51 protein-coding genes, 1 tRNA gene and 1 pseudogene (1 of these 53 only partly in view) are annotated in these 55,895 nt (G+C 73.1%); 27 read left to right on the top strand and 26 right to left on the bottom strand.

The window, feature by feature from the left end; all coding sequences use genetic code 11:
* Positions 1–616: the 5' portion of a DUF5324 family protein gene (locus ACZ38L_RS04800; RefSeq protein ID WP_465689254.1), read on the bottom strand. The gene continues 179 nt to the left of window position 1, outside the view; only the first 616 of its 795 coding nucleotides appear in the window; the start codon lies at positions 614–616; its stop codon lies off the left edge, out of view.
* A 180-nt stretch (positions 617–796) separates the two neighbouring features.
* On the opposite strand from ACZ38L_RS04800, the gene ACZ38L_RS04795 reads away from it, so the two are divergent.
* Both ACZ38L_RS04795 and ACZ38L_RS04790 read left to right on the top strand, forming a co-directional pair.
* Positions 797–1,321, top strand: a complete 525-nt coding sequence (locus tag ACZ38L_RS04795) for a peptidylprolyl isomerase (protein WP_396556825.1) — start codon at positions 797–799, stop codon at positions 1,319–1,321.
* 99 nt (positions 1,322–1,420) lie between these two features.
* Positions 1,421–2,368: a rhomboid family intramembrane serine protease gene (locus ACZ38L_RS04790; protein WP_465689252.1), complete on the top strand. Its 948-nt coding sequence runs from the start codon at positions 1,421–1,423 to the stop codon at positions 2,366–2,368.
* 274 nt (positions 2,369–2,642) lie between these two features.
* Here the strand turns inward: ACZ38L_RS04790 and crgA are convergent, their stop codons facing one another.
* Positions 2,643–2,897 (bottom strand): cell division protein CrgA, encoded by a 255-nt coding sequence (gene crgA, locus ACZ38L_RS04785; protein ID WP_465689250.1) that lies wholly within the window; start codon positions 2,895–2,897, stop codon positions 2,643–2,645.
* 153 nt (positions 2,898–3,050) lie between these two features.
* On the opposite strand from crgA, the gene ACZ38L_RS04780 reads away from it, so the two are divergent.
* The 5 genes from ACZ38L_RS04780 (at position 3,051) to ACZ38L_RS04760 (ending at position 6,644) form a co-directional block, all read left to right on the top strand.
* Complete coding sequence (locus ACZ38L_RS04780) at positions 3,051–3,833, top strand: DUF881 domain-containing protein (protein ID WP_465689248.1); 783 nt, start codon at positions 3,051–3,053, stop codon at positions 3,831–3,833.
* A gap of 109 nt (positions 3,834–3,942) precedes the next feature.
* Positions 3,943–4,113, top strand: a complete 171-nt coding sequence (locus ACZ38L_RS04775) for a hypothetical protein (RefSeq protein WP_465689246.1) — start codon at positions 3,943–3,945, stop codon at positions 4,111–4,113.
* A gap of 53 nt (positions 4,114–4,166) precedes the next feature.
* A complete protein-coding gene (locus ACZ38L_RS04770; protein WP_465689244.1) occupies positions 4,167–4,829 on the top strand; it encodes an aminodeoxychorismate/anthranilate synthase component II in 663 nt (220 codons plus the stop codon).
* A 4-nt stretch (positions 4,830–4,833) separates the two neighbouring features.
* Positions 4,834–5,862, top strand: a complete 1,029-nt coding sequence (locus ACZ38L_RS04765) for a class E sortase (RefSeq protein ID WP_396556834.1) — start codon at positions 4,834–4,836, stop codon at positions 5,860–5,862.
* Positions 5,863–5,906: 44 nt separating this feature from the next.
* Complete coding sequence (locus ACZ38L_RS04760) at positions 5,907–6,644, top strand: class E sortase (RefSeq protein WP_465689242.1); 738 nt, start codon at positions 5,907–5,909, stop codon at positions 6,642–6,644.
* Between the two features lie 73 nt (positions 6,645–6,717).
* On the opposite strand, the gene pknB is transcribed toward ACZ38L_RS04760, so the two are convergent.
* The 6 genes from pknB to ACZ38L_RS04730 form a co-directional block, all read right to left on the bottom strand.
* Complete coding sequence (pknB, locus tag ACZ38L_RS04755; RefSeq protein WP_465689240.1) at positions 6,718–8,832, bottom strand: Stk1 family PASTA domain-containing Ser/Thr kinase; 2,115 nt, start codon at positions 8,830–8,832, stop codon at positions 6,718–6,720.
* Between the two features lie 283 nt (positions 8,833–9,115).
* On the bottom strand, positions 9,116–10,573 hold the full coding sequence (locus ACZ38L_RS04750) for a peptidoglycan D,D-transpeptidase FtsI family protein (RefSeq protein ID WP_465689238.1): 1,458 nt from the start codon (positions 10,571–10,573) through the stop codon (positions 9,116–9,118).
* A 68-nt stretch (positions 10,574–10,641) separates the two neighbouring features.
* The gene (locus ACZ38L_RS04745; RefSeq protein WP_465689236.1) at positions 10,642–12,045 is read right to left on the bottom strand and encodes an FtsW/RodA/SpoVE family cell cycle protein; all 1,404 of its coding nucleotides are present in this window, start codon (positions 12,043–12,045) and stop codon (positions 10,642–10,644) included.
* Between the two features lie 8 nt (positions 12,046–12,053).
* Complete coding sequence (locus ACZ38L_RS04740) at positions 12,054–13,781, bottom strand: PP2C family protein-serine/threonine phosphatase (protein ID WP_465689234.1); 1,728 nt, start codon at positions 13,779–13,781, stop codon at positions 12,054–12,056.
* A 98-nt stretch (positions 13,782–13,879) separates the two neighbouring features.
* Positions 13,880–14,428 (bottom strand): FHA domain-containing protein FhaB/FipA, encoded by a 549-nt coding sequence (locus ACZ38L_RS04735; RefSeq protein ID WP_465689232.1) that lies wholly within the window; start codon positions 14,426–14,428, stop codon positions 13,880–13,882.
* 12 nt (positions 14,429–14,440) lie between these two features.
* Positions 14,441–15,313 (bottom strand): FhaA domain-containing protein, encoded by an 873-nt coding sequence (locus ACZ38L_RS04730; protein WP_396556842.1) that lies wholly within the window; start codon positions 15,311–15,313, stop codon positions 14,441–14,443.
* 438 nt (positions 15,314–15,751) lie between these two features.
* On the opposite strand from ACZ38L_RS04730, the gene ACZ38L_RS04725 reads away from it, so the two are divergent.
* Positions 15,752–15,838: transfer RNA gene (locus tag ACZ38L_RS04725), tRNA-Leu, on the top strand.
* Between the two features lie 122 nt (positions 15,839–15,960).
* On the opposite strand, the gene ACZ38L_RS04720 is transcribed toward ACZ38L_RS04725, so the two are convergent.
* Positions 15,961–16,155, bottom strand: a complete 195-nt coding sequence (locus ACZ38L_RS04720; RefSeq protein WP_396556843.1) for a hypothetical protein — start codon at positions 16,153–16,155, stop codon at positions 15,961–15,963.
* 70 nt (positions 16,156–16,225) lie between these two features.
* Between ACZ38L_RS04720 and ACZ38L_RS04715 the strand changes: the two genes are divergently transcribed.
* Both ACZ38L_RS04715 and ACZ38L_RS04710 read left to right on the top strand, forming a co-directional pair.
* On the top strand, positions 16,226–16,879 hold the full coding sequence (locus tag ACZ38L_RS04715; RefSeq protein ID WP_465689229.1) for an MOSC domain-containing protein: 654 nt from the start codon (positions 16,226–16,228) through the stop codon (positions 16,877–16,879).
* Between the two features lie 31 nt (positions 16,880–16,910).
* Complete coding sequence (locus tag ACZ38L_RS04710; protein WP_465689227.1) at positions 16,911–17,591, top strand: alpha/beta fold hydrolase; 681 nt, start codon at positions 16,911–16,913, stop codon at positions 17,589–17,591.
* A gap of 226 nt (positions 17,592–17,817) precedes the next feature.
* Here the strand turns inward: ACZ38L_RS04710 and ACZ38L_RS04705 are convergent, their stop codons facing one another.
* The 3 genes from ACZ38L_RS04705 to ACZ38L_RS04695 form a co-directional block, all read right to left on the bottom strand.
* The gene (locus ACZ38L_RS04705; protein ID WP_465689225.1) at positions 17,818–18,072 is read right to left on the bottom strand and encodes a chaplin; all 255 of its coding nucleotides are present in this window, start codon (positions 18,070–18,072) and stop codon (positions 17,818–17,820) included.
* A 146-nt stretch (positions 18,073–18,218) separates the two neighbouring features.
* The gene (locus tag ACZ38L_RS04700; RefSeq protein WP_465689223.1) at positions 18,219–19,472 is read right to left on the bottom strand and encodes a sensor histidine kinase; all 1,254 of its coding nucleotides are present in this window, start codon (positions 19,470–19,472) and stop codon (positions 18,219–18,221) included.
* Entirely contained in the window at positions 19,469–20,131 is a 663-nt protein-coding gene (locus tag ACZ38L_RS04695; RefSeq protein WP_465689221.1) for a response regulator, read from the bottom strand. The genes ACZ38L_RS04700 and ACZ38L_RS04695 overlap by 4 nt, the downstream gene beginning before the upstream one ends.
* Before the next feature lie 183 nt (positions 20,132–20,314).
* Between ACZ38L_RS04695 and ACZ38L_RS04690 the strand changes: the two genes are divergently transcribed.
* On the top strand, positions 20,315–22,150 hold the full coding sequence (locus ACZ38L_RS04690) for a phosphatidylglycerol lysyltransferase domain-containing protein (protein ID WP_465689219.1): 1,836 nt from the start codon (positions 20,315–20,317) through the stop codon (positions 22,148–22,150).
* Between the two features lie 346 nt (positions 22,151–22,496).
* Positions 22,497–23,177, top strand: a complete 681-nt coding sequence (locus ACZ38L_RS04685; RefSeq protein WP_465689217.1) for a hypothetical protein — start codon at positions 22,497–22,499, stop codon at positions 23,175–23,177.
* Between the two features lie 28 nt (positions 23,178–23,205).
* Here ACZ38L_RS04685 and ACZ38L_RS04680 read toward each other — a convergent pair whose 3' ends face one another.
* Positions 23,206–26,058, bottom strand: coding sequence for a SpoIIE family protein phosphatase (locus ACZ38L_RS04680; protein ID WP_465689215.1), 2,853 nt, complete (start codon positions 26,056–26,058; stop codon positions 23,206–23,208).
* 312 nt (positions 26,059–26,370) lie between these two features.
* On the opposite strand from ACZ38L_RS04680, the gene ACZ38L_RS04675 reads away from it, so the two are divergent.
* The 5 genes from ACZ38L_RS04675 (at position 26,371) to ACZ38L_RS04655 (ending at position 31,745) form a co-directional block, all read left to right on the top strand.
* Complete coding sequence (locus tag ACZ38L_RS04675) at positions 26,371–27,186, top strand: J domain-containing protein (RefSeq protein ID WP_465689213.1); 816 nt, start codon at positions 26,371–26,373, stop codon at positions 27,184–27,186.
* Positions 27,187–27,305: 119 nt separating this feature from the next.
* Entirely contained in the window at positions 27,306–27,632 is a 327-nt protein-coding gene (locus ACZ38L_RS04670; protein WP_396556863.1) for a rhodanese-like domain-containing protein, read from the top strand.
* Between the two features lie 52 nt (positions 27,633–27,684).
* On the top strand, positions 27,685–28,341 hold the full coding sequence (locus ACZ38L_RS04665; protein ID WP_465689211.1) for a DUF5819 family protein: 657 nt from the start codon (positions 27,685–27,687) through the stop codon (positions 28,339–28,341).
* Positions 28,338–29,594, top strand: a complete 1,257-nt coding sequence (locus ACZ38L_RS04660) for an HTTM domain-containing protein (protein WP_465689209.1) — start codon at positions 28,338–28,340, stop codon at positions 29,592–29,594. Before ACZ38L_RS04665 ends, ACZ38L_RS04660 begins: the two co-directional genes overlap by 4 nt.
* A 39-nt stretch (positions 29,595–29,633) precedes the next feature.
* Positions 29,634–31,745 (top strand): FUSC family protein, encoded by a 2,112-nt coding sequence (locus ACZ38L_RS04655; protein ID WP_465689207.1) that lies wholly within the window; start codon positions 29,634–29,636, stop codon positions 31,743–31,745.
* On the opposite strand, the gene ACZ38L_RS04650 is transcribed toward ACZ38L_RS04655, so the two are convergent.
* The 6 genes from ACZ38L_RS04650 to paaN form a co-directional block, all read right to left on the bottom strand.
* On the bottom strand, positions 31,729–32,517 hold the full coding sequence (locus ACZ38L_RS04650; RefSeq protein WP_465689205.1) for a TrmH family RNA methyltransferase: 789 nt from the start codon (positions 32,515–32,517) through the stop codon (positions 31,729–31,731). The genes ACZ38L_RS04655 and ACZ38L_RS04650 overlap by 17 nt on opposite strands.
* Positions 32,518–32,567: 50 nt before the next feature.
* The gene (locus tag ACZ38L_RS04645; protein WP_465689203.1) at positions 32,568–33,056 is read right to left on the bottom strand and encodes an SAM-dependent methyltransferase; all 489 of its coding nucleotides are present in this window, start codon (positions 33,054–33,056) and stop codon (positions 32,568–32,570) included.
* A gap of 65 nt (positions 33,057–33,121) precedes the next feature.
* On the bottom strand, positions 33,122–34,189 hold the full coding sequence (locus tag ACZ38L_RS04640) for an XRE family transcriptional regulator (RefSeq protein ID WP_465689201.1): 1,068 nt from the start codon (positions 34,187–34,189) through the stop codon (positions 33,122–33,124).
* A 336-nt stretch (positions 34,190–34,525) separates the two neighbouring features.
* Positions 34,526–36,946, bottom strand: coding sequence for a protease pro-enzyme activation domain-containing protein (locus ACZ38L_RS04635; protein ID WP_465689199.1), 2,421 nt, complete (start codon positions 36,944–36,946; stop codon positions 34,526–34,528).
* 374 nt (positions 36,947–37,320) lie between these two features.
* The gene (locus tag ACZ38L_RS04630) at positions 37,321–38,847 is read right to left on the bottom strand and encodes an FAD-dependent monooxygenase (RefSeq protein WP_465689197.1); all 1,527 of its coding nucleotides are present in this window, start codon (positions 38,845–38,847) and stop codon (positions 37,321–37,323) included.
* A gap of 209 nt (positions 38,848–39,056) precedes the next feature.
* Positions 39,057–40,739, bottom strand: coding sequence for a phenylacetic acid degradation protein PaaN (gene paaN / locus ACZ38L_RS04625; RefSeq protein ID WP_465689195.1), 1,683 nt, complete (start codon positions 40,737–40,739; stop codon positions 39,057–39,059).
* 157 nt (positions 40,740–40,896) lie between these two features.
* Here paaN and ACZ38L_RS04620 point away from each other — a divergent pair, with 157 nt between their 5' ends.
* Positions 40,897–41,478: a TetR/AcrR family transcriptional regulator gene (locus ACZ38L_RS04620; RefSeq protein WP_465689193.1), complete on the top strand. Its 582-nt coding sequence runs from the start codon at positions 40,897–40,899 to the stop codon at positions 41,476–41,478.
* On the opposite strand, the gene ACZ38L_RS04615 is transcribed toward ACZ38L_RS04620, so the two are convergent.
* Positions 41,479–42,060, bottom strand: coding sequence for an Lrp/AsnC family transcriptional regulator (locus tag ACZ38L_RS04615; RefSeq protein WP_465689191.1), 582 nt, complete (start codon positions 42,058–42,060; stop codon positions 41,479–41,481).
* 216 nt (positions 42,061–42,276) lie between these two features.
* Between ACZ38L_RS04615 and pdhA the strand changes: the two genes are divergently transcribed.
* The 4 genes from pdhA to ACZ38L_RS04595 all read left to right on the top strand — a co-directional run bounded on the left by pdhA (position 42,277) and on the right by ACZ38L_RS04595 (position 47,550).
* Entirely contained in the window at positions 42,277–43,416 is a 1,140-nt protein-coding gene (gene pdhA / locus ACZ38L_RS04610) for a pyruvate dehydrogenase (acetyl-transferring) E1 component subunit alpha (RefSeq protein WP_465689189.1), read from the top strand.
* 5 nt (positions 43,417–43,421) lie between these two features.
* Positions 43,422–44,423 (top strand): alpha-ketoacid dehydrogenase subunit beta, encoded by a 1,002-nt coding sequence (locus ACZ38L_RS04605; protein WP_465689187.1) that lies wholly within the window; start codon positions 43,422–43,424, stop codon positions 44,421–44,423.
* A gap of 3 nt (positions 44,424–44,426) precedes the next feature.
* On the top strand, positions 44,427–45,722 hold the full coding sequence (locus tag ACZ38L_RS04600; RefSeq protein WP_465689185.1) for a dihydrolipoamide acetyltransferase family protein: 1,296 nt from the start codon (positions 44,427–44,429) through the stop codon (positions 45,720–45,722).
* A 484-nt stretch (positions 45,723–46,206) separates the two neighbouring features.
* Positions 46,207–47,550, top strand: coding sequence for a globin domain-containing protein (locus tag ACZ38L_RS04595; RefSeq protein ID WP_465689183.1), 1,344 nt, complete (start codon positions 46,207–46,209; stop codon positions 47,548–47,550).
* 9 nt (positions 47,551–47,559) lie between these two features.
* Here ACZ38L_RS04595 and ACZ38L_RS04590 read toward each other — a convergent pair whose 3' ends face one another.
* Complete coding sequence (locus tag ACZ38L_RS04590; protein ID WP_465689181.1) at positions 47,560–48,111, bottom strand: NUDIX domain-containing protein; 552 nt, start codon at positions 48,109–48,111, stop codon at positions 47,560–47,562.
* 140 nt (positions 48,112–48,251) lie between these two features.
* Positions 48,252–48,629 (bottom strand): phage holin family protein, encoded by a 378-nt coding sequence (locus tag ACZ38L_RS04585; RefSeq protein WP_465689179.1) that lies wholly within the window; start codon positions 48,627–48,629, stop codon positions 48,252–48,254.
* Positions 48,630–48,748: 119 nt separating this feature from the next.
* Between ACZ38L_RS04585 and ACZ38L_RS04580 the strand changes: the two genes are divergently transcribed.
* The 3 genes from ACZ38L_RS04580 (at position 48,749) to ACZ38L_RS04570 (ending at position 50,226) form a co-directional block, all read left to right on the top strand.
* Positions 48,749–49,066, top strand: coding sequence for a cupin domain-containing protein (locus tag ACZ38L_RS04580; protein WP_465689177.1), 318 nt, complete (start codon positions 48,749–48,751; stop codon positions 49,064–49,066).
* A gap of 120 nt (positions 49,067–49,186) precedes the next feature.
* Positions 49,187–49,855: a thiaminase II gene (gene tenA / locus ACZ38L_RS04575; RefSeq protein ID WP_396556900.1), complete on the top strand. Its 669-nt coding sequence runs from the start codon at positions 49,187–49,189 to the stop codon at positions 49,853–49,855.
* Positions 49,856–50,025: 170 nt separating this feature from the next.
* Positions 50,026–50,226, top strand: a complete 201-nt coding sequence (locus ACZ38L_RS04570) for a DUF5326 family protein (RefSeq protein WP_396556902.1) — start codon at positions 50,026–50,028, stop codon at positions 50,224–50,226.
* A 134-nt stretch (positions 50,227–50,360) separates the two neighbouring features.
* On the opposite strand, the gene ACZ38L_RS04565 is transcribed toward ACZ38L_RS04570, so the two are convergent.
* Positions 50,361–51,851 (bottom strand): SPFH domain-containing protein, encoded by a 1,491-nt coding sequence (locus ACZ38L_RS04565; protein WP_465689175.1) that lies wholly within the window; start codon positions 51,849–51,851, stop codon positions 50,361–50,363.
* A 147-nt stretch (positions 51,852–51,998) separates the two neighbouring features.
* On the bottom strand, positions 51,999–52,205 hold the full coding sequence (locus ACZ38L_RS04560) for a hypothetical protein (protein ID WP_465689173.1): 207 nt from the start codon (positions 52,203–52,205) through the stop codon (positions 51,999–52,001).
* Positions 52,206–52,477: 272 nt separating this feature from the next.
* On the opposite strand from ACZ38L_RS04560, the gene thiC reads away from it, so the two are divergent.
* Positions 52,478–54,286, top strand: a complete 1,809-nt coding sequence (gene thiC, locus ACZ38L_RS04555; protein ID WP_465689171.1) for a phosphomethylpyrimidine synthase ThiC — start codon at positions 52,478–52,480, stop codon at positions 54,284–54,286.
* A 280-nt stretch (positions 54,287–54,566) separates the two neighbouring features.
* On the opposite strand, the gene ACZ38L_RS04550 is transcribed toward thiC, so the two are convergent.
* Positions 54,567–55,034 (bottom strand): NUDIX hydrolase, encoded by a 468-nt coding sequence (locus ACZ38L_RS04550; protein WP_465689436.1) that lies wholly within the window; start codon positions 55,032–55,034, stop codon positions 54,567–54,569.
* Positions 55,021–55,440 carry a VOC family protein gene (locus tag ACZ38L_RS04545; RefSeq protein WP_465689169.1) on the bottom strand — a complete coding sequence of 140 codons (420 nt, stop codon included), beginning with the start codon at positions 55,438–55,440 and terminating at the stop codon, positions 55,021–55,023. The genes ACZ38L_RS04550 and ACZ38L_RS04545 overlap by 14 nt, the downstream gene beginning before the upstream one ends.
* Before the next feature lie 91 nt (positions 55,441–55,531).
* Here ACZ38L_RS04545 and ACZ38L_RS04540 point away from each other — a divergent pair.
* Positions 55,532–55,747, top strand: a pseudogene (locus ACZ38L_RS04540) (helix-turn-helix domain-containing protein); the annotation flags it as partial.
* Between the last annotated feature and the right edge of the window lie 148 nt (positions 55,748–55,895).

Raw genomic sequence — 55,895 nt, 5'->3', positions numbered from 1 at the left:
CGGCCTGCCGGCGCCACCACTGCCACATGAGCACGCCGCCGCCGACCGCGACCGTGCCGGCGATCGCCAGCCCGGCGGCCAGGCCGTGGCGGCGGCTCTTCCTGGCGTTCTTGGCGGCCAGCTTGTCGATCTCGGCCGCGGTGACGTGGCCGTGCAGGGCGCTGAGCGCGGCGGCGCCGCGCAGCTGGGCCTCCTGGAGCACCGGGCCGGCGACGGCCCGGGCGTCGTCCACCGCGCCGCTGATCCGCGGGACGGTGGCGGCGGTGACCCGGTCGGCGGAGTGCTTGGCGGCCAGGGCGGCCTCCTGGGCCCGGTGGACCGCCCGCAGGGTGTTCTGCTGGGCCTTGGGCGGCAGGGCGGCGAAAGCCTGCCCGACGTGCGGCGCGACGTGCTTGGTGTAGCCGGTCCGGGCGGACTGGGCGGCCTGCAGGGTGCCGGCCCGGGCCTGGCCCCCGGCGGCCTGCAGGCCGGGGCCGAGCGCGTCGAGCGCCGGGCCGAGCCGCTGGCGTGCCTCGCCCGCGTAGTGCACGGCGGTGCCCCTGGCCTGCGCGGCGTACGGGGCCAGGGTGTCCATGGTCCGGCCGGCCGTCTGACGTGCGGTGTCCAAGCGAGTCACGAGGTCCTCCTCCTGGGTGGGCATCTTTTAGGCACATATCCACCTGGTTAGAGATCATGCATCCTGATTTGTCCGGTCGCATGACGGGCTGAGCCGTCCGCGCCCGGGTGCTCCCCGGCGACGGCGGGGGCGACGTGGGATGATGCCTGGGTCAGTGATCCAGACAGGAAGGCACCTCTCGTGGCCGAGAAGCTTCTCGCGACCCTGAAGACCAACCACGGCGACATCGTGATCGAGCTCTTCCCGAACCACGCCCCGAAGACGGTGGCGAACTTCGTGGAGCTGGCTCAGGGCGAGCGTGAGTGGGTCGACCCGAACACCGGTCAGAAGACCACCGCGCGCCTGTACGACGGCACCGTCTTCCACCGCGTGATCAGCGGCTTCATGATCCAGGGCGGCGACCCGCTGGGCAACGGCACCGGTGGCCCGGGCTACAAGTTCGCCGACGAGTTCCACCCGGAGCTGGCCTTCACCGAGCCCTACCTGCTCGCCATGGCCAACGCCGGCCCGGGCACCAACGGCTCGCAGTTCTTCGTCACGGTCGCCCCGACCACCTGGCTGACCGGCAAGCACACCATCTTCGGCAAGGTCGTGGACGAGGCCGGCAAGAAGGTCGTGGACGAGATCGCCGGCGTGAAGACCGGTCGCAATGACCGTCCGGCCCAGGACGTCGTGATCGAGTCGGTCGAGATCACCCGCGGCTGACGCTGCCGACGCCAGTCCGGCGGCAGTAGCCTGGTCGGTCCCGGTGGTCCTCCGTACGCGGAGCCGCCACCGGGATCCGTCATGAGGAGGAGACCCCGGATGGTCCAGGACGAGCCCGGCCGGCCCGACACCGGCGCGCTGCCGGTGGAGCCGGCGATCGCCGCCGCCCGGCCGGCCGGCGGCGTGCCGGCGCAGCCGACCGCGCTGCCGGGCTGCTACCGGCACCCGGAGCGGGAGACCGGGATCTCCTGCTCCCGCTGCGGGCGGCCGATCTGCCCGCAGTGCATGGTCAACGCCTCGGTCGGGTTCCACTGCCCCTCGTGCGTGCGGGGGGAGTCGGGCGGCCCGGCCCGGCCGGCCACCACCCGGTTCGGCGGGCGGCCGGTGCGGGACGGCGCGCTGGTCACCAAGGTCCTGATCGGGATCAACCTGGCGGTCTTCGTGTTGGCCGCCTACCTGGACAAGTCCCTGCAGCAGAGCCTCTCGCTGTACAGCGTCGGCCCGCAGCTCAACGGCCACGCGTACGGCGTCGCGGCCGGCCCGGACCAGTGGTACCGGCTGCTCACCGCGACCTTCCTGCACGTGGCGCCCTGGCACATCGGCTCCAACATGCTGGCGCTCTGGTGGATGGGTCCGACCGTCGAGCGGGTGCTCGGGCGGCTGCGCTACCTGGCGCTGTACCTGGTCTCCGGGCTGGCCGGCAGCGCACTGGCCTTCCTGGTGGCCGGCGACTTCATGAACTCGCTGGGCGCCTCGGGGGCGATCTTCGGCATCTTCGGTGCGACCGTGGTGCTGTTCCGGGCGGCCCGGCAGCCGCTCGGGCCGGTGGTCGCGCTGATCGTCTTCAACCTGGTGATCACCTTCTCGGTGCCCGGGATCGACTGGCGGGCCCACGTCGGCGGGCTGGTGGCCGGCTACCTGACCGCGTTGGGGATGGTGCACGCCCCGCGGGAGCGGCGGACCCTGGTGCAGGCCGGCACGGTGGCGCTGATGCTGGCCGTGGTGCTGGGGATGGTGCTGGTGGAGTGGGCGCGGCTCGGCAGTTGAGCCGCGCGCGCCGGGCCGTCCGCGCCCAGTTGTCCACAATCCGCCCGAGTTGACGAACCGCCAGTGGGACGCGCGTAGACCCAACGGCCTTCACGGTGTGGTATCCACTGCTACCCGTTAGTTATCCACAGGCCGAGTTGACTTTTCCCCACTGTGGATAACTGTGTGGATAAGCACACTGTCGTACCTTGCGGACCGCCCGTGGGTGGACAGGACGACGCACCGCCCCGCCGATCCCCGGCGGGGCGGTGCCGGTCAGGCGCTCAGTGAGCGGCTACTTCCACTGGGTGGAGACGCCGAACCCGGCCGCGATGAAGCCGAAGCCGACCAGGATGTTCCAGTTGCCCCAGGACTGGACCGGCCAGCTGCCGCTGGTCACGTAATAGGTGACGATCCAGACCAGCCCGATCAGGAAGAGCGCGAGCATCACCGGCGCCACCCAGGTGCGACCCGAACTGATCTTGACGGAGGTCGCCGCCGTGGGCGGCGGGGTGTAGTCGGACTTCTTGCGGAGTCGAGACTTCGGCACGAGGGGCTCTCCTGTCGATGCGCTGTGAGACCGCGCAGGGGTGCAGCGGGGCGGGGCGGCTGTGGAAACCGGTTCGTACGAATCGTGCTCCGCACATGCCACCGGCGTCCGTTAGCGTAGTGGCTCGCCGGGTCGGAAGGAGATAAGGGTACGGTGCGGAATTCCTCGATTTCCGGGGAGACTCCCCCGAACCGGGGCCCTGAGCACCGACCCGCCGCCCGATTTGCCGGACATGCCCTAACATACGGGGTTTTCGGGCTGGCAGGCCTGCTGTTCTACCTGAGCGCCCACTCGGCCCACGGCACCGATCTGCGCACCGACAACGCGCTGCTGCAACTCAGTGACGTGATGCGGCAGCGCAGCGACCAGAACCAGCAGACCCAGGCGGAGCTCGCCGCGCTACGGCAGCGCGCCGGGCGGCTGGCCGGGCGGCGGGACGGCGACCCGGCGGACACCGCCAAGCTCGCCGCGTTGCAGCAGGCGGCCGGCCTGGACCCGCTGCGGGGCCCCGGGCTGACCGTCACCCTCGACGACGCCCCGCCCGACGCCACCGCCCGGATCCCCGGCGTCCCCGAGCCCGGGGTGAACGACCTGGTGATCCACCAGCAGGACGTCCAGGCCGTGGTCAACGCGCTGTGGCGGGGCGGCGCGACCGGCGTACAGGTGATGGACCAGCGGCTGATCGCCACCAGCGCGGTCCGCTGCGTCGGCAACACCCTGCTGTTGCAGGGCCGGGTCTACTCCCCGCCCTACGTGATCCGCGCGGTCGGCCGGCCCGGCGACCTCAGGTCCTCGATCGACGCCGACCGGGCGATCCGGAACTACCTGGAGTACGTCACCGCGTACGGCCTGGGCTGGAAGGTGCAGGAGAGCGCCGGGATGATCCTCCCCGGCTACACCGGCGGCACCGACCTGCGCGAGGCGGTGGGCCGGTGAGCCCGCTAGCACGACCCGGCCCCGGTTGACGGGAGATCGGCCGCAGCAGCCGTCGAGCACAGGAACGAGGTCTACTCTGGTCCCCACTGCCCATCTCTCAGGGAGCCTCATGTACAGCTGGATCTGGCGCCACCTGCCGGGGAACACCCTGGTGCGCGCGATCATCTCGCTGCTGTTGATCCTCGGGGCGGTCTACCTGCTGTTCCAGTACGTGTTCCCCTGGGCGGAACCGTTGCTCCCCTTCAACAACGTCACTGTGGACAACAGCGGACCCGGCTGAGCCCGACCGCGCCCGACCGTTCCCGCACCCGTACCTGACCGGAGTTAGCGCGCATGACCCCGCCTGTCACCGCTCCGCGGATCCTCGTGGTGGACAACTACGACAGCTTCGTCTTCAACCTGGTCCAGTACCTCTACCAGCTGGGTGCGACCTGCCAGGTCGTTCGCAACGACGAGGTGACGGTGGAGGAGGCGGTGCGCCGTTCCGGCGACACCGGATACGACGGAGTGCTGCTCTCCCCCGGCCCGGGTGCGCCCGAGGAGGCCGGGGTCTGCATCGAGATGGTCCGTCACTGCGCGGCCACCGGGCTGCCGCTGTTCGGGGTCTGCCTGGGCCTGCAGTCCATCGCGGTCGCCTACGGCGCGGTGGTCGACCGGGCGCCCGAGCTGCTGCACGGCAAGACCTCGCTGGTCGACCACGAGGACGGCGGCGTCTTCGCCGGTCTGCCCTCGCCGATGACCGCCACCCGCTACCACTCGCTGGCCGTCGAGCCGGCCACCGTGCCGGCCGAGCTGGTGGTCACCGCGCGCACCGGGAGCGGCGTCATCATGGGCCTGCGGCACCGGGACCTGCCGGTCGAGGGCGTGCAGTTCCATCCCGAGTCGGTGCTCACCGAGGGGGGGCACCGGATGCTCGCCAACTGGCTGGCGGAGTGCGGCGATCCAGGGGCGGTCGGCCGCTCGGCCGGACTCGCCCCGGTGATCGGCCGGGGCTGAGGTCGTGACCGCGGTGCGCCCGGAGGGGCGCCAGGACGCCTACGGCTCCGGAGAGTACGCCGAGCCCACTCCGTACCAGCCCGCTCCCGGCTACGGGCAGCGGCCGGCCGAGCCGGATGGCTGGGGCGTGTACGACGCCGCCGGTGACCGGCCCGGGCAGGGCGAGTACCCGTGGCTGGCCGACCAGACCCTGCAGCTGCGGGCCATCAAGGACGCGCCGGCGGGGGCCGGACCGGTCGACGGTGGCCGCGCCGAGCGCCGCCGGGCCGCCCAGGGCCGGACCTCGCTGCGCTCCGGCAACGGCCGGCGGCGGGCCGCCGGGCGGCTGCCCGCGCCGCCGCGGCCCAAGGAGTCCAAGGGCACCATCGCGGCCCGGGTGCTCGGCGAGCTGTTCATCACCCTCGGCCTGGTGATGCTGCTCTTCGTCTCCTACCAGCTCTGGTGGACCAACGTGCAGGCCGACGCCGCGTCGAACAGCGCCCGTTCCAAGCTGGAGCAGCAGTTCAACGCGCCGCCGACGCCCGGTCAGCCCACCAACGCCCCGACGGCGTTCGCGCCGGGCCAGGGCTTCGCGATCATCCACATCCCCAAGATCGGCCTGACCGACCCGATCGCCGAGGGCACCGACACCACGAAGGTCCTCAACAAGGGCCTGGTGGGCCACTACGTCGGCACCGCGCTGCCCTCCGACCCGACCGGCAACTTCGCGGTCGCCGGGCACCGGACCACGCACGGCCAGCCCTTCCGCAAGCTCGCCGAGCTGGGGCCGGGGGACCTGATCGTGGTGGAGACCGCCACCACCTACTACACCTACCAGGTGGAGGGCGGGATCCCGGAGACGCCGCCGACCAACGTCTCGGTGCTGCAGCCGATCCCCAAGGGGTCGCCGTTCACCCAGCCCGGTCAGTACATCACCATGACCACCTGTACGCCGGAGTTCAGTTCCCGGGGAAGGCTCATCGTCTTTGGCAAGATGATCGCTCAGCAACCGAGGAGCCAGGGGCAGCCTCCGGCGCTGACCTCCTCCTCGTAGGGCCCGGGGGCGGTGCCCCCGGCCACAGCACGAGGCGGGGCACTGTGACGGAGCAGCCGGAGTCGAGCGTGGCCCGTCGGCGCCCGGGTGCCCTGGCGCTCGGCGTGCTCGGCGAGCTGCTGATCACCGCCGGGCTGGTGCTGGCGCTCTTCGTCGGCTACTCGCTCTGGTGGACCGACCTGGTGGCCGACGCCCGGGCCGAGCGGGCCGCCGACCGGCTGCGGCGGGCCTGGGCGGCCCCGGCCGCCGCTCCACCCGGCCCAGCAGCCCCGGCGTCGACGTACCGGCCCGGCGCGGACGGGATCGGGTTCCTGCACGTCCCCGCGATGGGCCGGGACTACTCGGTGCTGATCCGGCTGGGCACCGGCCCCGAGGTGCTCGACGAGGGCGTGGCCGGCGTCTACCAGGAGCCGTACCGCGCGGCGATGCCCTGGGACGCCAGCGGCAACTTCGCACTGGCCGCGCACCGGGACGGGCACGGCGCGAAGTTCCACGACCTGGACGAGGTCGGCAGGGGTGCCGCCGTGGTGGTGGAGACCCGGGACCACTGGTACGTCTACCGGGTGGACGGCACGCTGCCGCAGGCCTCGAAGTTCGACACCGGGATCATCGCGCCGGTCCCGGAGGGCTCCGGCTACCCCGGGCCGGGCCGCTACATCACCCTGACGACCTGCACGCCGGTCTACAGTTCGCGCTTCCGGATGGCGGTCTGGGGCAGCCTGGTCCGGGTCGACCCGGTGGACGCCCGGCGCACCCCGCCACCGGAGCTGCGTACCTCCTGAGCGGCCGGGAACGCCGAGGGGCCGTGGACCCGGCTCAGGTTCCCGGTGGTCCACGGCCCCTCGCGAGGCTCAGCTAGTCGCCGCTGCCCCATGATGACGTCGACCCGTTCCAGGGCCCGCCGATGGCGCCACCGATGGGCCCTTTGCCGGACGGCGTCGCCCCCGGCCCGGGCTGGGTGGTGAGCTGGATGACCGTGCCGGGCGGCTCCGGGGTGCCGGAGGGCGGGTTGCTGGCCGTCACGATCGCGTTGTCGTCCTGCGGGCCGCTGGTCACGCTGGGCGTCAGGTGCAGCGCGCTGAGCGCGGCGAAGGCGTCCTTGTAGGTCTTGCCCACCACGATCGGCACGTTGACGTTGGCCGGGGCCGCGTAGATGGTCAGCGTGATGGTGGCACCCTTGGCGGCCTTGGCGCCGGCCGCCGGGTTCTGGGTGGCGACCTGGCCGACCGTGGTCGGGTCAGTGGCCGGGGTGGTGGCCGTGGAGTTCACCGTGAAGCCCTGGCCCTGCAGGGTCTGGGTCGCCGCGGCGGTGGTCTGGCCGACCACGTTCTGCACGGTGATCTGGCCCGAGCCCTGCGAGAGCACCACGGTGACCGGCTGGGTCGGGTCGGCCTGGGTGCCGCCGGCCGGGGTCTGCGAGATCACCGAGTCCTGCGGGACGGTGTCGCTGTTCTGGTAGGTGACCGTGCCGAGCTGGAAGCCGGCCGCGGTCAGCGCCTGGGTCGCGGCGTCCCGGGACTTGCCGGTGACGTCCGGCACGGCGGCCTGCGACGGGCCGCTGTTGAGCTGCACGGTGATCGTGCCGTTGCCCGGCAGCTGGGCGCCGGCCGCCGGGCTCTGCTGGCAGACCTGGTTCTGGCCCGCGTTGGTGCAGGTGGTCCCGGGGCCCTGGACGACCTTGAGCGAGGAGCTGACCGCCTGGGCGGCGGTGGTCGCGTCGGTCAGGCTCTTGCCGACCAGGTTCGGCGCGGTGACCTGGCTGCTGGCGCTGCCGCTGCCGGCGCTGTGGCCCTTGAACATCACCGAGGCGACGAAGAACGAGCCGACCAGGATCAGCACCGCGGCGATCGCGAGCAGGATCCACGAGGTGTTGCTCTTCTTCGACTGCTCCTCGCGCCGCCGCCCGCTGCGGCCGCCGTCCTGGCCGCCGTAGCCGTCGTCCGGCTGGTAGCCACCCTGGTGGTAGCCCTGGTTCGGGCCGCCGACCGTGCCGAGCATGGTGGTCGGCGCGGAGCCGCCCTGCTGCGGCATCACGCTGGTCTGGCCGTACGGGTCGCTCGGGTAGCCGTTCTGGTCGTAGCCGTAGCCGCCCATGCCGTACGCGGCGGCCTGCTGGGCGGCGGCGACCGGCAGCCCGTCGAGGAAGCGCTCGATGTCGTCGCGCATCTCGTCGGCGGACTGGTAGCGGTAGTCGCGCTCCTTGGCGAGCGCCTTCAGCACGATCGCGTCGACCTCGGGGCGCACCTCAGGGTCGTAGACGGACGGCGGCTGGGCCTCCTCGCGGACGTGCTGGTAGGCCACCGCGACCGGCGAGTCGCCGACGAACGGCGGGCGCACGGTGAGCAGCTCGTACAGCAGGCAGCCGGTGGAGTAGAGGTCGGAGCGGGCGTCCACGGTCTCGCCCTTGGCCTGCTCCGGGGAGAGGTACTGGGCGGTGCCGATGACGGCCGAGGTCTGGGTCATCGTCATGCCGGCGTCGCCCATGGCGCGGGCGATGCCGAAGTCCATCACCTTGACGTTGCCCTGCCGGGTGAGCATCACGTTGGCGGGCTTGATGTCGCGGTGCACGATGCCGGCCCGGTGCGAGTACTCCAGCGCCTGCAGGATGCCGATGGTCATCTCCAGCGCGCGCTCGGGCAGTAGCCGGCGCCCGGAGTGCAGCAGCTCGCGCAGGGTGGAGCCCTCGACGTACTCCATCACGATGTAGGGGATGGAGATGCCGTCGATGTAGTCCTCGCCGGTGTCGTACACGGCGACGATGGCGGGGTGGTTCAGCGACGCCGCGGACTGAGCCTCGCGACGGAACCGGGCCTGGAACGACGGGTCCCGGGCCATGTCGGACCGGAGCGTCTTCACGGCGACGGAACGGCCGAGCCGGGTGTCATGGGCGAGGTACACCTCGGCCATGCCGCCGCGTCCGAGGACGCCGCCGAGCTCGTACCTGCCGCCGAGGCGACGAGGCTCTTCCATAGTTCCGACCCTCTCCCTCACCGGGCGGTGAGGATATGACGTAGATGTCCCCGCACGCTCTTGTGTGACGCTGCCCTCGTCACTCTGGTTCTCCGGGCCCGGGAGGACCGCAGAACGAAGCAGCGGGCACACCCGCTGCTGGCGGATACGCTACCGGTCGCGTGCCGGACAACTCGACACGCCCGCCAGCCGAGACCAGACCGGTATCCGAGCCTACGCGGCGGTCCGGCGTGATCGAACGGGATCCGCTGGGATCCCGGCCACACCACCGGCCGCCCGGGGACTACTTGTTGATCACCGCCTGCATGATCGACTTGGCGATCGGGGCGGCGATGGAACCGCCGCTGATCTCGTCCTTCTGGGCCGCGCCGTCCTCGACCACCACGGCGACCGCGACCGGGTAGTTGTTGCCGACCTTGGCGTAGGAGACGAACCAGGCGAACGGCAGGCCGCTGTTGTCCTGGCCGTGCTGGGCGGTGCCGGTCTTGCCGCCGACCTCCACGCCGTCGATCTGCGCCTTGGTGCCGGTGCCGCTCTGCACCACGGCGACCATCATCTGCTGCAGCTTCTGCGCGGTGGCCGGGCTGATCGCCTGGTCCATCTCCTTGGGGCTGGTCTTGGAGACGGTGGTGCCGGTGCCGGAGTCCTCCTCGTCCACCAGGTAGGGCTGCATCAGCTTGCCGTTGTTGGCGACGGCGGCGGCGACCATGGCCATCTGCAGCGGGGTGGCGGCGGTGTTGTGCTGGCCGATCGCGTCCATCGCGGTGCCGTCCGGCGAGGAGTTGTTCGGGAAGGTGCTGGCCACCGAGCGGATCGGGGTGTCCACCGTGTTGTTGAAGCCGAACTTGTCGGCCTGCGCGAGCAGCTTCTGCTCACCGAGTTCGGCGCCGATCTTGCCGTAGACGGTGTTGCAGGAGATCGCGAAGGCGTCGATGAGGGTGGCGTTGGCACACGGCTCGTCGGGGCTGTCGTTGTTCAGCTGGGTGTTGGTGCCGGGCAGGATGTACGTCTGTGGTGTGTCGGTCTGGTCCTGCGGGGTCTGGTACTTGCCGGTCTCGAACGCGGTCGCCGCCGTGACGATCTTGAAGGTCGAGCCGGGCGGGTAGGTCTCCCGCAGCGCCCGGTCGAGCATCGGGTTGTTCGGGTCCTTGAGCAGGCTGTTCCAGGCCTGGCCGTCCGCGGTGGAGTTGCCGGCGAAGCTGGACGGGTCGTAGGAGGGGGTGCTGACCAGGGCCAGGATCGCGCCGGTGGCCGGGTCGATGGCGACCGCGGCGCCCTTGCGGTTGCCGAGGCCGTCGAAGGCGGCCTGCTGCGCCTTCGGGTTGATCGTGGTGATGACGTTGCCGCCCTGCTTCTGCTTGCCGGTCAGCATGTCCAGGGTGTTGTGGAAGAACAGCCGGTCGTCGGTGCCGGCCAGGATGCCGTTCTCCAGGGACTCCAGGCCGCTGCTGCCGAAGCCCTGCGAGGAGTAGCCGGTGATCGGGGCGTACAGCGGGCCGTTGGTCCAGCTGGCCTTGTACTTGAACCGGTAGCCGTTGGTGAGGGTCGAGCCGGTGATCGGCTGGCCGGCCACCACGATGCTGCCGCGCGGGTAGGAGTACTGGTCGTACAGGTTCCGCTCGTTGTGCGGGTTGTCGGCGTACGAGTCGGCCTCGACGCCCTGTACCCAGTTCGCGCGCAGCAGCAGGGCCAGGATCAGCACCATGCAGAAGACGGAGACCCGCCTGATGGGCTTGTTCACGGGACGGCCCCCTCCTCGTTCCGACTGTGGCAGGTGATGCGGTGGGAGCCATTCAACCGCACGATCACTTATGCCCGGTCCGCCCGGGTCGGTTGCAGGGCCGGCCGGCGGGCGCTGTCACTGATCTTGAGCAGGATCGCCACCAGGATCCAGTTGGACACCACCGAGGAGCCGCCCTGGGCGAGGAAGGGCATGGTCATCCCGGTGAGCGGGATCAGCCCGGTGACCCCGCCGGCGACCACGAAGACCTGCAGGGCGAGGGCCGAGGCCAGCCCGCCGGCGAGCAGCTTGCCGAACGGGTCGCGGGCGGCCAGCGCGGTGCGCAGGCCGCGCTGCACCAGCAGCCCGTACAGCAGGAAGAGCGCCATCAGGCCGGTCACGCCCAGCTCCTCGCCGAAGGAGCCGAGGACGAAGTCGCTCTTGGCGGCGAAACCGATCAGCCAGGAGCGGCCCTGGCCGAGGCCGGCGCCGGTGACCCCGCCGGAGCCGAGGGCGAACAGCGCCTGGCCGATCTGCTCGGTCGTGCCGGCCGGCGGGTGCGGGCGGAACCCGGCCAGCGGGTCCAGCCAGGCGCGGATCCGGATCCGGACGTGGCCCTCGGTGCTGGCCACCAGCGCGCCGCCGCCGAGCGAGAGCAGCACGCCGAAGAGGATCCAGCTGGTCCGCTCGGTGGCGATGTAGAGCATCACCACGAAGAGGCCGAAGAAGAGGAAGGACATCCCGAGGTCGGTCTCGAAGACCAGGATCAGCACGCTGAGCAGCCAGACCACCAGGATCGGGCCGAGGTCGCGGCCGCGCGGGAGGTAGAGGCCCAGCACCCGGTGGCTGGCCAGGGCCAGCGCGTCCCGCTTGACCATCAGGTAGCCCGCGAAGAAGACCGCCAGCACGATCTTGGCGAGCTCGCCCGGCTGGATCGAGAAGTCGCCCAGGTGGATCCAGATCCGGGCGCCGTAGTCCGACCGGCGGGCGGGGAAGAAGGCCGGAGCGGCGAGCAGGGCCAGGGCGAGAGCCATCGAGACGTAGGTGTAGCGCTGGAGCATCCGGTGGTCCGGCAGCAACACGATGACGCCGAGCAGCAGGGCGACGCCGAGCGCGGACCAGAGCAGTTGGTCGGCGGCGGCCGGATGGTTGTCGCGCAGCACCGGGCCGAACTTGTCGAGCCGCCAGATCATCACCAGGCCGAGGCCGTTGAGCAGGGTGGCCAGCGGCAGCAGCAGCGGGTCGGCGTACGGCGCGCAGCGGCGGACCGCCAGGTGGGCGACGCCGGCCAGGCCGCCCAGGCCCAGGCCGTACGTCAGCATCCCGGCGGGCAGCCGGTGGTCGAGCGCCAGCCCGACGTTGGCGTACGCCAGGACCGGCACCAGCACCGCGAAGGCCAGCAGGCCCAGCTCGGTGTTGCGCCGATCGGGTGAGCCGCGCGGGCCCGGCTCGCCGGCCCGGCGGGTGCCGAGGGCGAGCTGGGGCGCGGCCACCGGGTGGCCTAGGAGGTCGTCGAGCAGTTGCCGGCCAGCTTCTGCTCGTCCTGGGTGAGGGCCGGCGCGGTGCTGCTGGGCGTCGGAGCCGGGGTGCTCTGGGCGGGTGGCTGCTGCTGTTGCGGGGTGGCCGACGGGCTGGCGGTCGGGGTGACCGGGGCGCCGGCCGCCTTCGGCTCGGCCTTGGGCGTGGTCTCGAACGAGGCGTTGGTCGCCCCGGCCGCGGGGGACGGGGCGCTCGCCGCGGTGCCGCTGCCGTCCGGCTTGGCGCCCTCGGAGATCTTCTGGCAGGCGCTGGCCTGGGTGGTGAGGTCCTGCACCCGCTGGTTGGCGGCGCCCAGGCTGTCGGCGCTGATGGTGTTCTTGAGCTGGTCCTGCTCGTAGGCGGGCAGGAACTTGAGTTCGACGTTCGGGTACTGCTGGTAGACCGAGGAGAGGCTGAGGCCGGCCAGGTTCTGGTTGAGACCGCGGTAGACGGCGACGTGGTCGCCGTTCTCGCCGATGTAGTACTGGTCCTGGGTCCAGTGCCAGCCGGCGTAGCTCGCGCCGCCGACCAGACCGAGCGCGACCACCATGATCGCCGAGCGGCGGAACCAGCGGCGCTTGGGCTTGGCCCGGGAGATCGGTTCCTCGGTGCGGCCCTCGGCCTCGTGCTCGGCTGCGCCCTCGGGCTCCTCGGCGGTCAGCTGGGCGGTGCCGTAGCCCTCCTGGGCGTAGCCGGGGTAGCCGTCGGCGTACCCGTCGGCGTGGTGGCCCCCGCCGTACGGCTCGCCGTAGCCCTCGGCCGGACCGAAGCCGCCCTGGGCCGGGTCGTAGCCGGGGTCGTAGCCGTCCTGGTAGCCGTCGGCGGGGCCGAAGGCACCCTGCGGGGCGGCGGGCCGACCGAGGCCGGCGGCTCGGCCGGCCGGGGTGTCCAGTACCTGGTTGTCGTGCGCCGTGCCGTGCGGGCCCTCGGCGACCGCGCCGACCACCATCGGGACGGCGCCGTACTGGCCCGACTGGGTGTCGGTCGGGCCGACGTCGATCACGTCGGCCACGATGCAGGTGATGTTGTCCGGGCCGCCGCCGCGCAGGGCGAGCTGGATCAGTTCCTGGACGGTCTGCTCGGGGGAGTAGAAGCTCCCCAGCGTCTCCTCCAGGGTCTGGTGGCTGACCGGGCCGGACAGGCCGTCGGAGCAGATCAGGTAGCGGTCGCCGGCCCGGACCTCACGGATCGACAGGTCCGGCTCGACCTGACCGCGGCCGTCCAGCGCCCGCATCAGCAGCGAGCGCTGCGGGTGGGTCTCGGCCTCCTCGGGAGTGATCCGGCCCTCGTCCACCAGCCGCTGCACCCAGGTGTGGTCCTGGGTGATCTGGCTGAGCGAGCCGTCCCGGAGCAGGTAGGCGCGGGAGTCGCCGACGTGCACCAGGCCCATCCGCTCGCCGGTCCACAGCAGCGCGGTCAGCGTGCAGCCCATGCCTTCGAGCTGCGGGTCCTGCTCCACCATCAGGCGCAGCCGGTCGTTGGCGGTCTGCACGGCGTCGTTCAGCAGGGTCAGCAGGTCGGCCCGGGGGTCGGCCTCGTCCAGCGTCATGATCGAGCTGAGGACCTCGGAGGAGGCGACCTCGCCGGCGGCGGCGCCGCCCATGCCGTCGGCCACCGCGAGCAGGCGCGGACCGGCGTACCCGGAGTCCTCGTTCCCCTCCCGGATCAGCCCCTTGTGGGATCCGGCGGCGAAACGCAGCACGAGGCTCATACGGTGCCTGCCCCCCTCTGGGCCTCGCGCACGGCAACGGCAGCGCCGGCGCTGCCCTCCGGGCTGGTCATGGACGGGGTGCTGTCCCTCATGCGCTACTACTTCCGCAGTTCGATGACGGTCCTGCCGATACGGATCGGCATGCCTGGCTGAAGCGGCATCGGCGCGGTGAGCCGCTGCCGGTCCAGATAGGTGCCGTTGGTGGAGCCTAGATCCTCCACGGTCCACTGCCCAGCCTGATCGGGGTAGATCCTGGCATGACGCGAGGAGGCGTAGTCGTCATCGAGCACGATGGTGGAGTCGTGGGCCCGGCCGAGCGTGATGGTCTGACCCTGCAGCGCGACGGTGGTGCCGGCCAGCGACCCCTCGACCACGACCAGCTGGGTCGGCGCGCCGCGGCGGGCGGCCCGGCCGCCCAACTGGTGGGTGCCGGTGTCGCGCGGGGACTGCTGCGGCCGGGACGGCGGCGCGGGCGTCGCGGCCGCGGCGGCCGGGCTGGCCGTGCCGCGGGCGGCCCGACGGCCGGAGCGTGCGGTGCCCTTGGCCCCGAACAGGTCGCTGCGGATCACCTGGACCGCGACGATGACGAACAGCCACAGCACGGCCAGGAATCCCAGCCGCATGACCGTCAGGGTCAACTCTGACACCGGTGCCCCGCCCTACCCTTCGACCTGTCGGTAGATGATCGTCGTGGAGCCCACGACGATCCGCGAGCCGTCGCGGAGCGTAGCGCGCTGGGTGTGCTGTCCGTCCACCACGATGCCGTTGGTCGACCCCAGGTCGAGCACCATGGCCGGGTTGCCGGGGCGGATCTCGGCGTGCTTGCGGGAGACGCCGGGATCGTCGATCCGGACGTCGGCCTCGGTGGAGCGGCCCAGTACGCAGGCGTTGCCGGTGATCTGGTGCCGGTTGCCGTTGACCTCGATCCAACGGCGGGTGCCCGCGCCGGTGCCGGAGCCCGGGAACGGGCGGACGTTGCCGCCGGCGCCGTTCGGCGGCGCGCTGGGCATCGCCGGGGGCATCGCGGGGGGCGCGCTGGGCGGGGTCGGCGCCCCCGCGTACGTCGGGGCGCTGCTCTGCTGCCACGGTGCGCCGGGCGCCTCGGGCGCCGGGCCGCGGCCGTAGCCGGCCGGCGGGGCCGCCGGCGGTTCGGGGGTCTCGCTGGCCAGGGTGCGGCTGCGCACCCGGTACAGGCCGGTGTCCAGGTCCTCGGCCCGCTCCAGGTTGACCTGGAGGGGGCCGAGGAAGCTGTAACGCTGTGCCTCCGCGTACTCCAGGACCATGCCCGAGAGCTCCTGGCCGAGCTGGCCGGCGTACGGGCTGAGGCGCTCGTAGTCGTGCGGGCTCAGCTCGACGATGAAGTCGTTGGGCACCACGGTGCGGTCGCGGTTCCAGATGGTGGCGTTGTTGTCGCACTCGCGCTGCAGCGCTCCGGCGATCTCCACGGGCTGGACCTCGGACTTGAACACCTTGGCGAAGGTGCCGTTCACGAGACCCTCGAGTCGCTGCTCGAACTTCTTCAGGACTCCCACGGGGCACCCCCTTCCAAGGGCTCTCTGCGCTCTGGCTCGGGCCCGAGTGGGCCGCGATTGCGGTACTTCCGTACTGATCGTATCCACGCAGAGGCCATCTGTACGGTTCCCCGTCCGCCTCGGCACCGGGCGTGGGCTTGCGCACACCCCTTCGGGCGGTGCGCCGCACGGGTCCCCGTGTACCCAGGTCGTACCCGGCTCACCCCTGCGGCATCCGGGCTCACCCGTCCGCCAGACCGTTCGAGTGGCGGCTGCCGGTGAGGTGTGCCGGCCGCGGTGAAGGACGGATTCGTAGGTGCCCCGTCGGGCGTGCTAATGTTTTCCATGTCGGAAGGGGCGCCCGAGAGGGAGCCGAAGCCGGAAGGCAGAATCAAGGACCGGGTCCAATCCGGTTGGGATTCGGTCGGACGATCGGTTAGCATCTACGACAACACCCATGCGCGGGTGGCGGAATAGGCAGACGCGCTGGATTCAGGTTCCAGTGCCCGAAAGGGCGTGGGGGTTCAACTCCCCCCTCGCGCACCACGGTCGCAAGACCGAACGAGGCCGGTTGGCTCGACGGAAGTCGAGCCAACCGGCCTCGTCGTTGTGCCGTCTGAGTCTTCCGGGGCGGTGTCTTCCCGGGCGATGGGGGCGCGCGCCGGTCATCAGCCGTCGCCGCTCTCCTCCTCCGGGGTGTGCGGGAGTTCGATCCCGTGCTTGGCCGCCATCCGCAGCAGGCCGGAGATCCGGCCCTGGTAGGCCTGGATGCCGTCCAGATCGCCGTCGGCGCGGGCCAGCGCCAGCGCCTCGCGGGCCTGGTCGAGCTGATCGCGCAGCTCCTCGTCGAACATCCCGGTCACCCGACCAGCATCACCGGGCCCGGAGGATTCTTCAACCGTGCCCGCGCGGGCGAACGGTAGCTTTGGGGCCATGAACGCGCTTCTCCGGTCGGTGAACATCGGCTCCGCCCTGCCCGTGGACTACGCCGACACCGGGGCCACCGGCATCGACAAGCGGCCCGTCGCCGGGCCCGTCGAGGTGGCCGAGCCGGCCGCGGGCAGCGGGCTGACGGGCGACGCGATCTGCGACGGCCGGCACCACGGCGGCCCGGACCAGGCGGTCTACGCCTACGCCTGGGAGGACCTGACCGGCTGGTCCCGGGAGCTGGGCCGCGACCTCGTGCCGGGCGTCTTCGGGGAGAACCTCACCACCGAGGGCCTGGACGTGAACGGCGCGCTGATCGGCGAGCGCTGGCGGGTCGGCGAGCGGCTGCTGCTGGAGGTCTCGGCGCCGCGGATCCCCTGCCGCACCTTCGCCGAGTGGCTGGGTGAGCGCGGCTGGGTGCGGCGGTTCACCGAGCGGGCGCTGCCCGGCGCGTACCTGCGGGTGATCGAACCCGGGGCGGTGCGCGCGGGCGACCCGGTGACGGTGGTGCACCGACCGGCCCACGGACTGGACGTGGCCACCACGTTCCGGGCGCTGACCGCGCGGCCGGAGCTGCTGCACCTGCTGCTGGACGTGCCGCAGCTGCCCGAGAAGGCGCGCGCGAAGGCGCGTCGGCGGGCCGAGGGCGTGCGGGCGTGACGGACCACGGGCGGTTCGGTTGACCGGCGGGGTGCGTTGGTTCGTCCGGCCGGCGGGGGCGCGGGCGGCGGTGCTGCTGCTGCACGGCGGCCAGGAGCACAGCACGGCGGCGGCCCGGCCGTGGCAGCTCGCGGCGGTGCGGATGCGCCCCTTCGCGCGGGCGGTGGTCCGGGAGACGGCCGGCTCGGCGGTGGCGGTCGGGCAGCTGCGCTACCGGCACCGCGGCTGGAACGGCGAGCGGGCGGACGCGGCCCGGGACGCCGCGCTGGCGCTGGACGGGCTGGGCCCGGAGTCGGTGCTGCTGATCGGCCACTCGATGGGCGGCCGGGCCGCGCTGCGGGTCGCCGGGCACCCGCGGGTCACCGCGGTGCTGGCGCTGGCGCCCTGGTGCCCGCCGGAGGACCCGTGCGGGCAGCTGGCCGGCCGCACCCTGGTGGCGCTGCACGGTGACCGGGACCGGACCACCTCCCCCGCCGACACCCGGCGGTTCGCCGCGCGGGCCCGGGCGGCCGGGGCCGCGGTGGCCGGGATCGAGGTGGCCGGCGCCGGGCACGCGATGCTGCGCCGGTCGGCCGACTGGCACCGGGCCACCGCGGAGCTGGCCGCCGGGCTGCTCGGGGTGCGCGAGCTGCCGGCCGAGGTGAGGGCGGCGCTGGCGGCGGACCGGGACGGGACCGGGGGCCTGCGGCTGCCGTTGCCGCCGCGCGGCTGACGGGATCGGCGCGGAAAGCGGAATTCGTTCTGCCGGGCGGGCCCGGGTGACGGTGCGGACCGCGGCCGGGGCGGCGGAATACGGGTGTTTTCCGCCGGGAAATACCGGCCCCTTCGCCCCGGCTCCGGTGCGTCCGGGGAATCGCCGCCCGGTTCCGGATATCGGCCCGGAAAACGCGGCGGCCGGTTCCGCCCGAGGAGGGCGCGGAACCGGCCGTCCGGGCCGGTCAGCCGTTGTTGGTGCAGGTGTTCCCGAAGGCGGGGTTCAGCAGGCTGATCACACCGATGCTGTTGCCGCAGACGTTGACCGGGATGTGGATCGGGATCTGGACCACGTTGCCGGACAGGATGCCCGGGGAGCCAACAGCGGTGCCCTCCGCGCCGGCCGAGGCGCTGGCCGCGCCGGCCCCGCCCAGTACGAGGGCACCGGCGGCACAGGTCAGCACGAGGGCCCTGCGGAAGTCCTTCATGGTGTTCTCCATTCCTTGCGGGATCGAAAGAGGGGTCACGCAGGAACGCTTTCGACCGGGGCTGGCCGAACGCGTTCACTCGCTTACTCTTCGGGGTCGGCACCGGATTCGCTCGTTTCGCCACCCTTCATTCACCCACCCGGAGGAGACCCGGCCCGCTACTCCCGGCCGGCCGGAAGCTCGGTGTGGATCGCGAACCCGCGCTCCGCGGTCGGCCCGGCGGTCATCGAGCCGCCGAGCAGCTGGGCCCGTTCGCGCAGGCCGACCAGCCCGTGGCCACCGCCCGGCAGCGGCGCCGGGTACCCGGGCGTGCGGGCCGGGGCGGGTCCGTTGCTGACGTCCACCAGCAGCCGGCTGCCCCGGACGCCGACCCGGATCCGCACCTCCGCGCCCGGCGCGTGCTTGCGGATGTTGGTCAGCGCCTCCTGCACCGTCCGGTAGGCGGCGCGCTGGACGGCCTCCGGCCACTCCCGGTCGCCGGGGTGCAGCTCGCACTCGGTCGGCAGGCCGCTCTCCTCGATCAGCCGCGGCAGGTCGGCCAGTCGCGGCTGCGGGGCGAGCGGGCCCCCGGCCGCCCGGGCGGCGTCGGTGTCGCCGGCCAGGTCCGCACCGCCGGCCGCCCGCAGCACGCCGACCATCTGCCGCAGCTCCTGCAAGGTGCGCACGGAGAGCTCGCGGATCGTCCCCGCGGTCTGCGCGGTGAACGGGTCGGCGGTGGAGACCTGCAGGCCGCCCGCCTGCACGCTGATCAGGCTGACCTGGTGGGAGACCACGTCGTGCATCTCGCGCGCCAACCGGGCCCGCTCGGTGGCCAGCACCCGCTCGGCGAGCAGCCGGGCCTCGCGCTCCTGGCCGCGGGTGAGCTGGTCCAGCCGGACGGTCAGCTCGCGCCGGGTCCGGGTCAGCATGCCGAGCGCCACCGGGGCGACCCCGAGCAGCAGCGACTGGATCATGGCCAGCCCGTTGACCTGGTTGACCGCCAGCGGGTCTATCGGCGAGTTGCTCTCGGTCACCGACCAGGTGAAGTAGTCGGACAGCGCGAAGGCGACCGCGCACGCCACGGTCAGCGGCAGCCGGGTGCGCCGGGAGGCGACCGTGTAGAGCGCGGTCATCGAGGCCAGCCAGCTCTCGGTGAAGAAGGTCCCGGGCAGCGCCAGCAGCAGCGAGCCGAGCGGCCACCGGGTGCGCAGCAGCAGGCCCAGCGCGGCCGCGCAGTTGAGGCCGGTCTTCCACCAGGCGGTGTTCCGGTCCAGCAGGAACGACTCCAGCAGTGCCAGCAGCACCGGCAGCAGCAGCATCAGCCACGGCCGGGTCAGCCGTTCGCGCAGCGCGGCGGCGGTGTGCGGCGCGGGGGCACGGCGTGGTCGGGGAGCCGCGGCGTGTGAGCCGCCCGGCGGCTCGGTGGCTCTCACTGCTTCGGGGCCTGGACCAGACCGGCCCGGTGCGCGATCACCGCGGCCTGGACCCGGTTGGTGGCACCCAGCTTGCCCAGGATCGCGCTGATGTGGTCCTTGACCGTGCCGGTGCCGAGGAAGAGCCGTTCGGCGATCTCGGCGTTGGCCAGGCCCTGCCCGAGCAGCGCCAGTACGTCCAGCTCGCGGCCGGTCAGGGTGCGGACCTGGGCCAGCGCCGCCGCGTCCGGGCCGCCGCCGTCGACGTAGCCGCCGATCACCGTGCGGGTGACCGCCGGGGAGAGCATGCTGCCGCCGGCGGCCAGGATCCGCACCGCGTGCACCAGCTGGTCCGGCGCGGTGTCCTTGAGCAGGAAGCCGGCCGCACCAGCCCGCAGCGCGGTGCCGATGTACTCGTCGGTGTCGAAGGTGGTGAGCATGGAGACGGCCGGCGGCTCGGGCAGCGCGCGCAGCCGGCGCAGCACCGAGATCCCGTCCAGGTCGGGCATCCGGATGTCCAGGAGCACCACGTGCGGCTTCAGCCGGATCGCGGCCTCCTCGGCCTCGCCCCCGGAACACCCGCCGACCAGCTCCAGGTCGGGGGCGGACCCCACGATCAGGCCGAGGCCCGAGCGGACCAGCAGTTCGTCATCCACGATCAGCACACGGATTGCGGTCACGGTCTCTCCTCACTCTCTCGGGGACGAGCCTAGGGGTTCCTCAGGGTCGAACCCCCGCCGATCGGCGGGGTCCGAATCCGCTGACCGGTTCACGCGTTTCTCATCCGGTGTGAGCCACGATTGATGACGTTCCACCTGGCACATGCGGATGCGCCCAGATACCTGATCGTTTGGAATTGAGCTGTGTCCTCCACCACCAAGCAGCCGGCGTCGGCGGCACCGACCCTGCCCCGGTCCGGTTTCCTCACCCGTCTGCGCCCGTGGGCCGCCGGGGCGACGGTCTGGTACCTGCGGCTGATCGCGCTGCTCAACCTGGTGGCGGTGCTGCTGACGCCGTTCCGCACCACTGTGCGGCACCACTCCGAGGGGCAGTTCTTCACCCCGTACCTGATGACCGCGGGCCTGGCCGCCATGGTGCTCTCGCTCTTCCTCGCGGTGTCGATGCGCCGCCGCAAGCGGGCCGCCTGGATCTTCAACATGGGGCTCGGCGGGCTGACCTTCCTCCTCTACCTGCTGGCGCTCAGCTTCCCGGGCGAGGACCACTACAACCGGCACGGCTTCAACTACTTCTCCACCGTGCTGACCGGCCTGTTCGTGCTGGCCCTGCTGGTCAGCCGGCGGGAGTTCACCTCCAAGGGCGACCGGTCCAACCCGAAGACGGCGGTGGCCACCTTCTTCGGCGGGCTGATCGTCGGTGGCGCGGTCGGGGCGATCCTGGTCGGCTTCTACAACACGCTGCCCGGGGCGAACCTCGGCGACCGGTTCGGCTACGCGATCGCCCGGATGGTCACGGTCGAGCCGTCCGAGCACGTGCTGGACGTGATCAACGTCCCGAGCTGGCTCAACGCCTTCATCAACGCGATGGGCGCGGTGCTCTTCCTGCTGGTGCTGTACGTCGCGTTCCGCAGCCCGCGCGGCAAGGAGCTGCTCACGCCACAGGACGAGCTGAAGCTGCGCGAGCTGCTGGACCGGCAGGGCGAGCGCGACTCGCTGGGCTACTTCGCGCTGCGCCGGGACAAGGCGGTGATCTTCTCGCCGACCGGCAAGGCGGCGATCGCCTACCGGGTGGTCGGCGGGGTCTCGCTGGCCTCCGGCGACCCGATCGGCGACCCGGAGGCCTGGCCGGGCGCGATCGACCGCTGGCTGGCCGAGGCCCGCGAGCACGCCTGGGCACCGGCCGTGATGGGCGCCTCCGAGGAGGCCGGGGTGATCTACGCCCGGCACGGGCTGGACGCGCTGGAGCTGGGCGACGAGGCGATCGTCGAGCTGGACGAGTTCTCCTTGGAGGGCCGGGCCATGCGGGTGGTCCGGCAGGCCTACAACCGGGTCAAGCGGGCCGGCTACACGGTCCGGATCCGCCGGCACGAGGACATCCCCGAGGCGGAGATGGCCGAGCTGCTGAGCAAGGCCGACCGTTGGCGGGACGGCCAGACCGAGCGCGGCTTCTCGATGGCGCTCGGTCGGCTCGGCGACCCGGACGACGGGCGCTGCGTGATGCTGGAGTGCCACGACGCCCAGGGCGAGCTGCGGGCCCTGCTCAGCTTCGTGCCCTGGGGCCCGAAGGGCCTCTCGCTGGACCTGATGCGCCGGGACCGGGAGACCGAGAACGGCCTGATGGAGTTCATGGTCATCGAGCTGCTGGAGCGGGCCAAGGAGGTCCAGCTGGAGCGGGTCTCGCTGAACTTCGCGATGTTCCGCTCGGTCTTCGAGCGCGGCTCGCGGCTCGGGGCCGGCCCGGTGCTCCGGCTCTGGCGCGCGGTGCTGGCGTTCTTCTCCCGCTGGTGGCAGATCGAGTCGCTGTACCGGGCGAACGCCAAGTACCGGCCGATCTGGGAGCCGCGTTACCTGCTGTTCGAGAAGAGCAGCGAGATCCCGCGGATCGGCCTGGCCAGCGCGCGGGCCGAGGGCTTCATCACCGCACCGAGTCTCCCCGCCCTCTTCCGTCGCCGGCACGCGCGGTCGGCCGCCCTGGCGGCCACCTCGGGCTTGCCGGTGGCGGAACGGGATGGGAAGGGCTAGCCCTCCGCCGGGGGGCGGAGGGGGAGCCGTGGAATTGCCGTCGGGGGGACGTTGTTGCGGCGGGTTGTCGGGGCGCTTCGTCAAGACATTGGGACCCTTGGCCGAAAATCGGTTTATCAACCTCAAGGATGAGCCGAGAATGGGCACCAAGGGTGAGTCGAATCCTTTTGCCACTACCTAGGCTGGATCCGGCATCCAAGGCGGCGCGAGTCGTCGGCGGTGAACTGGAAATACTTCGGGGAACAGCATGGGAGAGGAAGTCGTGGTGCAGAGGACCCACCCGGGGGGCGAACGACGGAGGGTTGTCGCGCTGATCAAGCGCGGGGCCGTCGCAGAGTGGGGAACATTGTTCGGTACCATCCGTGACCAGCTGGTACTCAAGCGGTTCGCGGCCATTCCACTGGCGATCACCGCGACGTTCCTGATCCTCCTGTTCAGCATCGTTCAGCACATGCCCGGCGGGGAGGTCCTGGTCACCCGGCTCGGTGTGGTCAAGGCCGCGCTCCCGCTCGACGTCTCGCTGCTGCGCACCCCGTTGTCGCTCTACGTGCCCGCGCTGGACCTGCCGGTCTGGGGGGCGCTGGCCCAGGTGCTGGTGGTCTTCGGCATCGCCGAGATCGTGCTCGGCCGGAAGATGACCCTGCTGGTCGCCTACGCCTGCACGCTGGCCGGCACGCTCTACGCCCGGTTCGGCGTGGAGGTCGGCCCGGACCACCTGTTCGGCTTCCCGGCCTGGGTCGCCCACGTCCGCGACACCGGGCCGTCCGCCGCGGTGGTCGCGCTCGCGGTCTGCGTCGCCTGGAAGTGCCGGGCCTGGGTCACCGGCGGCGCGGTGATCGCCGTCATGGTGGGCGAGGTCGCGGTGCTGCCCAACCTGGCCGGACTGGAGCACGTGGTCGCGATCGTCACCGCGGTGCTGATCGCCGCCTCGCTGGAGGTCTTCGGCAGCTACTGGCCGCGGGTGCTGGGCGACGTGGGCGCCGCCCGGCTGCTCGCCGCCGAGGCCCGGCAACACGCCGTGCTCTGAACCGGGCGCCGGCTGGGCCGGACCCGGTTCAACGTCGCGGCAGCGGTTGCTCGAACCAGACCACCTTGCCGACCGCCTTGCGGGCCGTCCCCCAGCGCTCGGCGAGCTTGCTCACCAGGTTGAGCCCGCGGCCGTTCTCGTCCATCGACTCGGCCGGCTCCAGCGAGGGCAGCATGTGGTTGTCGTCGCTGACCTCGACCAGCAGTTTGTCCACCCGGATCAGCTGCAGCTGGACGTAGTCCCGGGCCACCCGGACCGCGTTCGTGACCAGCTCGCTGACCAGCAGCTCGGTGGTGTCGCTGAGCGCGGCCAGCTGCCAGGCGGCCAGCTGCTCGCGGACCAGGGCGCGGGCCCGGCGGACCTCCGCCCGGTCCACCGCCAGCGTCCAGGTGGCCACCTCGGTCTCCGCCACCCCGTCGAAACGGGCCACCAGCAGCGCCACGTCGTCCTTGCGGTCCTCCGAGTGCAGCCGGTCCAACACCGTGTCGCAGGCCTCGTCGGGGGTGCGCCGCGGGTCGATCAGGTTCCCACAGAGTGCCGCCAGGCCGGCTCCTATGTCGCCACCACGCACCTCGACCAGGCCGTCGGTGCACATCACCAGCATCGAGCCGTCGCTGACCTCGATCGTCTTGGCGACGAACGGCACCCCGCCGACCCCGATCGGCGCGCCGGCCGGGATCTCCAGCAGCTCGCCGGAGCCGTCCGGGTGCACCAGCACCGGCGGCACGTGGCCGGCGCTGGCCAGCTCGCAGGTCCGGTTGATCGGGTCGTAGACCGCGTACAGGCAGGTGGCCAGGTGGTCGTCGCCGAGCTTCTGGGCCAGGTTGTCCAGGTGCCGCAGCAGCTGGCCGGCCGGCAGGTCGAGCGCCGCCAGGGTCTGCATCGCGGTGCGGAAGCGGCCCATCGCGGCGGCCGAGTGCAGGCCGTGGCCCATCACGTCGCCGACCACCAGCGCCACCCGGCTGCCCGGCAGCTGGATCGCGTCGAACCAGTCGCCGCCCACCTCGGCCCGGCGGTCGCCCGGCATGTAGCGGTGCGCGATCTGCACACCGGGGATCTTCGGCGGGCGGGTCGGGATCATCGAGCGCTGCAGGGTGGTGGCGACCTTGGACTCGGCCCGGTGCAGCCGGGCGTTGTCCAGCGAGAGCGCGGCCCGGGCGGACAGCTCCAGCAGGGTGGCCGCGTCGCCCTCGTCGAACGGCGCCCGGTCGGACAGCCGCAGCAGCTTGAGGATGCCGAGCACGGTGCCGCGCGCCGAGAGCGGCAGCACCAGCATCGACCGGCCGGAGACCACCGGGACCAGGCCCGGCCCGCCCAGCGCGGTCGCGTAGTCGGTGGCCAGGTCCTCGGTCACGGTCGGCACCAGCACCGCCTGGTTGCGCTGCAGGGCCATGCCCGGCGGGGTGCTGCGCGGCATCGCCAGCAGCGCGCCCTCGTCCAGCACATGGGCCCAGCTGCCGGAGGAGTCGTGGAAGGTCCGGGCCACCCGGCGCAGCATGGTGTCGTCGTCCGGCTGCTCCTCGGGCAGCTCGGCGTCCGAGATCAGCCGGTCGAGCAGGTCGACGCAGGCGAAGTCGGCGACCCGGGGGACCAGCACCTGGCACAGCTCGCGGGCGGTGGTGTCGAGGTCGAGCGTGGTGCCGACCTTGCCGCCGACCTCGTTCAGCAGTGCCAGCTGGTCGCCGGCCTGGCCGTTGGTCAGCAGCGGGACCAGCTGGTCGTCCAGCGGGATGCCGGCGCGGCCCTCGCCCGGGGCCTCGGCGACGGGGTGATGGGTCGTCAGGGCTGCTCCCTGGGTCGGCGGGGGGACCGGGACCGCGGCGCGCGGGCCCGGCAGGGCGGTGGGACCGGAGCCGGCGCCGGGACCGGACGGCGGGTCGGTGCGGGCCTCGGGGGCGTCGGGGGCGTCGGGGGCGGTGCTGCTGTCCGGGCCGGTTCCGTCCGGGCCGGGCTTGGGGCCGCCGGCCTTGGGGACCGGGACCACCCGCAGCCCGCGGACGCCGGCGGCCGCGGCGGAGCGCTGCTGCGCGGTCGGGTAGCGGCGACCGATCCCCGCGGCCAGCTGGGCCACGCCGGCGGCGGCCGGCTCGTACGGGACCACCGGCAGTCTGGTCGCGGCGTCCATCCACAGCGCCGGCACCCCGGCCGCCGTCAGCTGCCGCAGCAGCGCCCGCTGCCGGGCCGGGCCGACCGGCAGCAGCGGGGCGAAGGCCGCGGCGCCGCTCGGCCCGGCCGGCGCCAGCGCGGCGGCGACCAGGTGGGCGCCGCCCGGCGGTTCACCCGCGGCGGCGTACGGCAGTAGCCGGCGGCCGATCGCGATCCGCGGGCCGTGGGTGCGCAGCACCCGGGCGTCGGCGGCCAGCGCGAGCAGGCCGCGGCCGGCGGGCTCCAGCAGCGGGTAGGCCCACCAGAGCACCGGGCGCAGCCGCTCCTCGCGGTCGGTGGCCGGCATCAGGCCGGCCCAGGCGGTGCCGGTGGCGGTGAGGTTGGCCAGCGCCTCCAGCGCGTCGCCGAGCGCGCCGCCGCGGCGGACCGGCGGCACCGCCCGGCGGGCGGTACCGGGGCGGGTGGCGCCGGGGAGGTCGGGCATGGCGGGCCGGTCGGGCCGGGCGCCCGGCCCGTGCGGCTCGATGGCGGGCAGCAGTCCGGTGGCCGGACGGCCCCGGACGGTCTCGCTGCGGTGGCCGAAAAGCTCCTCGGCGCCGCGGGTCCAGCCGGCGATCCGGCCGTCCGGGTCGACCAGCACGGCGGCCAGCCGCACCATGGCCACCACGCCCGTCGGCTGGTCGGCGGGGCCGGCCTCGGCGGCCGGGAGGACCGGCCCCAGCGCCCGGGGCAGGTCGAAGGGCATGTCCGCTGTGGAGTTCGGGTCGTCCGCCATGGGATCCGTTCTGCTCCCGCCTGGCCGCCCGGCTGGCCGGCCTCACCTGTGCGGCTGTCAGGTATCAGTGCTTACCGCCACCTAGCGAAGCACGGCTCGGCCGCTGACCGGTACCGAAACCACGAGATTCGTCAGTATCAGTTGCGCGTCACCCAGCGTGCGCCGTCCGGCACGCCGTGTCCATCAGTTGGTTGGCCGGTTTTCGTCCTTGCCGGCCGCCACCCCCCGGCGCCGTGACGGCGGGTGGGTGGGGCCGGGCGCCCGGGTAGGGTGGCGGAGCCCGGAGAGACGAGTGATGAGCGAGGCGAGCAGGTGACCGCGGAGAGCCCCGTCCGTTGGACCGACCCCGAGCGGCAGCGGCTGGAGGAGCAGGTCGCCGCCACCGAGATCGCCTGGCTGACCCTGGAGGTCGACGTCGAGACGCTGCGGGTGGAGATCGACAACTTCGCGCTGATCCACCACGAGCGGCTCGGGCCGCTGTACGCGCGGCTGGACGAGCTGGACGCACTGGTGGCGGAGGCCCGGGCGGCGCGGACCGGCGATCCGGAGGACGTCCGGCGGGCCGTGGACGCGCGCCGGGTGGTCGACGAACTGCCCGACCTGGACGCCCTCTTCGACAGTGTGCGGGCGGCCGAGGCGGGGGCGACCGAGGGGGCCGAACCCACCGGGGGGGCCGAGTCGGCCGAGCCGCCGCGGCGGGTGCGGCCCGGCAAGGACGCCCAGCGGCTCTACCGCGAGCTGGCCCGGCGGGCCCACCCCGACCTGTCCACCGACGCGGCCGAGCAGCAGCGCCGCTCGGCGTTCATCGCCCGGGTCAACGAGGCCTACGCGCGCGGCGACGCGCCGGCGCTGGAGGCGCTGGCCGAGGAGTGGTCCACCGCGCCGGAGACCGCACCCGCCCCGGAGGCCGCCGACCGCGGCGACTGGCTGCGGCAGCGGTTGGCCTGGCTGACCGCGCGGATCGGCGAGCTGGCGGCCGAGCAGGTGCGGCTGGAGGCCACCGCGATGGGGTCGCTGCTGCGGATGAGCCCGCAGGACCCGGACCGGCTGCTGGAGGAGCTGGCCGAGGAGTTGCTGGGCCGGGCCGCGGCTCGGCAGGACGAGCTGACCCGGCTGCTGGGGGCGTAGCGGTTCGGGGGCGGCTCTGGGGCGTCCGGGGTTGCTCCGGGAGCACCGGGGCGGGGGACAATGGGCGGGTGCCGGCCCGAGCCGGACCCCCGACCCCGTGACCCCAGGAGAGCCCGAGCATGTTCGCGCAGATCCCCACCGCCCAGGCCGCCGCCGTCCCCGCGGACGCCGTGCTGCTCGACGTCCGTGAGCAGGACGAGTGGGACGCCGGGCACGTCGACGGTGCGCTGCACATCCCGATCGGCGAGTTCGTGGCGCGGATCGCCGAGGTGCCGGACGCGCCGCTGTACGTGCTCTGCCGGGTCGGCGGGCGCTCGGCGCAGGTCGTCCAGTACCTGGTCCAGCAGGGCCGTGAGGCGTTCAACGTGGACGGTGGGATGTACGCCTGGGAGGCGGCCGGCCGGCCGATGGTGAGCAGCTCGGGCGACGCCGCGTACGTGCTCTGACGCGCCGCGCGCGCCGGGTGGGCGGGGCCGAGTGGGTGGGGGAGCACGTGCGATGACGGAGGACGGCACCGGCGGGTCCGGTCCGGGTGAACGGGTCTGGTCGCTGCCCGCGCTGCTGGTGCTGGCGGGCGCGGGGGTGGTGCTGCTGACCGCCACCGTGGCGTTCCTCGGGGCGCTGTTCCTGCAGAACGCGCCGGCCAACACGGTGTCGCAGCGGTACCAGGGGCAGCTGGACGGTCTGGTCTACCCGGAGTTCGAGCAGAACTGGAAGCTCTTCGCCCCCGACCCGTTGCAGCAGAACATCAGCGTCGACGCCCGGGTCCGCACCGCCACGGGCACCGGCCCGTGGATCGGCCTGACCGCCCAGGACATCGCCGCGATCCGCGGCAACCCGGCGCCGAGCCACGTCGACCAGAACCTGCTCCGGCGCGCCTGGGACTTCTACGACAGCACGCACAGCAGCGCCGACGAGAGCTCCACCGGCCCGCGCGGCCCGCTCGCCGAGGAGTACCTGAAGCGGATCGCCCTGCAACGGATCGGGCGGGAGGCGGGCGGCGCACCGGTCACCGCGATCCAGTTCCGGGCCGGCAGCACGCAGATCGTGCCGCCGCCGTGGAGCGCGGGCGGCAAGGGCTGGTCCGCCCAGCCGGTGTACCGGCAGCTGCCCTGGTGGCCGGTAGGCGACGCGGACTACCGGGGGTTGCGATGAGCCGGCCCGGGGCCGAGGACCTGGTGACCGGGATCCCCCGGCAGCTGCGCGGCGCGGCGGCCGGCGCGGAGCCGCGCCCGGCACCCCGGCCCTCCCTGGCGGCGCGGTCGGGTGACGGGCTGGCGGACGGCTTCACCGCGTTCACCGGGCGCGCGCTCGGCCGGTACCAGGCGGCGGTGGTCCGGATCGGTTTCGGGCTGGTCTTCACCCTGCAACTGCTGCTGGAGTGGCCGCACCGCCGCGAGCTGTACGGTGACCGCGCCGCCTGGAGCCTCGACCTGGCGCGCCAACTGCTGCGCGAGGACCACGCGTTCACCGTGCTGGCGTGGAGCGGCGACCGGTGGTGGTTCGAGGCGGTCTACCACCTCGGCATCCTGGCGGGGGTGTTGATGGTGCTCGGGTGGCGGACCCGGGCGAGTTCGGTGCTCTTCCTGGTGACCGTGCTCTCCCTGCAGAACCGCGGCGTGCTGATCGGTGACGGTGGGGACAACATCGTCCACCTGATGGCGATCTACCTGGTCTTCACCCGGAGTGCCGAGGTCTGGTCGCTGGACGCCCGCCGGGCCAGTCGTCGCGTCCGTGCCACCGGGCACGACTGGCCCGGGGTGTTGGTCTGGACGGTGCTGGGCGGGCTGCTGGCGGCCGCGCAACTGGCCGGGCGGATCGGCTGGGACGGGCCGGGCGGCGGGCCTGATCCCGGCTGGGAGGTGTTCTTCTGGACCCTCTGGGGGGTCGCCGGCCTCTGGTACGTGGTCAACCGCCGCCGGCCGCACGGCGAACCCCGGGCCGTGCTGGACGCGTTGGCGAACATGCTGCACAACTGCGCGCTGCTGGTGATCGGGGCGCAGGTGGTGCTGGTGTACGCCACGGCCGGCTGGTACAAGGTGCAGGGTGCCCGCTGGCAGGACGGCACCGCCCTCTACTACCCCCTGCACCTGGACTACTTCACCCCCTGGCCCGGACTCGCCGGGTGGCTGGGGTCGAGCGCGCTGCTGGTCTTCGCGATCACCTACGGCACCGTGCTGGTCCAGGTGGCGTTCCCGTTCACCCTGCTCAACCGGCGGCTGAAGAACGTCCTGCTGGCCCTGATGATGCTGGAGCACCTGGGCATCGCGGTCCTGCTCGGCCTGCCGGTCTTCTCCCTCGCGATGATCGCGGCGGACGCGGTCTTCCTGCCGACGGCGGCCCTGCTGTGGCTGGCGGGACGGGTGCGCGCGAACGTGCGTCGGGTGCGTGCGCTGTTGCTCCGATGAGCGGACGTCAGCCGGGCGGCCGGCGGTAAAGTGTCTGGTATGCCCTGGAGTGTCGCGATTCGTGCTGCTGGTCGGGCGGGGCTGCGTCTGGAGCGGGAGCTGACGGATCCTCGGCGTGCGCTGCGCGGGGCACTGGCGGTGGCGGTGGTGCTCTTCGCCGGACTCGCGGTGGCGGGGCCGGCGGCGGCCACCGCCGGCGCGCTGGGCGCCTTCATCGCCGGGACGGCCACCTTCCAGCGGAGCTTCCGGCCGCGGCCCTCGCTGGCGGTGGCGGCGGGGGCCGGGCTGGGGATCAGCACCTTCCTCGGCTACCTGGCGGTCCCGGTGCCGGGGCTCTTCCCGGTGCTGCTGGCGGTCTGGTCGTTCGGCGCCGGGCTGGCCTGGGCGCTCGGGCCGACCGCCGGGGTGGTGGCCACCAACACCGTCACCGTGCTGCTGGTGATCGTCCGGTTACCGGTGGGCGTGCCGGCCGCGCTGGGGCACGGGCTGCTCTGCGCGCTGGGGGGCGGGGCGCAGGCGCTGGCGATCACGCTCTGGCCGATCCGGCCCTGGGGCTCCCAGCGGGACGCGCTGGCCGACGCGTACGCCTCGCTCGCCGACTACGCCCGGCGGCTGCGGCACGATCCGTACGCCGCGGTCGATCCCGAGCCGCTGATGACCGCCCGGCACGCCGCCGAACTGACGCCCTGGCAGGAGCGCCACCGGCCGCCCGGACTGCACGGCCTGCGCGGCATCGCCGAGCGGATCCGGCCCACCCTGGCGGCCGTCGCCGATCCCCGACTGGGCGCCGCCGCCCAGGGGCCGGAGCGCGACCGGGCCCGTGAACTGCTGGCCGGAACAGCCGAGTTGCTGGACGCGCTGGCCCGGGCGATCCGGACCGGCGAGCCGCTGTGCTACCCGAGGTCGGCGCCGGCCGCGCTGGTGGCGCCGGCCGGCCCGGTGCTGCACGGCGCCGCGCTGCGCGCCTCCCGGATGCTGGTCGCGCTGCTCGGCGAGGCCACCGGGGTGCTCGACCGTTCCGACGAGGACACCATCGACACCCCGGTGGCCGGCCCGGCCGGCGCGCTGCTGCGGCCGGGGGTGGCCCGGATGCTGCCGATCGCGCTGGGCACCGTCCGGCGTCAACTGACCGCGGACGCGCCGGTGCTGCACCACGCGGTCCGGCTCTCCGGGGTGGTGACCGCGGCCTACCTGCTGAGCCGGGCGACCGGCCTCCAGCACGGCTACTGGGCCGCGCTGACCGCCGCGATGGTGATCCGGCCGGACTTCGCGCAGACCTACGGCCGCGGAGTGGCCCGGGTGGTCGGGACCCTGGCGGGCGTGCTGCTGGCGACCGGGCTGGTCGAGCTGCTGGACCCCGGTCAGTGGGCCTCGGCGGCGCTGGCGGTGGGCTGCATCGGCTGCGCTTACCTGACGCTGCGCACCGGCTACGCGCCGACCACCGCCTGCGTCTCGGCGTACGTGGTCCTCCTGCTCAACATGGTGCCGGGCGAGGTGCTGCGGACCGCCTACGAGCGGATCCTGATGACGCTGCTCGGCGGGGCGCTGGCGCTGCTGACCTACGCGCTCTTCCCGACCTGGGAGACCGCCCGGCTGCCGGAGCGGACCGCCGAGTGGATCGCCGCCGCCGGCCGGTACGCGGGTGCGGTGCTGGCCGCATACGGCGATCCGGCCGGGCGGGATCCGCGCGAGGTGCGGACCGCGCTGCTGGACTCGCGGGAGCGCCGGTCGGCGTTCCTGACGGCGCGACAGCGGGCCGCGGCCGAGCCGGTGCGGCACACCACGCAGTCACCGCGGCTCTCCCGCGAGCAGCTGGACCTGGTCCGGGAGGCGGTCGGCGCGCTCTCGCGGGCCGGGCTGCTGATGGAGGCCCACCTGCCGGGGCCGGACGCACCGCCGGTGCCGGGCGCGGCGGAGTTCGGCGCGGTGCTGGCCGACGCCACGGCGGCGGCCGGGGCGGCCGTGCTCACCGGACGGCCCGTCGACTTCCGGGACGTCCGGGCCGCGCACGCCGCCTGGGAGGCTCGGTTGGCGGCCGATCCGGCTCCGGCGGGGGACGCGGTGGACGTGGCGCGCTCCGGGGCGTGGCTGCTGCTGCGGGCGCTGGAGGAGCTGGAACGGGCGACCCGGACCGCTAGCGCGGCGGAGTGATCGCGGGGACGACCGGGGAGGTGGTGTGCGCCATCCAGTGGAACAGGCCCATGCCCACCGAGGTGGCCAGGTTGAAGCTGGAGACCTGCGGTTGCATCGGGATCGCGACCAGTCGGGTGGCCCGCTCGCGCAGCGCCGCCGAGACGCCGTGCCGCTCGGAGCCGAAGACCAGCAGGGCGTCGTCCGGGAAGACCACCGAGCGGATGTCCGTGCCCTCCGGGTCCAGCGCGTAGAGCGGGCCGGGGGGAAGGTCGGGCGGGTCGAGCCGGGCCACCGCGGTGGCGTAGTGCAGGCCGGCGCCGGCCCGGACCACGTTGGGGTGCCAGGGGTCGACGTCCCCGGTGGTGACCACGCCGGTGGCCCCGAAACCGGCCGCCAGCCGGACCACCGCGCCGATGTTGCCGAGGTTGCGCGGGTTGTCGAGGAGCACGACGGGGGCGCGGCGCGGGGTCTCCCGGAGCCGGGCCAGGGTCCGCGCCGGGTCGGGCCGGACCGCGAGCGCGGCGACCCCGGTCGGGTGTGGCCGCGGGACCAGCTCACGCAGCACCGCGGCCGGCACCTCGACGGCGGCGGCCAGGACGGGAGCGGCGACGTCGGCGGCCAGCCCCTCGGCGAGGGCGGCCAGGGCGGACCGGTCGGTGGTGAGCACCTGGTGGACCTGGCCGCCGAAGCGCAGAGTGTGCTTGAGGGCGTGGAAGCCGTCGATCAGCACGGTGTCCGGGCGGGCGGCGGTGTCGCGCCAGCGCTGGCCGGCGGGCTCCTGGGCTGTCATGCCCCCACTCTCGCACCGTGGTGGGCGGGAGCGGGGGGAGGGGCGGGACGTCAGTAGTACTGGTGCATCAGTTCGGTGGCCCAGCGGGGTTGGCCGGTCCGACCGATCGGGGCGAACTCGGCCATCCACGGCTTGATGTCGAGCACGGGCGTGCCGTCCACCGCGTCCAGGTCGAGGACGTGGACGTCGAGTCCGTCGACCTTCACCAGCCGGCAGCGCGAGACGCCGATCCGGTTGGGACGGTTCTTGCCGCGCTGGGCGAAGATGCCGACCTCCGGCCAGTCCGGGTTGCCGCGCGGCCGGCGGGCGGTGGTCTCGATCTTCTCGGCCGGCACCCGGTGGAAGTGGAAGACCACCTCCAGGTGCGAGAAGGCGTCCAGGCCGCGCAGCGCCTCGGCGCCGTACTGCGCCGGGTCCAGGCTGATCACGGCGGGGACGCCGCCCCAGTCGTCGTCGACCAGCTCGGTGCGGCCGCCGGTGACCCGGCCGATCGGCCGCAGTTCCACGGTGTTGCCGGCCAGGGTGCTGTCGGTGCTCATCGGTCCCCCCGAGGGATGTGTCGGTGGTGTTCCGTCGTCGATCGTGCCGCACCGCCCGGGGCCTGTCACTCCCACTCCCAGCGGATGCCGGTCTGGCCCGGTGGCTGCTCGGTGGCCAGCACGTGGGCGCTGGCCGAAGCACCGATCCAGAGCCGCTGCCGCAACCGGTCCGACTCGGCGCCCGGGTTCCGTTCGTAGCGCTCGCAGTGCGCCGGCACCGCGGCCGGGTCGAAGTGCACCTGCAGCACGTACTCGCGGACCGGCACCGCGAACCGCCGCCCGTAGCCGGTGGTCGGCTCGCCACGCGGGATCTCCACCTCGTACTCGAAGACCGTGCTGTCGCCCAGCGCCAGCGGCCGGTCCAGCAGCAGCTCGGCGACCAGCAGGCCGATCTCCGGGCAGCGCCGGACCCGGCCGAGCCGGGCGTGTCGCACCGAGCTGATCTCCGGGCAGCCGGTCGCCCCCTCGTCCGCCTTGTGCACCACCAGGCAGCGGCTCACCCCGGGCACGGTGGCCCGGACCACCTGGCGCATCCGCAGCAGGTGGCCGAGCCGGCGGGCGTCCACGTAGTACGCGTCGTGGATGCTGAGCCGTTCCAGCTCGCTGATCGGCGGGGCGTCCAGCTCCTCGAAGACCTGGGCGACCCGCTGCTCCTCGGGCCAGACCTCCGCGACCGGCAGGCTGCCCGGCATCGCGCCGGCGGCCCAGCGGCCGCGTGGGCGCGGCGGACCGAGCAGGCCGGAGAGCGCGGCGGTGGGCAACCCGAGCAGTTCCTCCAGCAGTGCCACCGCGCGGACGGACGAGGCGCGTTCGGGCTGGCTGCGGCCGCGCCGCCAGTAACTGAGGGTCGTGACACTGATTCTGACGCCCTGCCCGGCCAGCGCGGTCCTGATCCGGTCCAGGCTGAGGCCGCTGGCCTCGATCGCGCCGTGCAGGGCCTCGGCGAAGCTGCCGGCCGCGGCGACGGCGGCCGCCGCGGGGCCGGCGGCGGGGAGCGCGGCGGCACGGCCGGTGAGGGCGGTCAGTGGCGCGGCGGCGTTCGGACAGGCCGCCGGCAGGACGGGTCCCGGCAGGATCGGTCGCTGTTCGACCAGCCGGAGGCGTCCGGCGTTCTGCGGGTAATGCGAGCCCATGCGGATACCTTCCCCACCAACCGAGTTCGGTGGGCCCGGCCCGGTCGCGGAGTTGTCGGGCGTTGCGTCACCGAGCTTGAGGAACCTTACGCACGGAGCAGAGGCTACGTCATCTACCGGCAAGTATGACAGTGGTCACGACAAACTACTTTCACGTTCCCGCCGGGGATCTGCAAATCCGCGAAACAGGAATGCAACAATCCCGCCGGTATCGGGCGTACGGCCCGGTACCGGCGGGATGTGTGAGCGGCTGGTATTTCCCGCGCTGCGGTGGCGTTAGGACACCGGGTAATCACGCGGAGTCGTCGGATTTCTCAGAATGCGAGATCCCGGGACTCAGGAGACATTCAGCGCGGTGTCGTCGATGACGAAGCTGGTCTGCAACGAGTCGTCCTCGGTGCCGGTGAACTTCAGGGTGACCGTCTGGCCCGCGTAGGACGAGAGGTCGAAGGACTTCTGGACGTAGCCGGTGTTGGCGTCCACGTTCGAGAAGGTGTGCAGCGTGGTGCCGTTGGCCTGCAGGGTGAGCGTGTCGTACGCGGTGTTGCCGGTCTCGGCGGTGTCGATGTGCAGCCAGAAGCTGAAGGTGGCCTTGCAGCCGGCCGGGATGGTGACGGTCTGGCTCAGCGTGTCGGTGTGCGCGCTGCCGTAGCCGTCCAGGTAGGCCTTCCAGTTGCCGCTGTGGGCGGGCTCGCTGGTGCCGTTGTCGATCACGCCGGGGGTCGCGGTCCACGGCGAGGCGGTGCCGGACTCGAAGCCGGGGTTGCCGAGCAGCTGGGCCGGGGTGCAGCCGGTGGAGGCGGCGCTGACGGTCCAGGTGAAGCTGGTGGTGCCGGTGGCGCCGGTGGAGTCCTTGGCGGTGACCGTGACGGTGGAGCTGCCCGTGGTGGTCGGGGTGCCGGTGATCAGGCCGCTGCCGCTGATCGACAGGCCGGCCGGCAGGCCGGTGGCCGAGTAGCTCAGGGTCTGGCCGGAGGCGCTGTCCGAGCCGGCGAGCTGCAGGTTGACCGCGGTGCCGCTGGTGGTGCTCTGGGTGCCGGGGTTGGTCACCGTGACGGTGTTGCCGCCCGCGGACGAGCCGGTGCCGAGCAGGGCGTTGGTCAGCGCGTCGGCGACCGGGGAGCCCCAGCCGGTGACCTGGTCGTAGCCCGGGCCGGCGTTGAAGTCCTGGTTGCCGCTGGTGGTCACGTCGTGGAAGGTGCTCTTGTACGCGGCGCTGTTGGCGACCGAGTAGAGCGCCGGGTTGGCCTGGCCCAGGTTGGGCTTGGTGGCCGCGGCGGCCTTCTGGTTGAACAGCGCGGTGAAGCCGGACCAGAGCGGGGCCGCCGCGCTGGTGCCGCCGTAGACCTGCCAGGCCGGGCCGTTGGTGCCCTGGGTGTAGATGGCGAAGCCGCTGTTCGGGTCGGCGTTGGAGGCCACGTCCGGGACGGTGCGCATGTTGCCGCTGATGTTGGTGCCGGTCTGCCAGCTGGGCTTGGCGAAGACGGTGGAGACACCGCCGCCCGCGGTGGTCCAGGCGCTCTCCGAGGAGTAGCTGTTGCCGCTCAGCTGGAGGTTGGTGCCACCGACGCCGGTCACGTACGGGTCCGAGGCCGGGAAGTCCACCGACTTGACCGAGGAGCCGCTGGTGGAGCGGGTGCAGTCGCGCGAGCCGTCGTCACCGGAGGCGGAGAAGACCGAGATGCCCTCGGCGGCGGCCTGCTTGAGCGAGTTGTCCACCGCGGTCATCGAGGACTGCGTGGTGTCGGGCTCGCAACCGCCCCAGGAGATGGAGATGACCGAGACCTGGTCGTCCGCGACGATCTTCGCGGCCATGTCGATCTCGCCCTGGTCGGTGTTGGGGGCCTCGTAGATCAGCTGGGTGGCCTTGGGGGCGACCCCGCGGACGATCTCGCTGTCCAGCTCGACCTCGCCCTGGCCCTGGCCCGGGTTGCTGTCGTAGTTGGCGCCGTCGACCGAGACGGTGCTGACGGCCGGGCCGTTCAGACCGAACTGGCTGTTGTAGGTGCTCAGGTTGGAGGCGCTGTAGCCGTCGAACTCCCAGAGCGCGACCTTCTCGCCGGTGCCGTCCGCGCCGACCTTGTTCAGGTTGTAGGCGCCGTCGTACTGGGCCGGGCCGTAGCCGCTCGGGGTGGCCTGCGGGCTGGCGTTGTTGGGCTTGGCCAGCTGCGGGGTGCGCACGGTGTGGTTGTTCAGGCCGGAGACGCCCTGGACGATCGCCGCCACGTCGGCCGGCAGGGTGGCCGCGCCGTCGTTGGCGAAGAACTGCTTGTGCTCGCCCGAGTCGTAGTACGCGCTCTCGTGCGTGCCGAAGGCCTTGGCGATCTGCGCGTTGGTGCCGTGCGCGTCGACCACCTGGCGGTTGGCGCTGACGGTCGCGGTCAGGCCCTGCGACTTGAGGTAGTTGACCACGTGGTCGACGTCGGCCTGGGCCGGCGCGTAGCGCGCGGTGAACTGCGCCGGGGTCAGGTAGTGGCCGTAGCTCGCCGAGTGGGGGTCGGCGACGTTGGCCAGGAACGTGTCGAGGTCGGCGGTGTTGCGCAGCTTGAGGCTGACCGCGACCGAGATCTGCTGGGCGGCGGGAACATCACCCTGCTTCTGCGCGTTGGCCACCGCGGGGGTCACGGTGTCGGGCAGGGATATCCGCGGTGCCGCCACGTTGGGGGTGGCGGCCTGCGCGGTGGTGACTCCCAGCGAGGCGGCGGACAGCGGCAGCAGGGCGATGGCCGCTGCGAGCGCGAGGGGGCGGGGACGCACTGGCTCCTCCTCTGGCCGGCGTGCATGGCCGGCAAGGGGCTAAGCGTTCCGGTCGAAAACGCTCCGATGAACATCCCAGAAACTTGCTGGAAGTTGACCCAAGAAAAGGTAATCGATTCCCCAATAACAGTAAACTGTTAAGGAGTTGGGTCTGAACCCAAGAGGCCCCGGCTATACAGTTTATGGCATCGGTCTGGACCACCTCACGGTGGGTGGGGGGAGGGGTGGCGACGCTCGTCCGGGTACGCTCCGACCACGCCCGTCGGAGGCCGTTCCGGCGACTGTGACGAACGCGAACTGCCCACCGTCCCCGAGGGGATGGCGGGCAGTCGGGACCGTTTTAGGTCAGCGTTAAGGCTGCCGTTCGGTTCTCCTCAAAGCGCTCGGTCTTCCGCCGGGGTGCCGAGCCACCGGGTCAGCGCGAGGCGCAGCTCGGTCCGGCTCGGGTCGGCCGCCGCCCAGGCCGCGTAGCCGTCCGGGCGGACCAGCAGCACCGTGGAGCGCAGCTTGCCGTGCGGGTTGGCCGGCGCCGCGTGCACCAGCCGGTCGGCCCACGGCTCGGTGACGGCCGGCTCCAGCCCGCTGAACGGCGCGCCCGGCGCCCGCTCGTCGGTGGTGACCAGCACGAACTTGCCCTCGCGCAAAGCCTCGTAGAGCCGCGCCGGCCGGCCCGGGCGGTCCGCCGCGAGCCGCAGGTCCGGCACCCGGCGACCGGCCAGCGGGTGCGCGCCGGGCTCGGCGCGGTAGCGGAAGGTGATCCCGGAGACGGTGCCGGCGGCACGGGAGACCACCGGGCTCAGCGCGTCCACCAGCGAGCCGAGCGCCGAGCGGGCGGCCCGGCTCGCCGCGCTCCGGGCCAGCGCGATCCGGATCAGCGCGCCGGAGCTGCGCAGCACCGAGCGGCCGATCGGGTGGCGCTCCTCCTGGTAGCTGTCCAGCAGGTGCTCCGGTGCCCAGCCGCGGACCACCGCGGCGAGCTTCCAACCCAGGTTGGCGGCGTCCTGCAGGCCGGTGTTCATGCCCTGGCCGCCGGCCGGCGAGTGGCAGTGCGCGGCGTCCCCGGCGAGCAGTACCCGGCCGTCCCGGTAGCGGTCGACCTGGCGCTCGTCGCTGTGGAACCGGGAGAGCCAGCGGGCGTCGTGCAGGCCGTAGTCCTCGCCCAGGACGCGCCGGGTGATGTCGGCCACCTCGGTCAGCTCCACCGGCGCGTCGTCCGGCAGCTGGCGGGAGCGGTCCCAGGCGATCACCCGGTACCAGCCGTCGCCGAACGGGGCGACGAAGCCGAAGCCGTCGGCGGTGGCACGGGCGGTCAACACCTCGCTGGGCGCCCGGTCCAGCCGGACGTCGGCCAGCAGCACCGAGCTGACCACCGACTCCCCCGGGTACGGGATGCCGAGCAGCTCGCGGACCGCGCTGCGCACGCCGTCGCAGCCGACCACGTAGCGGGCCCGGTGCCGCGCCGGGCCGGCCTCGGTCCGCACGTCGAGGGTGACCCCGTCGGCGTCCTGCCGCAGACCGGTCACCTCGTGGCCGCGCAGCAGGTCGGCGCCGGCCTTCACGGCCCGTTCCTGCAGCACCCGTTCGGTCTGCGACTGGGGGGTGATCAGGACGAACGGGAACCGGGTCGGCAGCCTGGCGAAGTCGACGTCGAGCCGTCCGAACAGCCGCATCGTCGAGATCACCGTGCCGGTGGCGAGCAGCTCCTCGGCGAGCCCGCGGGCGTCCAACTGCTCCAGGGTGCGGGCGTGCACGGCGAAGGCGCGGGTCAGGTTCGACTCCTTGCCGCGCTTCTCCAGGACGGTCGTCCGCACCCCGGCCGCCGCCAGGTCGCCTGCCAGCAGCAGGCCGGTCGGGCCCGCCCCGACGATCACCACATCGGATTCGATCGGCTGGTCGGTCATGGGTCATCTCCCCGCGCTCGGACGATGATCGGCGATCGGGGACGGTTCTCAGCCCCCGCTCAGCTTCCCATCATCGCGGGCCGGGCCGGCGCTGTGAATCTCCTCGGCCCGGCGGACTCGGCGGCGGGACCGGGGACGGGGGCCGGGGCCGGGCGAGGCCGACCCCGACCCCGCGCGCCCCCACTCGGTACCGCCCGCCCCCCGGTGGCTCAGGCCGGCCGGCGGACCTGGACCACCCGGAACCGGCTCGCCACGAACGCGGCGTCGGTGTACGCGGCGTTGGCGGCCGGGTTGGCGCCGGTGCCGTGCAGGTCGGAGAAGGCCGCGGTCTGGTTCGGGTAGACCCCGCCGGTGAGGTTGAGCGAGAGGGACACCCCGCCGTCCAGGCAGGCCCGGACCAGCTGCCGCTCCACCTCGGGCGAGGTGGTGTAGCCGGTCGCGGTCATCGCGCCCTGCTCCCGCACGGTCCGGCCGAGCAGCTCCACCGCGTCGGCGGTGTTGTCCACCGCGACCGCGAAGAAGACCGGTCCGAAGCACTCGCTGAGGAAGACCGCCCGGTCGTCCGGCTTGTGCGCCTCCACCTTGATCAGCGCGGGGGTGCGGATGGTCGCGCCGGGGAACTCCGCCGACTCCACCACCCTCGGCGCGAGCGCGAGTTCGCCGTACTCGCCGCCGGCCGCGGCGGCGCTGCGCTGCAGCACGCCCGGGTTGACCACGGCGCCCAGCACGGCCGCGGCCCGCGCGTCGTCGCCGAGCAGGCCCTCGATCGCGGCGGCCAGGTCGGTCACCACCTGGTCGTAGCTCTTCTCGCCCTGGTCGGTGGCCACCCCGGTGCGCGGGATCAGCAGGTTCTGCGGGGTGGTGCACATCTGGCCGGTGTAGAGCGAGAGGGCGAAGGCCAGGTTGTTCAGCATGCCCTTGTAGTCGTCGGTGGAGTCGATCACCACCGTGTTGACGCCGGCCTTCTCGGTGTAGACCAGGGCCTGCCGGGCGTTCTCCTCCAGCCAGTCGCCGAACTCGGTGGAGCCGGTGTAGTCGATGATCTTCACGTCCGGGTGCAGGGCCAGGGTCTTGGAGATGCCCTCGCGGTCGTGCTCGGCGGCCAGCGTGACGGTGTTGGGATCGAAGCCGGCCTCGGCGAGCACCTCGCGGGCGATCAGCACGGTCAGCGCGAGCGGCAGCACGGCCCGCGGGTGCGGCTTGACCACCACCGGGTTGCCGGTGGCCAGCGAGGCGAACAGGCCGGGGTAACCGTTCCAGGTCGGGAAGGTGTTGCAACCGATCACCAGCGCGGTGCCGCGCGGGACCACCACGGAGTCCTTGATCAGCTTGAGCGGGTCGCGCTTGCCCTGCGGCTTGGTCCAGCCGGCCCGCTCGGGCAGTCGGGTCTGCTCGGCGTAGGCGTAGGCGACCGCCTCCAGGGCGCGGTCCTGGGCGTGCGGGCCGCCGGCCTGGAAGGCCATCCCGTAGGCCTGGCCGGTGGTGTGCATCACGGCCTGCGCGAACTCGTGCGAGCGGGCGTTGATCCGGGCCAGGATCTCCAGGCAGACCGCGGCGCGCTCGGCGGGGCTGGCGGCGCCCCAGGCCGGGGCGGCGGCCCGGGCGGCGGCCAGCAGCGCGTCCGCCTCGACCCGCGGGTAGCCGATGCCCAGCTCGATGCCGTACGGGGAGGCCTCGCCGGCGACCAGCTCTCCGGTGGTGGGGTGGCCGGGCAGCTCGAAGGCGGTGCCCAGCCGGGCCTCGAAGGCGGCCTTGCCCTCGGCCGGGGCGTTCTCGCCGTAGGCCTTGGGGAACTCCGGGTACGGCGACCAGTAGTCCCGGTCGGCGAGCGCGGTCAGCGCCCGGGCAAGGGTGTCCTGGTGACGTTCGATCAGTGCCTCGACGGCGGCCATGCGGCGCTCCTGGAGAGGGGAGGACAGGGCTGACGTACCCCAGCGTAACCGAACGATCGGTCGGTCCAACAGGGTGCGCGCCGGGGAAACCTCGGCCGACCACCTCGGGGGCGGGGGTCGGTTCGCCGTCGGGAAGCCGCCAGGGATACTTCAGAGCATGGCCGACAACCCCACCCGCACCACGTACACCGTCGACTCGTTGCTCGCGGTGACCGTGGAGGTCTTCAACGCGCGCGGCTACGACGGCACGTCGATGGAGGACCTGTCCCGGGCCGCCGGGATCTCCAAGTCCTCGATCTACCACCACGTGCGCGGCAAGGAGGAGTTGCTGCGGCTCGCCGTCGGCCGGGCGTTGGACGGGCTGTTCGGCATCCTGGACGAGCCGGGGGCGCTGGCCGGCCGCCCGGTGGACCGGCTGGAGCACGTGGTGCGGCGGACCACCGAGGTGCTGCTGGCCGAGCTGCCGTACGTCACGCTGCTGCTGCGGGTGCGAGGCAACACCGAGACCGAGCTGTGGGCGCTGGAGCGCCGCCGGGACTTCGACCACCGGGTGGCCGAGCTGCTCCGGGAGGCCGTCGCCGACGGTGACCTGCGGGCGGACGTCGAGCCGCGGCTGGCCACCCGGCTGCTCTTCGGCATGATCAACTCCATCGTGGAGTGGTACCGGCCCGGCGTCTCCGGCGCGGACGGCGTGCCGGACGCGGTGGTCCGGCTCGCCTTCGACGGGCTGCGGGCGTAGTCAGAGCGCGGGCGGCACCCGGTCGGTCTCCTCGAAGACCAGCAGGGTCTGGGTGGCCAGCACCTCCGGGATCGCCTGGATGCTGCCCAGCACCAGCTCGCGCAGGGTCCGGTTGTCCGGGGTGTGCACCAGCATCAGGACGTCGAACTCGCCGCCGACCAGCGCGATGTGCGCCACCCCGGGCAGCTCCAGCAATTGCTCCCGCACGGTCCGCCAGGAGTTCTGGACGATCTTCAGGGTGACGTAGGCGGAGGCGCTCTGGCCCGCCCGTTCGTGGTCGACCCGGGCGGTGAAGCCGCGGATCACGCCGTCCTCCATCATCCGGGCGATCCGGGCGTAGGCGTTGGCGCGCGAGACGTGCACCCGCTCGGCGACCGAGCGCACCGAGGCCCGGCCGTCCTGCTGGAGCAGGCGCAGGATGGAGCGGTCCACCCGGTCCAGGCCGCGCTCCACCGGAGTGCCCGAGGCGGGGGGTGCGGCTGGGGTCCGCCCGCTCGGCGGCTTCGCCGGACCGGGCGGCCGGCCGCCGTCGCGTGGCGCGGGCGGTTCGGCCGCTCGTCCGGCCATTTGTTCAGCGTCCATGTCCCCAGGCCCTCCCATGGTGGACGTAGTGCCTCCAGTCGACTGCCGTGGCGGCCGATTGTCCAGCACCTTCGTTCGGCTGTGGCCACAATGAAAAGACAACCGAACAATCGGTTGGGAGGCAATCCCTTCCCCCCTCGTTGCCCCCCATGGGCCGGCCTTCCCCTTTTCGACCCGCCGGCCCCCTGCCCTCCCCACCCCTTGGAGGTGCCCGAGATGACCGTCCTCGACCACCGGCCGACCGCGCCCGTGCCGGGCTGGCTGCCCGGAGCGACCGGTCCCCGGACCGACCCGGCGCCACTGCTGCCGGACCAGGCCCCGCTCCGGGTGCTCGACACCCCGGAGTTCGAGAAGGCCGATCCGGTGCTGCTGCTCGACCTCTACCGCCGGCTGGTGGTCGGCCGCCGCTACAACCAGCAGGCGACCACCCTCACCAAGCAGGGCCGGCTCGCCGTCTACCCCGCCTCCACCGGCCAGGAGGCCTGCCAGGTGGCGGCCGGCGCGGTGCTGCGGCCCGAGGACTGGCTCTTCCCGAGCTACCGGGACACCCTCGCGGTGGTCTCCCGCGGGGTCGACCCGCTGGAGGCGCTCACCCTGCTGCGCGGCGACGCGCACACCGGCTACGACCCGCTGGCCACTCGCACCGCGCCGCTCTGCACCCCGCTGGCCACCCAGGCCCCGCACGCGGTCGGCCTGGCGCACGCCGCCCGGCTGCGCGGCGAGCCGGTGGTCGCGCTGGCCATGCTGGGCGACGGCGGCACCAGTGAGGGCGACTTCCACGAGGCGCTGAACTTCGCGGCGGTACTGAACGCGCCGGTGGTCTTCCTGGTGCAGAACAACGGCTACGCGATCTCCGTCCCGCTCACCCGGCAGTCGGCCGCGCCGAGCCTGGCGCACAAGGCGGTCGGCTACGGGATGCCGGGCCGGCTGGTGGACGGCAACGACGCCGCCGCCGTGCACGCCGTGCTCGGCGAGGCGGTCGAGCGAGCCCGGGCCGGCGGCGGACCGACCCTGGTCGAGGCGCTGACCTACCGGCTGGAGGCGCACACCAACGCCGACGACGCCACCCGCTACCGCCAGGACGCCGAGGTGGCGGCCTGGCGCGAGCACGACCCGATCCTGCTGATGGAGCGGCGACTGCGGGCCGCCGGTCTGCTGGACGACGCGCTGGCCGAGCGGGCCGTCCAGGAGGGCGAGCAGCTGGCCGCCCGGATGCGCGCCGAGTTCCACGCCGAGCCGGAGCTCGACCCGCTCTCCCTGTTCCGTCACGTCTATGCCGAACCGACCCCTCAACTGCGTGAACAAGCCGAGCAGTTGGCTGCCGAACTGGCCGCCGGGGCGGAGGCCGGGGAGTGAACACGATGGCACCGGAGGCGACCCCGGCGGTCCGTACCAGCACCATGGCGCAGGCGCTCAACGCGGCGCTGCGCGACGCGATGCGGGCGGACCCGACGGTCCACCTGCTCGGCGAGGACGTCGGCACGCTCGGCGGGGTCTTCCGGATCACCGACGGGTTGAGCGCGGAGTTCGGCGCGGACCGCTGCCTGGACACCCCGCTCGCCGAGGCGGGCATCCTGGGCACCGCGATCGGCATGGCGATGTACGGGCTGCGGCCGGTGGTCGAGATGCAGTTCGACGCCTTCGCCTACCCGGCGATGGAGCAACTGGTCTCGCACGTGGCGAAGATGCGCAACCGGACGGCCGGCAAGCTGGCGCTGCCGATCACCGTGCGGGTGCCGTACGGCGGCGGGATCGGCGGGGTCGAGCACCACAGCGACTCCTCGGAGGCGTACTACGCGGGCACCCCCGGGCTGCACGTGGTGACCCCGGCGACGGTGGCCGACGCGTACGGCCTGCTGCGCGCCTCTATCGCCTCGGACGACCCGGTGGTCTTCCTGGAGCCCAAGCGGCTCTACTGGTCCAAGGCCGAGCTGGACCCGGCGGCGCCGGTCGAGCCGGTGGGTCGGGCGGTGCTGCGGCGGACCGGGCGTTCGGCGGTGCTGATCACCTACGGTCCCTCGCTGCCGGTCTGCCTGGAGGCGGCCGAGGCCGCGAAGGCGGAGGGCTGGGACCTCGCCGTGCTGGACCTGCGCACCCTGGTGCCGTTCGACGACGCCACGGTCTGCGAGGTGGTCCGCTCGGTGGGCCGCGCGGTGGTGGTGCACGAGTCGACCGGTTTCGGCGGGGTCGGTGCCGAGATCACCGCTCGCGTCACGGAGCGGTGCTTCCATCACCTGGCGGCGCCGGTGCTGCGGGTCACCGGGTTCGACATCCCGTACCCGCCGCCGATGTTGGAACACCACCACCTGCCCGGCGTGGACCGGATCCTGGACGCGGTCGCGCGGCTGCAGTGGGAGGACTGAGCGATGCCGATCGTGCGCGAGTTCACCCTGCCGGATCTGGGCGAGGGGCTGACCGGGGCGGAGATCACGCGCTGGCTGGTCGAGGTGGGCGAGGTGATCGCCGTGGACCAGCCGGTGGTGGAGGTGGAGACCGCGAAGGCGGTGGTGGAGGTGCCCTGCCCGTACGGCGGGGTGGTCACCGCGCGGTTCGGCGAGGTCGGCGACGAGCGGGAGGTCGGGCAGCCGCTGGTGACGGTGGCGGTCTCGGCCGGGGAGCCGGGGGCGGTGCCGGACGGCGGCGCCGGGGACGGCGCGGCGGCCGAGCGGCCGCTGGTGGGGTTCGGGGTGGCGGAGGGCGGCAAGGGGTCGCGCCGGCGCCGGGTGGGGGCGGCCGTCGCCGCGCCGGTCGCCACTCCGGCAGCCGCGCCGGTCGAGGCCGCCGCGCCGGTCACGGTGCCCGGCGTCGTCGCGGTGATCTCGCCGCTGGTCCGGCGGCTGGCCCGCGAGCACGGGGTCGAGCTGGGCCGGCTCACCGGCAGCGGGCCGGACGGTCTGATCATGCGGGCCGACGTGGAGCGGGCCATCCGGCCCGCGCCCGCCGCTGCTCCGGTGGCCCCGGACCAGGACGTGGTCCCGCTGCGCGGGCTGCGCCGCACGGTGGCCGAGAAGCTCACCCGCAGTCACCACGAGATCCCCGCGGCGACCTGTTGGGTGGATGCGGACGCCACCGAACTGCTCGCGCTGCGCGAGCAGATGAACCGCGGCGGCGGCCCGAAGGTCGGCCTGCTCGCCCTGTTGGCCCGGATCTGCACGGCCGCGCTGGCCCGCCACCCGGAGCTCAACTCCAGTGTGGAGCTTGATGCTTCTGGCGCTCCCGGCGCGCTGCGCCGGCACTCGGCGGTCCACCTGGGGTTCGCGGCGCAGAGCGAGCGCGGGCTGGTGGTCCCGGTGGTCCGCGATGCCCACCTGCTCTCCACCGAGCAACTCGGCGCCGAGCTGGCCAGGTTGACTGCGGCGGCCCGGTCCGGCTCGCTGACCCCGGCCGAACTCACGGGCGGCACCTTCACGTTGAACAACTACGGGGTGTTCGGGGTGGACGGCTCCACGCCGATCCTCAACCACCCGGAGGCGGCGATGCTCGGGGTCGGCCGGATCGTCGCCAAACCATGGGTGCACCGAGGAGAGTTGGCAGTGCGTCAGGTCACCCAGCTGTCGTTCACCTTCGACCACCGGGTCTGCGACGGCGGTACCGCGGGCGGGTTCCTGCGCTTCGTCGCGGACTGCGTGGAGCAGCCGGGGATGCTGCTGCGGCAGCTCTGAGGAGGTCGCCGCAGACACCGGCGGACGCCGCCATCCGTGCAGCCTAGCGCGCGGGTGGGGCGTCCGTCCGGCGTTCGCGCGATTTGTCGGATCAGCTGTTCGGTCATGCCACGCTACCCGAGGCGTTGCTGGGACGACCGGAGGCGAAACGATTCTCTTGAGTACGCGTCAGGCTGGTGCGACATCGCTTCCCTCGCTGCTGGTCCGCTCCGGAGCCGGCTCGGCCGCCGCTTCGGCGGTGCCGGGCCTGCCGGCGGCCCCGCCCGGCCCCGATCCGGCGCCGGCGGTCGCCGCCGAACCGGTCCCCGTTCCGGGTGAGATCGGCGGGAGGCCGATACCGCCCCGGCCGACCGTTCCGCCGCTCGTCCCCGCTCCCCCCTTCGCGGCTCCCGCCCCCGAAGCTCCCGGAGCCGCTGGGGTCCCGACCGCCCCGGTCGGGGCGACACCCGCCCGGCCGCCGGAACCGGCGGCCACCGAGCGCCCGGTGATCGAGCCGCTGTTCAGCTGGGCGCCCGGCCTCAACTGGACCGGCCCGGGCGACCACTGGAGCCGGGCCTGGGCCGTCCGGGCCGAGCACCGGACGCCCCCCGCCGCGCCCGTCCCGCCGCCGGACCTCGCCGCCGAGGCCGCCGCGCAGCCCCCCACCCCCGGCGACATCGAGCTGATCCGGGCCAGCCTGGCCGTGGTCGAGCCGGTCGCCGACCGGGCCACCGCGCACTTCTACGCGCTGATCTTCCTGCACTTCCCCGAGGTCCGGGCGCTCTTCCCGGCCGCCATGGACGTCCAGCGCGACCGGCTCTTCCGTGCCCTGCTGATGGCCGCCCGCAACGCCGACGACCCGGCCGGCCTGACCGCGTACCTGGCGAGGCTGGGCGAGGGCCACCGCAAGTACGGCACGCTCACCGCCCACTACGCCCCGGTCGGCGAGTGCCTGATCGCCGCGCTGGCCAAGTACGGCGCCAGCCGCTGGGACGCCGCCACCGAGCTGGCCTGGCGCCGGGTCTACCGGCTGGTCTCGACGATCATGATCGAGGCGGCCGAGGGGGCCGCCCGCACCGCGCCGCCCTGGTGGCAGGCCGAGCTGGTGTCGCACCAGCAGCGCGGCCGGGACGTCGCGGTGATCACGGTCCGCCCGGACCAGCCCTACCCCTACCGGGCCGGCCAGTACACGACCCTGGAGACGCCCTGGTGGCCGCGGGTCTGGCGGAACTACTCGTTCGCCACCGCACCCCGCCCGGACGGCCTGCTGACCTTCCACGTCAAGGCGGTGCAGGCCGGCTGGGTGAGCAGTGCGCTGGTCCGCCGGGCGGTCCCCGGAGACGTGCTGCGGCTCGGTCCGCCGGCCGGCGAGATGGTGCTGGACCACGGTGACCCCGCCGACCTGCTCTGCCTGGGGGGTGGCACCGGGATCGCGCCGGTCAGCGCGTTGATCGAGGAGGTGGCCGAGCACGGTCCGGCCGGCCGCCGGGTCGAGGTCTTCTACGGTGCCCGGCGCGCCGACGAGCTGTACGAGCTGGACGCGCTGCGGCAGCTGGAGCAGCGGCACCGCTGGCTCTCGGTCCGCCCGGTGGTCTCCGAGGCGGGGGCGGGCGCCCCCGGCGCGGCGGCCGGGGGGCACCCCCGGGCCGGTGGCTGGGAGCGGGTGCGGCCGGGGACGGCGCTGCCCGGGCTGCTGCCCGACGTGGTGGCCCAGCTCGGCCCGTGGGACGGCCACCGGGCCTTCCTCAGTGGCCCGGCGGCGATGATCCGGCGCAGCGCGGCGGCGCTGGCCCGCTCGGGGGTGCGGGCCGAGCACATCCGGCACGACCTGGTCGGCGAGCTGGTCTGAGCCCCGGTGTCAGGCCAGGTCGGGCGCGAGCATCGCCCGGACACCCTCGATGTTGGCGGCCAGGAAGGCGCGCAGCGAGGGCGGCACCAGGTTGACCTGGGTGACGCCCTCGCGGGTGAACGGCAGCCGGACGATCTCGTACTCCCCCTGCGGCTCGTCCACCTCCGGGCCGTGCCGCCGGTCCGGGTCCATCGAGGCCAGCCGGCAGACGAAGAAGTGCTGCACCTTGACCCCGTGCGGGTGCGCCAGGGTGCCGTCGTCGTGGTGGGTGTGCGCGACCGTGTCGACGAAGACCGGCACCACGTCGACCACCTTGCCGCCGAGTTCCTCGTCCACCTCGCGGTGCAGGGCGTCGACCACCGTGCGGTCGGCGGGCTCGACCCCGCCGCCGGGCGTGATCCAGTACGGGTCGTGGCCCGGCCGGGTGCGCTTGATCACGATCAGCTCGGCGGCGGCGCCCGGGTGGTCGGCGGGCAGGTCGAGCAGGATCGCCCGGGCGGTGCGCTTGACCACCGGCCGGGGGTGCGGAGTCGTGGACGGGTGGGCGATGGGCTGCCCCATGGTCACCTCCGAGGGGCCCGGCGGACGCCGGACCGGCACGTTGTGCGGGAGTCTGCCGCGCCGGAGGCCCGCCGAAACGCCGTACGGCGAACGAAGCGGAGGTGATGGTTCCGAAGGTGTACCCGCTCGGTCCTCGCCGCTCAGTCCTCGTCGTCGATGGCCAGGTGCAGGCCCCAGGAGACCAGGCTGATGATCAGCGCGCCGAAGAGCGCCGCCCAGAAGCCGCGGACGTGGAAGTCCAGCTTCAGCTGGTCCGAGGCGAACGAGGTCAGCCAGAGCATCAGGGCGTTGATCACGAAGGTGACCAGGCCCAGCGAGAGGATGAAGAGCGGCAGCGAGAAGAACTTCACCGCCGGCTTGATCAGCCAGTTCACCACTCCGAAGATCAGCGCGACGGCGATCACGGTGAGTGTCTTGTGCTGCCAGTCGCCACCGGACAGGGTGATCCCGTTGACGAGCCAGGCGGCCACCCAGATGGCGACCGCGTTGATGAGGGTCTTGACCACGAAGTGCTTCATGGCCCGCATCGTGACAGGACCGGACGGCGGGCGGAAGTTTCCTCGACCCTGGTTTGTCCCGGAAAGTGTTGTCGACCGTTGTCGAGGAAGGCAGCGACCCCCGGAGAGGAACAGCGCCGATGAAGGTCTTCCGGCTGGACGAGCTGGACGCGGAACGGGCCGCCAACCAGGGCGCGTACCTGCGCTTCCTGCGTGAGCGGAACATCTCGGCGGGCCTGTACGCGCTCTCCCCCGGGGAGAGCGACACCCAGTCCGCGCACGAGCAGGACGAGCTGTACCAGGTGATCAGCGGGCGGGCCTACCTCACCGTCGGGGAGGAGACCACGACGGTGGCGCGGGGGAGCGTGGTGTACGTGCCGGCCGGGGTGCCGCACCGGTTCCACCACATCACCGAGGAGCTGCGGGTGCTCGTGGTGTTCTCACCGCCGGAGGCGTGAGCCGGTGCGGCAGACGTGCGGTGGGGCCCGCGCGCCGGGCGCCCGGGGCACGGCCCGGGCGGGCGTTCGAGCCGTGAGCGGGCCGGCCGCCGGCCCGGGCCCGGCGCGTAGGGTCGGGCCATGACCCAGACCCTGACCGAGGAGCTGTGGGCCGCCATCGAGCCGGTCTACGAGCGGATCCTCGACCACCCGTTCCTGGCCGGGCTGACCGACGGCACGCTGCCGCGCGCGGCGTTCCGGCACTTCGTCGTCCAGGACTCGCACTACCTGCGCGACTACGCCCGGGCCCTGGCGGTCTGCGCCGCCAAGGCGCCCGGCGAGCAGGAGGTCAGGGCCTTCGCCGACGACGCGATCGGCGCGCTCGCCGCCGAGCAGGGCATGCACGCGGAGTTCCTGACCGCGTTCGGCGAGAGCGCCGAGCAGGCCGCCGCCGAGCCGGTGCTGCCGACCACCCGGGCCTACACCAGCTACCTGCTGGCCACCGTCTACGGCGGCTCGTTCGCCGAGGCGGTCGGCGCGGTGCTGCCCTGCTACTGGATCTACGCCCGGGTCGGCGCGGAGCTGCTGGCGAAGTCCTCCCCCGACCCGCTCTACGCGCGGTGGATCGCGGTCTACGGCGACGAGTCGTTCCAGTCCGTGGTGCGCCGGGTGCTGGCGCTCACCGACCGGCTCGGCGAGCAGCTCTCGGCGGCCGAACGGCGCCGGGTGACCGAGCACTTCACCACCACCTCGCGCTACGAGTGGATGTTCTGGGACGCCGCCTGGCGGGGTGAGGGCTGGCCGGTGTAAGGCGCTGGTAAGGGCTACCCCGAGGCCACCACCTCAGGGCTATCTCCGGGTTCTCTCGGGGGCCGGATCGCTCGTCTCCGCGTCAAGCCCCGCCTACGATCGAGGTAACGGAAAGCGGACGGGATGCGGCGACCGGGTGGAGCCGATCCGAGGGGAGAGAAGGAACGGACATGGCTGAGCTCTGGAAGTCGCTGCCCTCGTGGGTGCGCAACATCGTGGTCCCGATCATCGTGATCGTGGTTCTGTGGAACGTGCTCGGCTTCTTCGTGGGCGTGGTGAGCGCGCTGGTCGGCCTGGTGATCAAGGCGCTGGTGGTGGTCGGCATCGCGGCCGCCGTGGTGATCCTGGTGAAGAAGGCGACCAAGGGCTGACGCCCGCACGGTCCGTCCGGCGCCCGCTCCCCGGCTTCGGGGGGCGGGCGCCGTCGGCGTACGGCCGGGCGTATGACGCGGCCCGTCCCGCCACGGTGGCGGGACGGGCCGGGTGAGCACGGGTCGGGCTGGGCTCAGGCGGTCGGGTCGGGCTGGATCGGGATGGTCTGCTTGGCGGGCCGGGCGGTGGCGTCGTCCTTGCGGGCGGCGTCCTCGCGTCCGTTCGCGCCGGCGCCGTCCATCGCGCTGAGCAGTTGGCGGGCCAGGCCCAGGCCGGTGCCGCCCATGGTGAGCGCCTTGGCGAACATCTCGCCCATCCCGTCCGCGCCGTTCAGCAGCACCATGTGCTCGACGTTGCCGAAGGCCTCTGCGCCGGCCCGGACGATCTCCGGCCAGTTCTCGGCGAGCTGCTGGGCGACCACGGCCTCCTGGTTCTCGGCCAGTGCGGCGGCCCGGGCCTTGATCGCCTCGGCCTCGGCCAGACCGAGCGCCCGGGCGGCTTCAGCGGTGGCCAGACCCTTGGCCTCGGCCGCGGCGGCCTCGGCCTGACCGGTGGCCTTGGTCGCCTCGGCGGCGGCCAGGCCGCGGGCCTTGGTGGCCTCGGCCTCGGCCTGCGCGGCGACCCGCACCCGGTTCGCCTCGGCGGCGGTCCGCAGCTCGGTCTCCCGGGCCTGCGCCTGGGCGGCGGAGATCCGGGCGTCACGCTCGGCCTCGGCGGCGGTCCGGGTCTCGTACGCCCGGGCGTCGGCCGGCTTGCGGACCTCGGCCTGCAGCTGCTGCTCCTTGCGGTGGCCCTCCAGCTCGGCGACCTTGGTCTCCTGGACCACGACCTCCTGCCGGGCGGCGGCCTGGGCGAGCGGTCCGGCCTGCTGCGCGCGGGCCGCCGCGGTGTCCATCTCGGCCTGGTAACCGGCCTGCTGGATACCGGAGTTGCGGGTCGCCTCGGCCTTCCGGGCGAACGCCTCCTGCTCCGCCTCGGTGGCCTGCCGGTCCGCCTCGGCGGCGGCGATCCGGGCGTCGCGCTGGACGGCGGCGGCGTGCGGGGCGGCCAGGTTCTTGATGTAGCCGGTCGGGTCCAGGATCTCCTGGATCTGCAGCGAGTCGATGATCAGCCCGAGCTTCTCCATCTCGGTGCCGGAGGCGGCCCGGGTCTCCCCGGTCAGCCGCTCGCGGTCGCGGATCATCTCCTCGACCGTCAGACCGCCGACGATCGAACGGAGGTGGCCGGCGAAGACGTTGTGGACCCGCGCGCCCATCATCTTCTGCTGGTCCAGGAAGCGGCGGGCGGCGTTGGCGATCGACACCGTGTCGTCGCCCACCTTGAAGATCACCACGCCCTTGACCTGGACCGGGATGCCCTGCGACGTCACGCACTCGACGTCCAGGTCGGCCTCGTTGAGGTCCAGCGAGAGCCGGCGGACGGTCTGGATGCCGGGCGTCACCAAGGTCCCCCGCCCGGTGACGATCCGGAAGCCCAGCCCGTCCCCGACCCCCTCGGTGCGGTGCTTGGAACCGGAGATGATCAGAGCCTCGTTGGGCTCGGCGACCCGCCACATCAGCTTGAAGAGCACGATCACCACGATGACCGCCGCGACGACCGCGCCGGCGATGATGCCGATCAGCATCGGCTAACTCCCCCTTCAGGGCACACCGGTTCCGTGGCTGCGCTCGGTTGTGCAGGATGGCGCGGAATCCGGTGGCGCAGGAGATTCTGCGCCTCCTTCGATCACATGGGAAGCCCGGGGTGGCGTGTCGCCCGGCGGGGTCGCGGCTCAGCCCAGCACGGGCGCCACGAAGACCGTCCGGGGCGGCTGGTACTCGACCACCACCACCGGCGTGCCGACCGGCAGCGACTCCCCCGGGACGGCCGGGTAGGCCAGGAAGGCCTCGGTCCCCTGACGCTCCGGCACGTGCAGCAGCACCTCGCCGACCAGCCCGGTGCCGACCCGACCGGTGACCCGTCCGGTGTGTCCGATCATCCGTCCTCAACTCCCCCCGTGGCCGCCCTGGTGGCGGTCGTCCCAGTCTGACGCAGCCCCTGGTGGGATGCCCACCCGGTGGGCCCGTACTGGACCGGCGGCGCCCCTCCCGCTACGGTGTGGACGTCTTTGGGCAGGCAAGTCCGCCTGCCGCACGGGAGCTCGGAGCACCGGGCTGAGAGGGCGCTGAACGGGACGCGAACCGCGTGCCGACCGCTGCGCCGACCGCAGGAACCTGACCGGGTAATGCCGGCGTAGGGAGTAGAGGTCAGATGACCATGTTCGACGCACAGTCCGCCGCTGGTACCGAGAACAGCGCGACCACCGGATACCCCACCCCGGCCTGGCACAAGGCCTACCGCACCGGCTCCCGTCCGGACCTGCGGGTGCCCTACCGCGAGGTCCGGCTCACCGACGGGAAGACCGTCCCGCTCTACGACACCTCGGGTCCGTACACCGACCCGGCCTACCAGCCCGACGTCCGGCGCGGCCTGCCCGCGCTGCGCGACGCCTGGATCCGCCAGCGCGGTGACGTCGAGGAGTACGACGGCCGGGAGGCCCGCCCCGAGGACGACGGGATCAAGCACACCTCGCCGCGTGGCGGCAACCTGCGCAACCTGGACGCCGTCTTCCCCGGACGCCCGCGCCGCCCGCTGCGCGCCCGGGACGGCGTCGCGGTGACCCAACTCGGCTACGCCAAGCGCGGGATCGTCACGCCGGAGATGGAGTTCATCGCGCTGCGCGAGGGCCTGTCGGCGGAGTTCGTCCGCGACGAGGTGGCCCGCGGCCGGGCGGTGATCCCGCTGAACGTCAACCACCCCGAGGTCGAGCCGGCCGTCATCGGCACCAACTTCCTGGTGAAGATCAACGCCAACATCGGTAACTCGGCGGTCACTTCGTCCATCGAGGAGGAAGTGGAGAAGATGACCTGGGCCACCCGCTGGGGGGCCGACACGGTCATGGACCTCTCGACCGGGCGGAACATCCACACCACCCGCGAGTGGATCCTGCGCAACTCCCCGGTGCCGATCGGCACGGTGCCGCTCTACCAGGCGCTGGAGAAGGTGGACGGCAAGGCCGAGGAGCTGAGCTGGGAGGTCTACCGCGACACCATCATCGAGCAGTGCGAGCAGGGCGTCGACTACATGACGGTGCACGCCGGCGTGCTGCTGCGGTACGTGCCGATGACCGCCCGCCGCAAGACCGGCATCGTCTCGCGCGGCGGCTCGATCATGGCGGCCTGGTGCCTGGCGCACCATCAGGAGAACTTCCTCTACACCAACTTCGAGGAGCTCTGCGACATCCTGCGCGCCTACGACGTCACCTTCTCGCTCGGTGACGGCCTGCGCCCCGGCTCGATCGCGGACGCCAACGACGAGGCGCAGCTCGCCGAGCTCCGGACGCTGGGCGAGCTCGGCCGGATCGCGCGCGACCGGGACGTCCAGGTGATGATCGAGGGCCCGGGCCACGTCCCGATGCACAAGATCAAGGAGAACATGGATCTCCAGAGGGAGATCTGCGACGAGGCGCCGTTCTACACCCTCGGCCCGCTGACCACCGACGTCGCCCCCGGCTACGACCACATCACCTCGGGCATCGGCGCCGCGATGATCGCCTGGTGGGGCACCGCGATGCTCTGCTACGTCACGCCCAAGGAGCACCTGGGCCTGCCCAACCGGGACGACGTCAAGACCGGTGTCATCACCTACAAGATCGCCGCCCACGCGGCCGACCTCGCCAAGGGCCACCCCGGCGCCCAGGCGTGGGACGACGCCCTCTCCGACGCCCGCTTCGAGTTCCGCTGGGAGGACCAGTTCAACCTGGCCCTCGACCCGGAGACGGCCCGCGACTTCCACGACGAGACCCTCCCCGCCGAGCCGGCCAAGACCGCCCACTTCTGCTCGATGTGCGGCCCGAAGTTCTGCTCGATGAAGATCAGCCAGAGGATCCGCGACGAACACGGTGGGGGCTCCACGGCGGTCTCCAGCGAGTTCGACGCCGAGGCCCTGGCCGGCATGCAGGCCAAGTCCGAGGAGTTCGCGGAGCACGGCAACCGGGTCTACCTCCCGCTGGCCGACTGAGGCGCGCTGCCCGCGGATGCGCCGTGCTGGGAAGTGGAGGGGACTTCCCGGCACGGCGCTCCGGCGTGCGGCTGCTGCGCGATCACGGGAAGGCCGCCCTTGTGACTGGTGGATCCGCTACTTCGACCACCTGTAGCGCCCCGATGTGTTCGCTTCGGGCTGACGTTGTCATCGATGAAGATCAGTCAGAGGATCCGCGACGAACACGGTGGGGTCTCCACGGGGGTCTCCGGCGAGCAGAGCACTGGGGTCTCGGCCGGAAGTCCCTGAGGCCCGGCACCTAGCGGATGGCGGGGCCCTGCCCGGACCGCCAGTCGTCGATCCGCTTGCGGATGCTCGCGACCATGGGCAGCCCGTCCACCGCGGCCGGCTCGAACCAGGCCACCTCATGGGACTCCTCGGAGGTCCGGAGGGTCCCGCCGGTCGGACGGGCGAGCAGGCAGATCGAGAACTCCTGGCGGACCTCGCCGTCGTCGTAGGCGAAGACGTGGTGCGGGTTGGTGTACGTGCCCACGATGCCGGTGATCTCGACGTGGATGCCGGTCTCCTCGAGCGTTTCGCGGATGCCGCAGCCGGCGAGTGACTCGCCCAGCTCCATCCTCCCACCGGGCAGCGCCCACATGCCGTTGTCGGTCCGCCGCTGGAGCAGGACGCGGCCGTCCGCGTCCACCACGACGACGGAGGCGGCGGGTACCAGGCTGTTGGGCGTCGGGGCGTCGGGGTCGTCCTCGTAGTCACGCCTGGCCACGGTGTGCCCCACGCTCGACATCCTGGGGGTACCAGCGGAGTTCGACGGTGTTGCCGTCCGGGTCCTGGACGTAGACGGAGGTCGCGGTGCCGCGCGCGCCGTACCGGTCCACCGGGCCTTCCAGGACGGTGAAGGCGCCTGACGCGATCACCTCCTGCCAGTCCAGCGGCTCCACGGTGAGGCAGAGGTGGTCGACGTTGGACTCGCCGCGGGGCCGGCTGACCAGGTCGATGATGGTCTCGGGGGTGACCCGCACCGAGGGGAACGGGGCCTTGCCGGCGCGCCATTCGGTCACGCGGACCGGCTCCAGGCCGAGCTGGCCGGTGTAGAAGTCCAGGGCGCGTTCGATGTCCTGGACGTTGAGCACCAGGTGGTCGAAGGCCTTCACGCGCAGTGTGGGGTTCATGGTGTCCACGATCCACCGGGCCGGGGAGGGTCGGCAAGGCGTGATCCGGATACGATCGTTGAGCAGGGCTCAACGACGGGGGACGTCGGGCATGTTGGAACGGCAGGAGATCGAGACCTTCCTGACGCTCGCCGAGGAGTCGCACGTCGGCCGTACCGCCGAGCGCCTGCGGGTCAGCACCGGGCGGGTCAGCCAGGTGGTCAGGAAGCTCGAACGCCGGATCGGCGCCGCGCTGTTCGAGCGGACCAGTCGTGCCGTGCGGCTCACCCCGATCGGGCGGCGGTGGGGACCCCGGGTGAGGGCGGCGGAAGGACGGGCACAGCGTCGGTGGGAGGGCCGACCGGTCGGGGGGGGGGCGGGGGGGGGGGGAGGGGGGGGGGGGGGGGGGGGGGGGGGGGGGGGGGGGGGAAGAAGGGGGGGGGGGGGGGGGGGGGGGAGGCGGAGGGACCCGGTCT

It is taken from the genome of Kitasatospora sp. NPDC024654, assembly GCF_055559155.1.
The sequence above is the reverse complement of the archived record's forward strand: the minus strand, read 5'-3'. Positions and strand labels throughout refer to the sequence as shown.

Excerpts from the sequence above, each read along its gene's own strand:
- tenA (WP_396556900.1), top strand. The coding sequence starts at position 49,187 with ATGACCCAGACCCTGACCGAGGAGCTGTGGGCCGCCATCGAGCCGGTC.
- ACZ38L_RS04665 (WP_465689211.1), top strand. The coding sequence starts at position 27,685 with ATGACGGAGGACGGCACCGGCGGGTCCGGTCCGGGTGAACGGGTCTGG.
- ACZ38L_RS04640 (WP_465689201.1), bottom strand. The coding sequence starts at position 34,189 with ATGGGCTCGCATTACCCGCAGAACGCCGGACGCCTCCGGCTGGTCGAA.
- ACZ38L_RS04715 (WP_465689229.1), top strand. The coding sequence starts at position 16,226 with ATGAACGCGCTTCTCCGGTCGGTGAACATCGGCTCCGCCCTGCCCGTG.
- ACZ38L_RS04655 (WP_465689207.1), top strand. The coding sequence starts at position 29,634 with ATGCCCTGGAGTGTCGCGATTCGTGCTGCTGGTCGGGCGGGGCTGCGT.
- ACZ38L_RS04705 (WP_465689225.1), bottom strand. The coding sequence starts at position 18,072 with ATGGAGAACACCATGAAGGACTTCCGCAGGGCCCTCGTGCTGACCTGT.
- ACZ38L_RS04630 (WP_465689197.1), bottom strand. The coding sequence starts at position 38,847 with ATGACCGACCAGCCGATCGAATCCGATGTGGTGATCGTCGGGGCGGGC.
- ACZ38L_RS04650 (WP_465689205.1), bottom strand. The coding sequence starts at position 32,517 with ATGACAGCCCAGGAGCCCGCCGGCCAGCGCTGGCGCGACACCGCCGCC.
- ACZ38L_RS04600 (WP_465689185.1), top strand. The coding sequence starts at position 44,427 with ATGCCGATCGTGCGCGAGTTCACCCTGCCGGATCTGGGCGAGGGGCTG.
- ACZ38L_RS04545 (WP_465689169.1), bottom strand. The coding sequence starts at position 55,440 with ATGAACCCCACACTGCGCGTGAAGGCCTTCGACCACCTGGTGCTCAAC.
- ACZ38L_RS04620 (WP_465689193.1), top strand. The coding sequence starts at position 40,897 with ATGGCCGACAACCCCACCCGCACCACGTACACCGTCGACTCGTTGCTC.
- ACZ38L_RS04740 (WP_465689234.1), bottom strand. The coding sequence starts at position 13,781 with ATGAGCCTCGTGCTGCGTTTCGCCGCCGGATCCCACAAGGGGCTGATC.
- ACZ38L_RS04605 (WP_465689187.1), top strand. The coding sequence starts at position 43,422 with ATGGCACCGGAGGCGACCCCGGCGGTCCGTACCAGCACCATGGCGCAG.
- ACZ38L_RS04775 (WP_465689246.1), top strand. The coding sequence starts at position 3,943 with ATGTACAGCTGGATCTGGCGCCACCTGCCGGGGAACACCCTGGTGCGC.
- pknB (WP_465689240.1), bottom strand. The coding sequence starts at position 8,832 with ATGGAAGAGCCTCGTCGCCTCGGCGGCAGGTACGAGCTCGGCGGCGTC.
- ACZ38L_RS04580 (WP_465689177.1), top strand. The coding sequence starts at position 48,749 with ATGAAGGTCTTCCGGCTGGACGAGCTGGACGCGGAACGGGCCGCCAAC.
- ACZ38L_RS04670 (WP_396556863.1), top strand. The coding sequence starts at position 27,306 with ATGTTCGCGCAGATCCCCACCGCCCAGGCCGCCGCCGTCCCCGCGGAC.
- ACZ38L_RS04585 (WP_465689179.1), bottom strand. The coding sequence starts at position 48,629 with ATGAAGCACTTCGTGGTCAAGACCCTCATCAACGCGGTCGCCATCTGG.
- ACZ38L_RS04615 (WP_465689191.1), bottom strand. The coding sequence starts at position 42,060 with ATGGACGCTGAACAAATGGCCGGACGAGCGGCCGAACCGCCCGCGCCA.
- ACZ38L_RS04770 (WP_465689244.1), top strand. The coding sequence starts at position 4,167 with ATGACCCCGCCTGTCACCGCTCCGCGGATCCTCGTGGTGGACAACTAC.
- ACZ38L_RS04660 (WP_465689209.1), top strand. The coding sequence starts at position 28,338 with ATGAGCCGGCCCGGGGCCGAGGACCTGGTGACCGGGATCCCCCGGCAG.
- ACZ38L_RS04645 (WP_465689203.1), bottom strand. The coding sequence starts at position 33,056 with ATGAGCACCGACAGCACCCTGGCCGGCAACACCGTGGAACTGCGGCCG.
- paaN (WP_465689195.1), bottom strand. The coding sequence starts at position 40,739 with ATGGCCGCCGTCGAGGCACTGATCGAACGTCACCAGGACACCCTTGCC.
- ACZ38L_RS04790 (WP_465689252.1), top strand. The coding sequence starts at position 1,421 with ATGGTCCAGGACGAGCCCGGCCGGCCCGACACCGGCGCGCTGCCGGTG.
- thiC (WP_465689171.1), top strand. The coding sequence starts at position 52,478 with ATGACCATGTTCGACGCACAGTCCGCCGCTGGTACCGAGAACAGCGCG.
- pdhA (WP_465689189.1), top strand. The coding sequence starts at position 42,277 with ATGACCGTCCTCGACCACCGGCCGACCGCGCCCGTGCCGGGCTGGCTG.
- ACZ38L_RS04560 (WP_465689173.1), bottom strand. The coding sequence starts at position 52,205 with ATGATCGGACACACCGGACGGGTCACCGGTCGGGTCGGCACCGGGCTG.
- ACZ38L_RS04565 (WP_465689175.1), bottom strand. The coding sequence starts at position 51,851 with ATGCTGATCGGCATCATCGCCGGCGCGGTCGTCGCGGCGGTCATCGTG.
- ACZ38L_RS04570 (WP_396556902.1), top strand. The coding sequence starts at position 50,026 with ATGGCTGAGCTCTGGAAGTCGCTGCCCTCGTGGGTGCGCAACATCGTG.
- ACZ38L_RS04680 (WP_465689215.1), bottom strand. The coding sequence starts at position 26,058 with ATGGCGGACGACCCGAACTCCACAGCGGACATGCCCTTCGACCTGCCC.
- ACZ38L_RS04590 (WP_465689181.1), bottom strand. The coding sequence starts at position 48,111 with ATGGGGCAGCCCATCGCCCACCCGTCCACGACTCCGCACCCCCGGCCG.